Genomic DNA, 57,671 nt, shown 5'->3' on the forward strand with positions numbered 1-57,671 from the left:
GGCCGGGAGCGGCCGGGGCGGCGGGAGCCGCGGGCCTCTCGGCGGCGGCCGGCTTGGGGGCCGGCGGGCGCGGGGCGGCCGGACGGGCAGCCTGCGCCGGGGAGGGGGCTGCCGGCTTGGCCGGGGCAGCCTTGCGGGCGGAGGCGGGCTTGCCGCCTCCGTTGCCCTGCTGGAGGGCGTCCGTCAACTTACGGACGACGGGCGCTTCGATCGTCGAAGACGCCGAACGGACGAATTCACCGAGTTCTTGGAGCTTGGCCATGACGACCTTGCTCTCAACCCCGAACTCCTTGGCGAGTTCGTATACCCGGACCTTAGCCACTTCGCTCCTTTTAGGTCCGGTTGCGTCCGGACCGTCGCTACTTCATGGGCGTACTCATCGCGTGCTCATCGAGTGCTCATCGCAATCTCGACCTACTTCCAACTCGCGGGGTACCAGGGCCGCACGGGGGTTCCGCACGACGCTTCTTACGGTGTTGCCTGCTCAGCAACTGTCTGTCTGCTCGACGTACCGGCGCAACGCCTTTGTGTCGAGCGCTCCCGGGGCGCGCAGCGCCCGCGTGAACGCCCGGCGGCGTACCGCCTGGTCGAGACAGACCAGGGCGGGGTGTACATACGCACCCCGGCCGGGCAGCGTACCGCGAGGATCAGGGACGCACTCGTCCTTGATCGCCACGATGCGCAGCAGATCGGTCTTGGCCGCTCGCTGCCTGCACCCCACACAGGTGCGCTCAGGGCATGCGCGGGCGCGCGTCCGGCCAGACACTCTTAAGTCTACCTCCCCGTACCGACCTCACCCCTTCGGGGCAGGGATCGAACGGTTGTTGTCGTGATCCAAGCCATCGACGGCTTGGATCTATTCCCCAGCCTGTACCGCGGGCCGGTTCGGGGCCCTATTCCGCGGCCTGCTCGGTGTCCGGACGGATGTCGATCCGCCAGCCCGTGAGCCGGGCCGCGAGCCGGGCGTTCTGCCCTTCCTTGCCGATGGCGAGGGAGAGCTGGTAGTCGGGGACGGTCACGCGCGCGGAGCGGGCGGCCATGTCCACGACCTCGACCTTGGAGACCCGGGCCGGCGACAGCGCGTTCGCCACCATCTCGGCCGGGTCGTCCGACCAGTCGACGATGTCAATCTTCTCGCCGTTCAGCTCGCCCATGACATTGCGCACCCGGCCGCCCATGGGCCCGATGCAGGCGCCCTTGGCGTTCAGGCCCGAACGGGTGGACCGGACGGCGATCTTGGTGCGGTGACCGGCCTCGCGGGCGATGGCGGCGATCTCGACGGACCCGTCGGCGATCTCCGGCACCTCCAGGGCGAAGAGCTTCTTCACCAGGTTCGGGTGCGTCCGGGACAGCGTCACGGAGGGACCGCGCACACCCCGCGCCACCCGGACGACGTACGACCGCAGCCGCATGCCGTGCGGATACGTCTCGCCCGGGACCTGCTCCTGCACCGGCAGGATGGCCTCCAGCTTGCCGATGTCCACCAGGACGTTCTTCGGGTCGCGCCCCTGCTGCACGACACCCATGACGATGTCGCCCTCGCGCCCCGCGTACTCGCCGAGCGTCGCGTCGTCCTCGGCGTCGCGCAGCCGCTGCAGGATGACTTGCTTGGCGGTGGTGGCGGCGATCCGGCCGAAGTCGGACGGGGTGTCGTCGAACTCCCGCGGCTCCTGGCCCTCTTCGAGCTCGTCGGGGTCTTCCTTCGCCCACACGACCACATGGCCGGATTCCCGGTCGAGCTTCACGCGCGCGTGGCGGTGGCTCCCGTCGGTGCGGTGGTAGGCGATGAGGAGGGCCGACTCGATCGCCTCGACCAACAGGTCGAAGGAGATCTCCTTCTCCCGTACCAGGCCCCGCAGGGCACTCATGTCGATGTCCACGGCTACGCCTCCTCTTCGTTCTTGTCTTTGCGGTTGAACTCGACCTGCACGCGCGCCTTGTCGATGTCGGAGAAGGCAAGTCTGCGGGCGGTGGCCTTGCGGCCCTTCACGCCGGGCACTTCGAGGTCGAGGCCCTCGTCGTCGACCGTGAGGATCCGGGCCACCAGCTCGTCGCCCCCGGTCAGCTGGAACTTGACCAGCCGGCTCACGGCGCGCTCGTAGTGGCGGTGCTCCTTGAGGAGGCGCTCGGCGCCCGGGGTGCCGACCTCCAGGGTGTACTCCCCCGCGCCCATCGCGTCGCCCTCGTCCAGCTTCGCCGAGAGCGCGCGGCTCACATCGGCGATCTGGTCCAGGTCGGCTCCGGTGTCGGAGTCGACGACGACGCGCAGCACTCGCTTCCGTCCGACGGAGTCCACTGCGATCTCTTCGAGATCCAGGCCCTGGGAGGCGACGAGCGGTTCCAGGAGCTCTCGCAGCCTCTCGCTCTGGGTGGTGCTCATCCGGGTGACTCCTCGGCCGCGTGTGCTGTTGTGGGTAGGTCGCGTGTCTGGTCAAAGGGTATCCGGTCGCAGGGGGTGTTGCCGTCCAGGTGACCTCGGATGCGCGGGTACCGTGATCGCCGGCGGGCCCGACCTCCCGCCCGTGTGTTCGTACGAGCTTCCCGAGGACGTCAGCCGTGCCGTACCCCCCGCCGCCCAGCACCCCCTCGGGGCCGCGCCGAAGGTCCCTGCTCGCCTCGGTCGCCGGGGGCGCCCTGTTGGTGGGCTGCTCCGACGGGAGCGGAGGTACCGAGGAGGGCACCGCCGGCAGCCCGTCCGTCGTCGAGCGGGCACGCGTGCGTGCGGCCCGGGACAGCCGGGGGATCGTCGAGCGCTACGACGCCGTCCTCGCCGTCCATCCGGCGCTCGCGGGACGGGTGGAGCCGTTGCGGGCGGAGGCGGTACGGCATGTGGAGGCGTTCGGGGGGTCGGTCGCCAAGGCCGGGCCCGGCGCTTCGACCAGCGCCTCTCCCTCCGCGTCGCCCTCGGTCACCGTCCCCACGACCGAGAAGGACGCCCTCGCGCAGCTCGCCGCCGCCGAGCGGACGCTCGCGGACCGGCGGGCGAAGGACCTGCTGGACGTGCCGGGCGAGCTGGCCCGGCTGGTGGCCTCGGTCGCGGCGGCCGGTGCGGCCCACGCCTATCTGCTGACGGAGAGTGCCCGGTGAGCGAGAAGCAGGAACTGGCGGCCTTCCAGAAGGTGCTGGCCGCCGAGCACGCGGCGGTGTACGGCTACGGCGTCGTCGGCGGCCGTATCCGCGAGGGCCGGCGCGCCGAGGCCAAGGCCGCCTACGACGCCCACCGGGCCCGCCGGGACGCCCTCGTGCGCGAGGTGCGGGACCTGGAAGGGACGCCGGTGGCCGCGTCGGCTGCGTACGCCCTGCCCTTCCCGGTGCCGGACTCGGCCGCGGCGGTACGGCTCGCCGCCGAGCTGGAGGACCGGGTGGCCGGGGTCTACTCCGACCTGGTGCGGGCCACCGGGGGCGGGCGACGGGGCACGGCCGCCGAGGCGCTCAGGGAGGCCGCGGTGCGCGCGGTGCGCTGGCGGGGCGAGAGCGTAGCCTTCCCTGGGCTCGCCGAGCGGGCGGCCACGACATCGCCGACGGCATCGCCCGCGGTGTCACCCACGACCTGACACGGCACGGAAGGGAACACCTCGCGCATGGCTTTCGAACCGCCCCAGCGGCTGGTGCGGGCGCTCGGCGAGAGCGCTCCGGACGGTGACGAGTGGGTGGAGAAGCTGCCCGGGACCGCCCAGGAGGCCGTCGCGCAGCGCGAGTTGACCGTGGAACGGGTGCAGGTGCCCGGCGGGCGCAGCAGCCTCGTCGTGCTGGTGCGGCGGGCGGACGGGACGCCTGCCGTGCTCAAGCTGGTGCCGCCCAGGTCCCGGCCGGAGAGCGAGCGGGCGGCCCTCGCGCACTGGGCCGGGCGAGGGGCCGTACAACTCGTGGAGCCCTTCGTCGCCGAGGGCGCGCTGCTGCTGGAGCGGCTGCATCCGGATGTCTCCGTGCGGTCGTTGCCGGAGGCGAAGGCGCTGCTGGAGGCGGCGGGGACGCTGCGGCGGCTGTGGGTGGAGCCGCCCGGGGACCATGTCTTCGAGACGGTGGCCGAGCGGACGGGGCGGCAGGCCGAGGCGATGCGGGGTGCTTCCGCGGAGGTGGGGGCGCTGGTGAGCGCGGCGCTCGATGTGCGGGAGTCGTTGCTGGCCGCGTCTGTGGAGTCGCGGTTGCTGCACGGGACGTTTCGGCAGAGCAAGGTGCTGGCCGGGGAGCGGTCGCCGTGGCTTGCGGTGGGGCCGGATCCGGTGGTGGGTGAGTGTGCGTTCGATCTCGCTCGGCTGGTGCGGGACCGGGTGGAGGATCTGATCGGCTCGCCGTCGGGGGCGGCGATCGCGCGGCGGCGGGTGAAGCGGCTGGCGGAGTCGTTGGAGGTCGATCAGGAGCGGTTGCGGGGGTGGACGTTGTTCCGGGCCGTGGAGTCCGGGGTGCGGGCGTTGCGGGTGGGGCGGCCGAAGGATGCCGAGTTGTTGCTGGAGTTCGCCGGGTGGCTTTGAGGGTGCGTTGTCGGCTGCGGGGCGGTGGGGGCTGGTCGCGCAGTTCCCCGCGCCCCTGGGTGGGTCACCTCGCCGCCAGTTTCAAGGCGAGGACCGGGCAGTCCGCCGCTGCTCTGCGGGCTCGTTTCACCGTTCGCGTGGGGACCGGATCGTCCCCGACCATCGGGTAGCCCCACTCGTCCAGTGCCACGTGTTCCGGGAGGAGTTCCGCGCACAGGCCGTGGGCCTTGCAGGAGGTCCAGTCGATGGTGATGCGGTGGTCCATGTCAGGACTCCTGGGGGACGGGGAGCAGGGGGGTGGGGTCCGTGGCCGTGCACAAGCCCCTTGCGTGGGCGTCGAGTTCGGGGGCGAAGGCGGTCAGGGCACTGCGGACCAGGCGGGTCGTGCCGTCGGGGTGGTGGCAGGCGCCCCGGCCCTCGACCAGGCCGGCCCAGCGGGAGAGGTCCTCGCGGGTGGTGCCCTGGGGGCCCGGGGTCGCCAGGGTCCGGAAGGCGGTGGCCATGCGGGGCAGGCCGTTGAGGCAGGGGCCGCACTGGCCGGCCGACTGGAGGGCCAGATAGCGCAGGACCCGGGCCGTCTCGGCGAGGCCGCAGCGGTCGGTGGGGAGGGCCGCGAGGACTCCGGCGCCCGCCGTCGAGGCGTCCAGGGTCAGGCCCGCCACCTCCGTCGCCGGGATCCAGGTGCCGTGGTAGCCGCCGAGGAGGACTGCCTGGACGCCGTGCGGCGGGAGCAGCCTGCTCAGCGGGATGCCGAACGGCGCTTCCACCACCCGGACTTCGCGTCCCGGTACGTGGACCGTGCACAGGGCGCTGCCGGGCTGGGCCGGGGTCCCCGCCGTACGGAACCAGTCGGCGCCGTACCGGGCGATCAGCGCGAGGTGGGCCAGGGTCTCCACGTTCTGGACGAGGGTCGGGGCGCGGCCCACTCCGCGTTCGCGGACCGGTGGGTCCTGGTGGGCGGGGAGGGCCGGGCCGCCGCCGACGTACCGGGCGAGCGCCGAGGACTGGCCGGACAGGAAGCTCTTCGGCAGCCGTACGACCTTGACGGGAACGGGGTCCCGGCGCTGGGCCAGGGCCTGCTCCAGCCAGGACGCGCCGTCCTCCACGGCCAGGTGGGCCTCCCCCGCGCCGATCGCCGCGGCGGCGACCTGGATGCCGTCCAGGACGAGGTGCGGTGAGAGGCGCAGCAGCGTCTTGTCCTTGCGGGACGCGGGTTCGCCCTCGGCTCCGTTGGCCACGACCACCGGCCCGCGTCCGGTACGGCGGCCCGCGTCGGCGACCGACACCAGCTTGCGGAACACCGGGAACGCGCCACCGCCCCGCCCGGTGAGCCCGGACTCGGCGACCGTGCGCAGGACGGCGTCGGGATCGCCGTACGGCAGCGGGCCGTAGCGCTGCTCGTGCGTGGTCAGGTCGGCCGGGCCGCCGCCGGGGGCGAGCAGTCGGGGGGACATGTGGACGTCGGGGAAGGTCATGGTCACGGTCGGACTCCTTCGGCCGTGCGGAAGAGGGCCACGGAGGCGCGGATGCCTGTGGCGGTGAGGACGGTCGCCACGCAGGTGATCGTCAGCCAGGTCATCCAGTCGGTGCCGGAGTCGGTGCCGATGCCTATGCCGTGGATCAGGGCGATCGGCCAGCAGGCGTAGGCCAGCCAGTGGACCGCTCGCCAGGTGCGGTGGCCCACGCGCTGCCTGAACAGGCTGGTGATCAGGACCGCGAGCATCAGGTCGAGGGCGACGGTGCCGAGGCCGAGCCACAGGGGCTGGTAGTCGGAGACGAAGGGGACGAGCGCGTCCACGGCCGTGATGTTCACGTAGTCGTCGAGGACGGCGAAGGCGATGTGCAGGGCGAGGAAGGCGGTGGCGGAGAGGGAGAGGGTGCGGTGGAGGGAGACCGTGCCGAAGCGGGGGAGGCCGGGGAGTCTGCCGCGCAGGCGGACGGCGATGCCGAGGAGGACGACCAGGGTGAAGAGGATCAGGCAGATCGCGCCGGTGGCTCTGTTTGCGTACCAGAGGGTTTCCGAGGTCATGCGGCTGTCCCCCGGTGGGGGTTGGTCGCGCGGTTCCCCGCGCCCTTGGCGGTGTTCGGCCAGCCCGGTGTCGTGATGACCAGGCCCTCCTTGGTGACCAGGCGGGCGGGCAGACCCAGCTTGGTGAGCCAGTGCTCGGCGCCTTCGGCCTTGACCAGGGCCGCCGTGCTCGCCGTGTTGGCTTCCGCGCAGGTGGGGGCCGCTACGGAGATCGTGCGCCAGGGGGTGCGGGCCGGGAGGCCTGTCCGGGGGTCCAGGATGTGGTGGAGGTCGTGGCCGTCCCGGCGCCAGGTGCGGGCCGCCGTGCCCGAGGTGGCGAGGCCTCCGCTGTGCAGGCCCACTGTCGTGTACGACCCCTGCGGCGGGGTTTCGTCGACCGTGCCGGTGACGTCCTGGACGCGGATCTGCCAGCCGTCGGCCGGGGGTTCGCCGGCGACGGCCGTGTCGCCGCCCAGGCTGACCAGGACTCCGCAGCCGGCGGTCTCGGCCAGGAGGGTCGCGGCGCGGTCGGCGGCCCAGGCCTTGGCGGTGGCGCCGAGGTCCAGGCGGATTCCGGGCGGGACAGTGACCGTGCCGGTCTCGCGGTCCAGGTGGATCCTGCGCCGGCCGGGGGCGCGCCTGACGGTGAGGCGGATCGGGCGGTCGTCCTCGCGGACCAGGGTGAAGTCGCGGTCGTAGCCGATGGCCTCCATCGCCGAGCCGACCGTGGGGTCGACGGCGCCGTCCGTGGCCTCGGCGGCGCGCAGGGCGACGTCCAGGGCCTCGGCGAGCAGGGGGCTGACCCGGACCGGGCGGCCCTGCGCGCCGTCCAGCGCGGCCAGTTCGGAGTCCGGGCGGAAGCGACTGCACGCCGCGTCGACCTCGGCGAGGTGCCGGGCCAGGAGCAGGTTGCAGGAATCCAGCAGGGCCGGGTCGGTGACGACCAGGCGGACGCTCGTACCGAGGGCGCGCCATTCGGAGGCCGCCGTGACGCGGGTCTGGAGGGTCGCGGCCATCACGACGCCCCCGACGTGGAGTCGGTGGAGCCGCCGGAGGAGGAGGTCAGGCCGGAGGAGGCCGTCGAGGACGAGCTGCTGGAGTTGCTGGAGCTGCTGGAGTCGGTTGAGCTGCCGGAGTCCGTGGTGCTGCTGGAGCTGCCGGTGTCCGTGGTGCTGCTCGAACTCGACGTGCTGCTCGCCGAGGTGTCGGCGTCCGCCTGCATCGTGCCGATCAGGGCGAACATCCCGGCCGCCGCCGCGAGCGTGACCGCCGCGGCGGTGGCCGCCGTGCGCCGGGCGCCTCTGCGCACCAGCGCGGCGGCGCTCCGTTCCGTACCTCTGGTCATGGCCGTACCCCTCCGTAGCCGTGGTGACGCTGTGTCACCCACTACGGTCGGGTACGGCCCTGAGAGAAGTCTGTGAGATCCCTTTAGGGCCCCAAAGACGTTTCTGAGGAGTTCCTTTAGGCGCTCAGGCGGTCAGGCGGGCGATCGCCTCGTCCACCGTCAGCTCCTCGCGCTCACCGGTACGGCGGTCCTTGAGCTCCAGGACGCCCTCGGCCGAACGGCGGCCCGCGACCAGGATCTTGGGGACGCCGATCAGCTCCGAGTCGGTGAACTTCACGCCCGGGGAGACCCCGGCGCGGTCGTCGACGAGGACCCTGAGGCCCGCCTCGCGCAGCTTCTCGGAGACGTCGAGGGCGAGTTCGATCTGGAGGGCCTTGCCGGCGGCGACGACGTGCACGTCGGCCGGGGCGACCTCGGCGGGCCAGCACAGGCCCTTGTCGTCGGCGGACTGCTCGGCGAGGGCGGCGACCGCGCGGGAGACGCCGATGCCGTAGGAGCCCATGGTGACGCGGACCGGCTTGCCGTGCTGGCCGAGGACGTCGAGCTTGAGGGCGTCGGCGTACTTGCGGCCGAGCTGGAAGATGTGGCCGATCTCGATGGCGCGGTCCAGCTTGAGGCCGGTGCCGCACTTCGGGCAGGGGTCGCCCTCCTGGACGACCACGACGTCGACGTACTCGTCGACCTCGAAGTCACGGCCCGCGACGACGTTCTTCGCGTGCGTGTGCTCCTTGTTGGCGCCGGTGATCCAGGAGGTGCCGGGGGCGACGCGCGGGTCGGCAATGTACTTGACCTTCTCGCCCAGGCCCTGCGGGCCGACGTAGCCGCGGACCAGGTCGTCGCGGCCGACGAAGTCCTCCGCCGTCACCAGCTCCACGGCGGCGGGCGCGAAGTGCGCCTCGACCTTGCCCAGGTCGACCTCGCGGTCGCCGGGGACGCCGACGGCCACGATCTCGCCGTCGACCTTCACGAGGAGGTTCTTGAGGGTGTCGGAGGCCTGGACGCCGAGGTGGGCGGCGAGGGTCTCGATGGTGGGGGTGTCCGGGGTGGGGATCTCTTCGAGGGCGGCGAGACCTTCGGCGGCCACCGGCTTCAGCTCGTACGTGATCGCCTCGGTGTTGGCCGCGAAGTCGCAGTTCGGGCAGTCCGCGAAGGTGTCCTCGCCGGCCTCGGCGGGGGCCAGGAACTCCTCCGACTTGGAGCCGCCCATCGCACCCGCGGTCGCCGCGCAGATGCGGTAGTCGAGGCCGAGGCGCGTGAAGACCTTCTGGTACGCCTCGCGGTGCAGGGCGTAGGAGGTGGCCAGGCCCTCGTCCTCGGTGTCGAAGGAGTACGAGTCCTTCATCAGGAACTCGCGGCCGCGCAGGATGCCGGCGCGGGGACGGGCCTCGTCGCGGAACTTCGTCTGGATCTGGTAGAGGATGACCGGCAGGTCCTTGTAGGAGGACGCCTGGTCCTTCACGATCAGCGTGAAGATCTCCTCGTGGGTCGGGCCGAGGAGGTAGTCGCCGCCCTTGCGGTCCTGGAGGCGGAACAGCTCCGGGCCGTACTCGTCCCAGCGGCCGGTGGCCTCGTACGGCTCACGCGGCAGCAGCGCGGGGAGCAGCACCTCCTGGGCGCCGATGGCGTCCATCTCCTCGCGGACGATCCGCTCCACGTTGGCGAGGACCTTCTTGCCGAGCGGCAGCCAGGTCCACACACCGGCGGCGGTGCGGCGGACGTAGCCCGCGCGGACCAGGAGCTTGTGGCTGAGGACCTCGGCGTCCGCCGGGTCGTCGCGCAGCGTCTTCGCCATCAACTGGGACATGCGCTGGACCGGTGCGTTCGCCATTGTTCTCGTACTCCTGCCGGGAAAGGGTGATGGCAGGAGGTTAGCCGGGGGGCCTGTGCCCGTGGAAATCGGTCAGCGGCGGCGCAGCGGGAGGGGGGCGCCCATCACGGCGTACGGCTTCGGGGCGCTGGGGAAGAGGACCTGGCGGGCGAGGTCCTGGTAGCCGAGGGAGTGGTACAGGCCGCGGGCCGGGCTGTCGGTGTCGATCGCGGAGAGGATCGAGCGGGGTTCGTCGGCGCCGTCGGTGATCGTGGTGATCAGGGTCCTGCCGATGCCCCGGTTCTGGTGGTGGGGATGGACGTGCAGCTCGGTGATCACGAAGGAGTCGTCGAGCCAGAGGTCGTTGTGCCGGGCCCGGAGGTAGGGCTCCACGACGGTGGACCACCAGTGGGTGCGGTCGTTGGGCATGCCGTACACGAACCCCGCGAGGTTGCCGTCGACCATGGCGCCGAGGGCCCGTGCGCCGGGGTAGGTCATGTGGCGGAGGACGATCTGGCGGCGGACGGCCACCTCGTCTGCGGCGAGGCCGAACGCGATGGCCTGTACTGCCAGGGCCTCGTCCACGTGGGCGGACAGGTCCAGGGGGCCGATGACGAGGTCCATGCGGGGAGCGTACAGGCAGGCGGCTTCAGAACAGGACGCTCATGAAGGCGCCGACCTCCTGGAAGCCCACCCTCGTGTACGCCCTTCTCGCCGGGGTGTTGAAGTCGTTGACGTAGAGGCTCACCACCGGGGCCACGTCGGCGAGGGCGTAGCGCAGGACCGCCGCCATTCCCGGTGCGGCCACTCCCCTGCCCCGGTACTCGGGGGCCACCCAGACGCCCTGGATCTGGCAGGCGCGGTCCGTCGCGGCGCCGATCTCGGCCTTGAAGACGACCTTGCCGTGTTCGTCGAGGCGGGCGAAGGAGCGGCCGGAACCGACGAGTTCGGCGACGCGCGCCTGGTAGAGGAGACCGCCGTCACCGGCCAGCGGGGAGACGCCGACCTCCTCGGTGAACATCGCCACGCACGCCGGCATGATCGTCTCCATCTCGTCCTTGCGGATGCGGCGGACGTACGGATCAGGGGCGATGTCGGTGGGCATGCGGTCGGTGACCATGAGGGGCTGATGGGCGCGGACCTCGCGGGCCGGGCCCCAGCTGGGCTCCAGCAGCCGCCAGAGCTGGGTGGTGGCCTCGGCGGGGCCGACGATCGAGGAGCACCGGCGGCCGGCCCTGCGCGCCCGGTCGGCGAAGGCGCGGACGGCCCTCGGAGTCGCGCAGATGGGGACCAGGTTGGCTCCGGCGTAGCAGAGCGACGTCAGCATGCCGTCCTCGTACCAGCCCCACATCTCGCCGCCGAGCCGCCACGGGTCGAGACCGGCCACCTGCACCCTCGACGTCACGAAGGCGTTCGCGACCGGCTCACGGTCCAGGACGGCGAGCGCGGCGTCCAGGTCGCTCGGTTCGAGGACCCGGGAGGTCGTCTGGGTCAACACGGGCGGGGCCTCACGGTGGGGTCTGCTGATCTCCGCACTGTACCTGCGGAAGCTGAGCCGTGCCGACCGGTGTTTGGGTGCCGTTTCCCTTCGGTGACCCTTGGCTTGTCGCGCCGTCCCTGGGGGCTGCGCCCCCAGACCCCCATCGGCCCGAAGGGCCTCGTCCTCAAACGCCGGACGGGCTGAAGGTACCTGGACCGGCGCCGACGCGGCCCGGCTCATCGTCCGGCGGCCGTCATGCCGCCGGCCGCCACCGTCCGAACCGACGGGCGGTCCCCCGCGTCCGCCGCCGCCGGGACAGGCAGGGACGGCGGGGCGAGGGAAGATCAGCCCGCCACCGACACCGACGGCTCGCCCGACTCCACACCCGCGTCCTGCATCTGCTCGGCCAGCTTCATGGCCTCCTCGATGAGGGTCTCGACGATCTTGGACTCGGGGACGGTCTTGATGACCTCGCCCTTGACGAAGATCTGGCCCTTGCCGTTGCCGGAGGCGACGCCGAGGTCGGCCTCGCGGGCCTCGCCGGGGCCGTTCACGACGCAGCCCATGACGGCGACGCGGAGGGGGACGTCCATGCCGGTCAGGCCCGCGGTGACCTCCTCGGCCAGCTTGTAGACGTCGACCTGGGCGCGGCCGCAGGACGGGCAGGAGACGATCTCCAGGCCGCGCTGCTTGAGGTTCAGGGACTCCAGGATCTGGTTGCCGACCTTGACCTCCTCGACCGGCGGGGCCGAGAGGGAGACGCGGATGGTGTCGCCGATGCCCTGGGAGAGGAGCGCGCCGAAGGCGACGGCCGACTTGATGGTGCCCTGGAAGGCCGGGCCCGCCTCCGTCACGCCGAGGTGGAGGGGGTAGTCGCACTGGGCGGCGAGCTGCTTGTACGCCTCGATCATGACGACCGGGTCGTTGTGCTTCACCGAGATCTTGATGTCCCGGAAGCCGTGCTCCTCGAAGAGGGACGCCTCCCACAGGGCCGACTCGACCAGGGCCTCGGGGGTCGCCTTGCCGTACTTCTTGAGGAGGCGGCTGTCCAGGGAGCCCGCGTTCACGCCGATGCGGATCGGGGTGCCGTGATCGCGCGCGGCCTTCGCGATCTCCTTGACCTTGTCGTCGAACTGCTTGATGTTGCCGGGGTTCACCCGGACCGCGGCACAGCCCGCCTCGATCGCCGCGAAGACGTACTTGGGCTGGAAGTGGATGTCCGCGATCACCGGGAGCTGCGACTTGCGGGCGATCGTCGCGAGGGCGTCCGCGTCGTCCTGGGTGGGGCAGGCCACGCGCACGATCTGGCAGCCGGACGCCGTCAGCTCGGCGATCTGCTGGAGCGTCGCGCCGATGTCGGACGTACGGGTCGTGGTCATCGACTGCACGGAGACCGGGGCGTCGCCGCCGACCGCGACGGTGCCCACCTGGATCTGCCGGCTCTTGCGGCGCTCGGCAACCCTGGTCGGAACGGACGGCATGCCGAGAGAAATCGCAGTCATCTGCTGTGCAACCCCAAGTCGTGGATCAAGGCCCAGGTCCCGTCAGCGGCGGGCTCCAGGCTTCGAGATTACGGCACCGGCGCGGACCCGGGCACATCGGCGAGGTCAAACCCACCCAATCGAAGGCGGCCCGGCATGGAGCACACCGGGCCGCCTCGAACGCCGTATGACTAGGAGATTCTGACCGGGTTAACCACGCGTGCGCCGAATGAGACGGCCGGCTGTGCGTCGGTGACCGGCCCCGAGCGGATGGACAGTTCCGGAGCGGTTCCATGGCTCAGCACCGGGGTGCCCTCTCCCTCCTCGCCGAGGATCTCCACGATCTCCTCCCACACCCCGTCCGCCAACCAAGTTCGCTGCCGGAGCCGAACCTTTCGAAAGTCGCCGAAACGCTCCGGAAGATCACGCCAGAGGATCCCTGTGCGTAGACGATGGAGCATCCCCGTGAGGGCAGCTCGCAGGTCGAGCGGCGAACGGAAGTGGTGAGGTCGGTACCTGGAGCGCAGCAGCTCGTCGATGCGAGCCCACAGGCGGTCTGTGGGCTCGGGAGGTACGGGGGCCCCTGTGTGCTCATGCCACTGGATGGTCAAGCACTTCGTCCCCTCGCGATACCTGAATTCAGGGTCCGTGATGTCGACTCGCACGTTGAGCTGCTCGATCAGGCGCCGTTGTTCGGAAGGTGGCAGAACCTGGCTGTCCGGTGCGGCTGCCCCCAGGACAGCAGTAAGCCGGGCATCCCTGCCGACTCGGGCCTCCAGCTCCGCCAGCCAGTCCTGCGCATGGACAAGGACTCGTTCCAACGCCCTCTTGTCAGCTTCGAGCTGCCGCAGCGCAGCGGCAACGACACGACTGTGGGGGTCCTGGCGCCGGAATCCGTCCAGTTCCTCCGCACACTGCGCGACAAGCCGCTTCAGGGACCCCAGCCGCTCGGCATGCTGGATCAGCCGGGTCTGCGCCTCAGATGAGACCGACAGCATCGGCCGATTGTGAGGGGGCATGGATGCCAGCAAGGCATTGACGTGTCGCGTCACCAGTTCCTCTACGTGCTCAGCACGCAGAAAGACACAGCCGCAGGAGACAGCTGCCTGCCATCCCGAACAGCGATACGTCCGCACCCCGTCGCCGCTGCGGAAGCACCCGACATAGGGCCGTCCGCACGGCCCGTGGATGCGCCCGGTGAGCGGATACTCCCCCACGGGAATCCTGCGCGGCCGTGCGAACTCGGCCAGTGCTTGCCGAACAGCGCGGGTCTGATCCGCCGGGAGGATCGGAGGCAGCGGGATCGCCACGCTGTCGCCGTGCAGGGGCCGCCCGGAGCCGTCAAGCCTGGTGCAATGGCCACCCCACTGCTGATCAGACCGACGAAAGACAGCCTCTCCGAGAAAGGCTGCGCTCTTCAGCCGTCGATGGAGGTTCGTCGCTGTCCAGCGCTTTCCGCTTCGGGTGAGAATCCCACGTCGGTTCAGTTCCTCGGCGATGCCGGTGACAGTGCGGTCGCCCTCGATGACCAGATCGGCCAGAAGCCTCACCACGGCCGCCTCCGCTGGATCGACTTCGAGGATCGAGCCAAAGGCGCCCTTCCCTCTGATCCTGTATCCGTAGGGAGCCGGGCCACCTGGCCAACCGCCGTCGACTGCTTTGAGCTGCCGACCAGCCTGCGTGCGCGCGACAATGCGCTGGTAGTCGGCTTCCACGGTCTGCGCGAGCCGGTCGATGGTGAGCCACTTGTCCAGACCCGGTTCCCCCAGAACCTGGTTGCAGCAATCGATCTCTGCCCCGGCATCTTGGATCTGCCAGATGCAACGCCAGATGGCGGCTTCGGTCCGTCCCAGACGGTCCAGGCTATGCACGACCACGGTGTCTGCCCGACCTGCGGAGATCTCCACGAGCAGCTCATCGAGCCCAGGCCTGGAGTCCGTCGACCCCGATTCGCCAGGGTCCACCCACGAACCTACGAGTCGCCATGTCGGCCGCTTTCCCAGGAACGCCTCAATGGCATCGGCCTGGGCAGGAATTCCGTACTTGCCCCTCTGTTCCGCTGTTGAGACCCGCATGTACGCCGCGACGGCGATCGGCTTGGAGTCCCTGCCGTTGTCTTCTGCGCAGGGCGCAGTACCTTGCTGCATGTCAGTCCCTTCGAGACTGGCCAGACCCCAGGGTGTTGGCGCACCGCTGGGGTCACCCATGAACAGCAACAAACGTACGAAGTCCGCATCTGCGTGGTACCGACAAGACGCGCCTTTCACTCGTGCGAGGTACACGAGCGAAAGGCGCGACATTTATCCCACGTGACAGAAAATGACAGATTCTCAGCTGAGCCTGACCGGGTTAACGACATCCGCGATCAAGACCAAGATCGTGAAGCAGATGAAGATCCCCGCCACCACATAAGCCACCGGCATCAGCTTCGCCACGTCGAACGGTCCCGGGTCCGGGCGCTTGAGGACCTTCGCCAGGTTGCGGCGCAGGGACTCCCAGAGGGCGCCCGCGATGTGGCCGCCGTCCAGGGGCAGCAGCGGGAGCATGTTGAACAGGAACAGGGAGAGGTTGAAGCCCGCCACCAGCATCAGCGCCATGGCGAGTTGCTGGGTCGGGGGGATGTCGAGGGTGAAGATCTCGCCGCCGACGCGGGCCGCTCCGACCACGCCCATCGGGGAGTCCGGCTCGCGCGGGGCGTCGCCGAAGGCCGCGTTCCACAGGGCCGGGATCTTGCCGGGCAGGGCGGCGAGGGAGTCGACGGCGTCGCCGACGCGATCGCCCATCCACACCACGGAGTCGCCGAAGTCCTGCTTGACGATGCCGGTGGCGGCGCTGAAGCCGAGGAAGCCCGCGGTGACGTACTCGCCCTGGACGTACTGGCCGCTGGAGTCCTTCTTGGCGACCTGGTTGCTGGCGATCTTCGCCGTCAGCGTGACGTCCTTGCCGTCGCGCTCGACGACGATCGGGACCGTCTTGTCGGGGTTGGCGCGGATCAGGTCGGAGAGCTTGTTCCAGTCGTCCGTCTTCACGCCGTTGAACGAGAGGATCTTGTCGCCGGCCTTGAGGCCCGCGGCCGCGGCCGGGGAGGCGGGGTCGGAGGCCTTGCAGTTCTCGCGGTTCTGGCTCTGGGCGATCACGCACTTGGAGACCGAGCTGACCGTGTTGGTCTGCTGGGAGATGCCGAAGCCCATGAGGACGGTGAGGAACAGCGCCGCCGCGAGGACGAGGTTCGCGAACGGGCCCGCGAACATCACGATGACCCGCTTCCAGGGCTTACGGGTGTAGAAGAGGCGTTTCTCGTCGCCGGGCTGGAGTTCCTCGAAGGCCGCCGAGCGGGCGTCCTCGATCATGCCGCGCCAGGGGGAGGTGGAGCGTGCGCTTATGCGGCCGTCGTCACCAGGGGGGAACATGCCGATCATGCGGATGTAGCCGCCGAACGGGATGGCCTTGATGCCGTACTCCGTCTCGCCCTTCTTCCGCGACCAGACGGTCGGGCCGAAGCCGACCATGTACTGCGGCACGCGGATGCGGAAGAGCTTGGCGAAGGACAGGTGCCCCAGCTCGTGCCACGCGATCGACACCAGGAGGCCGAAGGCGAAGAGCCCTATGCCGAGGATGAACATCAGGGTCGTCATGCACGGGCCTCCGCCGTCTGTGCCGTCAGTTCCCGGGCCCGGGTCCGCGCCCAGGTCTCCGCTTCGAGGACGTCCGCGACGGTGAGCGAGGTGCCGCGGCGCGGGGTGCCGTGCTCGTCCACCACCCGGGTCACGGTCTCCATGATCCCGTTGAACGGCAGCGCGCCGGCCCGGAAGGCCTCCACGCACTCCTCGTTGGCGGCATTGAACACCGCCGGGGCCGTGCCCGCGAGCTGCCCCACGTGCCGCGCGAGGTTCACCGAGGGGAAGGCGTCGTTGTCGAGCGGGAAGAACTCCCAGGTCGACGCCTTGCTCCAGTCGAAGGCGGGCGCCGCGTCGGGGACGCGCTCGGGCCAGCCCAGACCGATGGCGATCGGGCCGCGCATGTCGGGGGGCGTCGCCTGGGCGATCGTGGATCCGTCCGTGAACTCAACCATCGAGTGGACATACGACTGGGGATGCACGACCACCTCAATGCGGTCGAAGGGAATGTCGTAGAGGAGGTGGGCCTCGATGACTTCCAGCCCCTTGTTGACCAGGGTCGCGGAGTTGATCGTGATGACCGGGCCCATGGCCCAGGTGGGGTGGGCGAGGGCGTCCTCGACGGTGACGTTCGAGAGTTCTTCCTTCGTACGGCCGCGGAACGGTCCCCCGGACGCCGTGACGACCAGCTTCCGTACGTCCGCGCGCGTCCCGGAGGCCAGCGACTGGAAGAGGGCCGCGTGCTCGGAGTCGACCGGGATGATCTGCCCGGGCTTGGCGAGCGCCTTGACCAGCGGGCCGCCCACGATGAGCGACTCCTTGTTGGCGAGCGCGAGGGTGCGGCCCGCCTCCAGGGCGGCGAGGGTCGGGGCGAGGCCGATGGAGCCGGTGATGCCGTTGAGCACGGTGTGGCAGTCGGAGGCGGCCACCTGGGTCGCCGCGTCGGGCCCGGCGAGGATCTCGGGAAGCGGTTCGCCGGTGCCGTACAGACCACTGAGCGCTTCGCGCAGCTGCGGTACGACGTCCTCGCGGGCCACCGCCACGGTCCGCGCCCTCAGCCGGTGCGCCTGCTCGGCGAGCAGCGCGACCCGGCCGCCGTTGGCGGAGAGCCCGGTCACCCGGAACCGGTCGGGGTTGCGCAGCACGAGATCGATGGCCTGGGTGCCGATGGAGCCCGTGGAGCCGAGGATCACCACGTCCTTGGGGCCGTCGCCCGCGAGGGGGTCGTAGACCAGGTGCGGGTCGGCGAGAGGGGCTGGACTGTCGCTCATCCCTCCATTGTGGCCGTAAGGGCGGTGTAGGAGGACAGCGCGTCCCCCGTCGGGGGACGCGCTGTCATGAGACCGTCACCGGATCGGGCGGTGGACGTTCTCCCGTTCGCTCGGGCCGGGGGTCGCGTCCGCGATCCAGACGCCCTCCCCGGAGGGGTCGACGATGCCGTCCTCCAGCCAGGTGTAGGTGCCGGACATGACGCCCTTGACGACCTTGCGGTCCTGGTCGTCGGTGTTGTTCCAGAGGCGGCCGAAGAGTTCCTCGATCCGCAGGCGGGACTGGCGGCAGAAGGCGTCGGCGAGCTGGTACGCCTCGCGGCCGTGCGGCTCGGTGGTGCGCAGGAGTTCGGCCCGGACGCAGGCCGCGCTCATCGCGAACAGCTCGGCGCCGATGTCGACGATCCGGCCGAGGAAGCCCTGCTTGGTCTCCATGCGGCCCTGCCAGCGGGACATGGCGTAGAAGGTGGAGCGGGCCAGCTTGCGGGACGTGCGTTCGACGTAGCGGAGATGCGTCGACAGGTCGACCTCGCGCTTGAACTCGGCGTACGACGACGGGAGTTGTCCCGGTCCAGCCACCAGCTTCGGGAGCCACTTGGCGTAGAAGACGCCGGCGTTCGCGCCCGCCTTGGCCTTGTCGCCGAGGGACTTCTCGGGGTCGATGAGGTCGCCGGCGACGGAGAGGTGGGCGTCGACGGCCTCGCGGGCGATCAGCAGGTGCATGATCTCCGTGGAGCCCTCGAAGATGCGGTTGATGCGCAGGTCTCGCAGGACCTGTTCGGCGGGGACGGCCTTCTCGCCGCGGGCCCGCAGGGACTCGGCGGTCTCGAAGCCGCGGCCGCCGCGGATCTGGACGAGTTCGTCGGCGACGAGCCAGGCCATCTCGGAGGCGTAGAGCTTGGCGAGGGCGCCCTCGATGCGGATGTCGTTGCGGTCCTCGTCGGCCATCTGGGAGGACAGGTCGAGGACGGCCTCCAGGGCGAAGGTGGTCGCCGCGATGAAGGAGATCTTGGCGCCGACGGCCTCGTGGTGGGCGATCGGCTTGCCCCACTGCTCGCGGGCCGCGGACCACTCGCGGGCGATCTTCAGGGACCACTTGCCGGCGGCCACGCAGGAGGCGGGCAGCGAGAGGCGGCCGGTGTTGAGGGTGGTCAGGGCGATCTTCAGGCCCTGGCCCTCCTTGCCGATGAGGTGCACGGCCGGGACCCGGACCTGGTGGAAGCGGGTGACGCCGTTCTCGATGCCGCGCAGGCCCATGAAGGCGTTGCGGTTCTCGACGGTGACGCCGGGTGAGTCGGTCTCCACCACGAAGGCGGTGATGCCGCCCCGGTGGCCCTCGGACTTCGGGACGCGGGCCATGACGACGAGGAGGTCGGCGACCACGCCGTTGGTGGTCCACAGCTTCACGCCGTCGAGGACGTACTCGTCCCCGTCGGGTACGGCGGTGGTGGCGAGGCGGGCCGGGTCGGAGCCGACGTCCGGTTCGGTGAGGAGGAAGGCGCTGATGTCGGTGCGGGCGCACCGGGGCAGGAACTTCTCCTTCTGCTCCTGGGTGCCGAACAGCTTCAGCGGCTGGGGTACGCCGATCGACTGGTGGGCGGAGAGCAGTACGCCGATCGCCGGGCTCGCGGAGCCGGCCAGGGCCAGCGCCTTGTTGTAGTACACCTGGGTGAGGCCGAGGCCGCCGTACTTGGTGTCGATCTTCATGCCGAAGGCGCCGAGCTCCTTGAGCCCGTTGATCACGTCGTCGGGGATGCGGGCCTCGCGCTCGATGAGCGCCCCGTCCACCTTGGTCTCGCAGAAGTCGCGGAGCTGGGCGAGGAACTCCTCGCCGCGCCGGGCGTCCTCGGCCGGGGGCATCGGGTGGGGGTGGATGAGGTCGAGCCGGAAACGTCCGAGGAACAGCTCCTTGGCGAAGCTGGGCTTGCGCCAGTCCTGCTCCCGGGCGGCCTCCGCCACCTCGCGCGCCTCGCGCTCGGTGACGACGGGCTTCTTGGATGGTGCGGACATGAGGCTCACCTCGCCGCGAATCGGGATCTTGTGGCCGATGTGTTACTCATCGGTGCTACTCGATCGTATGTACCCGATCCCGGGCGGGGCCACCACCCTTCGCGCGGCCGTTCGGCCAAACTCGACGGAATCACGGGGACCCGGCGTGGTAGGGAGGGAGTCACGCCCCCGCCCGAGAGTCGTTGTCGAAGCGCTTCGACAACCTATGGACACCCACTCCCGGGGGAGCTACTGTCGAACCACCCTCACCCGCCGTTGTACGCACTGCGCACTGTCGAAGCGCTTCACAAAGCTTGGAGAGCTGGATGGTCACCCTCGCCGAGGTCGCCCAGCACGCCGGAGTCTCGGCGAGCACGGTGAGCTATGTCCTCAGTGGCAAGAGGTCCATCTCCACGACCACCCGGCAGCGGGTCGAGCAGAGCATCCGCGAACTCGGCTACCACCCGAACGCGGGCGCCCGCGCCCTCGCCAGCAGCAGGTCCAACATCATCGCGCTGATGATCCCGCTCCGCACCGACATGTACGTGCCGGTGATGATGGAGATCGCCATCGCGGTGGCCACCACGGCACGGAACCACGGGTACGACGTCCTGCTGCTCACCGGCGAGGAGGGCCCCGACGCGGTACGCCGGGTCACCGGCAGCGGCCTGGCCGACGCGATGATCCTGATGGACGTCGAACTCGACGACGAGCGGCTGCCGTTGCTGCGCGGCACCGACCAGCCGTCCGTGCTCATCGGCCTCCCCGCCGACACCTCGGGCCTGACCTGCGTCGACCTCGACTTCCGGGCCACCGGCGCGCTGTGCGTCGAGCACCTCGCGAAGCTCGGCCACCGCGACATCGCTGTCATCGGCGAGGCCCCCGCGGTCTACGAACGCCATACCGGTTTCGCCGAGCGCACCCTGGACGGACTCCGGTCGCGCGCCCTGGAGTTGGGCGTACGACTGCTGCACCGGCCGTGCGACGGCGGGTACGACGCGATGGCCGTGACCCTCGCCCGCATCCTCGACGAGCGCCCTTCCACCACGGGCTTCGTCGTGCAGAACGAACAGGCCGTGGAGCCGCTGCTCGCCCTGCTGCGCCAGCAGGGCCGGGCCATCCCCGAGGACGTCTCGGTGGTCGCGGTCTGCCCCGAACAGGTCGCCGTCCAGGCCTCGGTGCGGCTCACCTCGGTCGCCATCCCGGCCCAGGAGATGGGCCGGCACGCGGTGGAGCGGCTCGCCGCCAAGCTGGAGGGCCGCGGCGAGGACGAAGTCGTCCTGATCGAACCCGAGTTGACGGTCCGGGCCAGCACCGGCCCCGCCGCCTCCTGAACAAGGCTCCACCCCGACACCTCCCGCACGGCCCCTGCCGGGGCCTGGGCACCCCCTTGTCTGTCCTCCCCGTCAGGAGCACCCTCCGTGACTCACCCTGCCGAAATCCAGCCCAAGGTCAGCCTCGCGCAGTCGTCCCCCACCGTCGGCACCTTCCGTGAGCGGGACGGCGCGCTGGAGTGGAGCGGCCGCCAGGAGACCGTACGTGTCGAGCCGTGGGGCCCGGACGCGGTCCGGGTGCGCGCACGGCTCGGCGGACCGATCCTCGAAGGGCTGCCGGGCGCCCTGCTCGACGAGCCACCGGCCACCGAGAGCACGGTCAAGATCGGTGACGGGGAAGCCCAGTTGACCGTGGGCGCGCTGACCGTCCACGTCGACGCCGAGGGGCAGCTCCGCTTCCTGCGCTCCGAGGACGCGTCCGAACTCCTCGCCGAGGCCCGCGCCCACTTCTGGTGGCCCGGCTCGCGCCTGTACACCGCGGTCGGCAACGGCCACCACCGTCTGGAGCAGCGCTTCGCCGCCTACGACGACGAGAAGCTGTACGGGCTCGGCCAGCACCAGCACGGCAAGCTGGACCAGAAGGGCCTGGTCCTCGACCTGATCCAGCGCAACGCCGAGGTCGGCATCCCGGTCCTCGCCTCCAGCCGCGGCTACACCCTGCTGTGGAACAACCCGGCGATCGGCCGCGTGGAGCTGGCCCACAACGGCACGCGCTGGGTGGCCGACTCGGCCCGCCAGATCGACTACTGGATCACCGCGGGCGAACTGGCCGACGGCCAGCGGCGCTACAGCGCGGTGACGGGCCGTACGCCGATGCTGCCGGAGTGGGCGGCGGGCTTCTGGCAGTGCAAGCTGCGCTACCGCACCCAGGACGAACTCCTCTCCGTGGCAAGGGAGTACAAGCGCCGGGGCCTGCCCATCTCGGCGATCGTCTGCGACTTCTTCCACTGGACGCACCTCGGCGAGTGGAAGTTCGACCCGGCCGAGTGGCCCGACCCGGCGGCGATGGTCCGTGAACTGGAGGAGCTGGGCATCAAGTTGGTGGTCAGCGTCTGGCCCTCGGTGTCACCGCTCAGCGAGAACCACGCCCTGATGGAGCAGCGCGGCTATTTCATCGGCACCCAGTACGGCCCGATGGCGCACGCCGACTGGCCGGACAAGGGGGTCGCCTCCACCGTCCAGGTCGCCTTCTACGACGCCACGAACCCGGAGGCCCGGGAGTTCATGTGGTCGCGCGTGAAGGAGAACTACCTGGAGCCGTACGGCATCACGGCGTTCTGGCTGGACGCCTGCGAGCCGGAGCTGAAGCCGGGGTTCCAGGAGAACCTGCGGTACTGGGCGGGGCCGGGTCTTGAGGTCGGCAACAGCTACCCGGCCGAGAACTCCCGCACCTTCCACGAGGGCCTGACGGCCGCCGGCGAGGAGGTCATCACCCTCAACCGCTCGGCCTGGGCGGGCAGTCAGCGCTACGGGGCCGCGCTGTGGTCCGGTGACATCGGCACCGACTTCCCGACCCTGCGCGAGCAGATCGCGGCCGGTCTCAACACCGCGATGTCCGGGATTCCCTGGTGGAACACCGACATCGGCGGCTTCCACGGCGGGGACCCGGACGATCCCGCGTACCGCGAGGTCATGGTCCGCTGGTTCCAGTTCGGTGCGCTGTCGCCCTTGATGCGGCTGCACGGGTTCCGCGACCCGGGGATGCCGCTGGGGCCGGACATGACGGGCGGCCCCAACGAGGTGTGGTCGTACGGCGAGGAGGCCGGGGCGATCCTGGAGAAGTACCTGCGGCTGCGGGAGCGGTTGAAGCCCTATGTGCTTCGGGTGATGCGGGAGGCGCACGAGGAGGGGCTGACTCCCATGCGGCCGCTGTTCCTTGAGTTCCCCTCGGATCAGGCGGCCTGGGACGTGGACGACGCGTATCTCTTCGGGGCGGATGTGCTGGTCGCGCCTGTGCTCACGGCTGGGGCGACGGCTCGTACGGCGTATCTTCCGGCGGGTTCGTCCTGGACCGACGCGTGGACGGGTGTCACGTACGAGGGCGGGACGACCGTGACCGTCGACGCCCCGCTGGACCGGATTCCGTTGTTCCTGCGGGATGGGGCGCGGTTGCCGATTCAGGATGTGCCGCGGTAGGTCGTCGGTCGGTTGCGGGCCGGTCGTGGCCGGTCGCGCAGTTCCCCGCGCCCCTGAAAAGCCCCTGTTTCTCCGTCAGTCGCGGCAGACGGAGGGCAGGGCGCGGATCAGCGCGCGGGTGTGCAGTCCGTCCAAGTGGTCCTCGTGGTGGATCTGGACGGCCGCCAGGGTCAGTTCGGGGCGGCACTCGAAGGTGCCACGTTTCCGGGAGGTGTCGGCCAGGGACTGGACCAGCGCGCCGGTGATCCGGTTGATCTTCTGCCGTACGACATTCAGGTCCGGCTTGGTCGTCGGGGCCTCGTCGGGATGGGCGGTCCAGCGCTGGAACAGGCCCCGTTGCACGACCTTGTTCGCCTCGATCTGGTCGCGGAAGATCACGCGGATCTCGGCCGGGTCGGCGCCGATCTGCTCGGCCTGTGCCGCCACGGCGTCCAGGACCTGTTGTTCGCGGGCCGGGTCGTCGATGGGGCTGTCGGTGCCCCACTTGGCGGCGGCCACGAGGTCGGCGGTGGCGAGGCGTTCCGCGGAGAGGTCGGCCACGGTGTGGAGGGACTGGGTGGGTGCCGCCGCCGCGCTGCCCGGCACGACGAGCAGTGCGGCGGCGGCGATCAGGGGGACGGCGAGGGGGGTGGAGTTGCGCATGGTCCCATCAAACCCCACCCCGTTCGGTCAACTGCTGCTGACACTCTCGCTGTTGACCGCGAAGTCCAGTCCGCCGGAGGAGGAGGTGATCTCGAAGCCGAACTGGAGGTCGCCGATGGTGACGTTGCCGAACCAGCCCTTGGTGTCCTTGATCCACTTCAGGATGGGCAGGACGTTGACCGTGCCGGACGACGAGTTGGAGGTGCGGATGAACGAGAACACGTCGTTGGAGCCGTTGTTGCCCTTGTAGACGGTCCAGGTGTGACCGCCGAGCGTGACGTTGCCCTGCGAGGTGCCCAGCGGACCGACGGCGCCGGTCTTGTTCATCCAGAGCATGATCTCGTAGTCGTAGTTGGTGTCCCAGATGTCGTACGACGTGTTGTACGACCCCGACGACGGGACCGTGACGTTGTAGCTGCTGGAGAGCGAGCCCAGCGAGGTGATCGACTTGTTGATCACCTTCTTGGCGTTGGGGTAGGACTTGATGCCGCCGGTGTTGGGGTGGTTGGCGTTGACGCCCCAGTTGGTGCCGGAGTTGGCCCAGATGCACTGGGCGCCGGCGCCGGAGCCCCAGATGTTGTTGTAGAGCGTGTAGCCGTTCAGGCTCGTGTTGCCGTACTGGGCGCAGCTGCTCCAGACGGCGGCGGAGGCGGGGGCGGAGGCGAGGCCGACAGTGGCGCCGATGGCCATCGCCGGTGCCAGTACGGCCATGGTGACCTTGCGCAGTGCGGTCGTTGCCATGGTGTCCCTTTCCATGGGTGGGGGGAGGTGCGGGGGTGTTACCACGCCTCCAGACGGAGGACGTGGTCTTCTCCGGCGACGAGGTCGAGCGGCTCGGCGCCGGAGGAAGTCCGGAGTTCGACGCGGTGGGTCCGGGTGGGGCGGAGCACCGCGGTCGCTTCGTGAGGGTTCCAGGTGAGGTCGAGTTCGGCCCCGAACCGGGTGCGGACGCCCCGTAGTTCGCCCTGGGGGAAGGTGGCGGGCAGCGCGGGCAGCAGCACCAGCCGGTCCGGCGTCGACTGCACGAGCATCTCGACGAGCACGGCGGGCAGGGTGTGGGCGGCGTCCGCGTTGTAGACGTCCCGGTTCGGGTAGTGCGCGCTCATCAGCGAGTCGTGGAAGAAGTCGCCGCCCAGGACCTGGCCGAGGGCGTGCGCGACCCGTTCCCCGTCGCGCAGCCGGGCCGCGACGAGGGCGTGGTGGAGATGGCCGTGGGCCGAGTCGTTCTCGGCGCCCCGCAGTTCGAGGGCCCGGTGGGCCGCCTCGGCGAGTTCGGGGGTGTCGTAGGGGGTGATCTCGTCGAGCGGCCAGACGCCGTAGAGGTGGCTGAGGTGCCGGTGGTCGTAGGTGTCGTCGAGGCCGGGCCAGGCCCATTCGGCGAGGGCTCCGTCGGAGTTGATCCGGTGCGGCGGGAGCCGGTCCGCGAGGGCACGCCAGGCATCCGCCCTCTCCGGGTGGTACGCGGCCGCGGTGAGCAGGGCGTGGCGGGCGGCGGAGAGGTCCATGGCCGCGTTGAGGGCGCCCCAACTGGCGTTCGCCGGACGGTTCTCCGGTGAGTAGGAGGGCACGACGACGAGATGGCCGTCCTCGTCCGTGCGGGTGAGGAAGTCCTCGTAGAACAGGGCGACTTCGGCGAGGGCGCGGGCGGTGCGCGGGTCCTGTTCGCCGCGGGTCTCGTCGTGGTCGACGAGGGGCTTGAGCAGCCAGTCGGCGCCCGCCGTCCACAGGTGCAGCGGGTACTCGCGGCTGAAGTGGTACGTCAGCCCGGACTCGCCGTCGGAGTGCGGCGGGGCCACGACACCGCGGGCGCCGAAGATCTCACGGGCGTTGTCCCGCCAGTCCGGCAGCTGACGGTCGATCAGGGAGGCGAGAGCGGCAGTGACTTCAGGGAGGGCCGCGCCCGCCGCCGACGCGGTCTGGAGGTTGACGTTGGCGTCGTTGGTGAACGCCCCCGCCCACGCCGTGTCCCAGTCGCCGGTCCACAGGCCGGTGAGGCGGGGCGGGAAGAGTCCGCCGGCGGAGAGCAGGTGGTAGCGGCCCGCGGCGAACAGCCGCTCCAGGAGGGCCGGGCTGTCGGTCCGCTTCAGCAACTCCGAGCCGGGCAGGGCCCGTTCGGCGGGATCGGCGCCGAGGTCGAGGGTCACCCGCCGGTAGGCGGTGCGGTGCGGCTCGGTGTGGCGGGCGAGGAGACGGCCGTACGGGTCGTCGTGGCCGTCGGGCAGCAGCTCGCCCAGGGCGCGGGCCTCGGCGAGGGCGTCCGGCTCGTCGGCGTGCCGCAGCACCCGGGTCAGGAGCAGGACGGAGTCCGCGCCGGTGATGCGCAGTCCTGGCGGGGTGAGGGTGGTACGGCCGCCGGTGACCACGACGAGGGTGACGCCGGTGTAGGCGCGGTCGCTGCCGGGGTAGCGGGCGCGCAGGGTGAGCAGGGCGCCGTCGGGGGTGAGGACGGCGCCGTGGCCCACGGCCAGGTCGTGGGGTGCGTTCGGGAGCCGGTGGTCGAGCGAGATGTCCAGGTCGGGAGCGGTGACCTGCTGGACGATCACGTCGTCGGCGCGGGACACGAAGACACGGCTGTGGCAGCCCTCGTACTCGCTCTGCGCGACGCCGGTGGTGAAGTCGACGGAGCGGCGGTAACCGGTGCTCCCGTCGGTGGCCGGCCGTCGCAGCCGTATCGCGAAGGCCGGGTGGAAGGGCTGCACCCACTGGAGCGGGCGCCCGTCCGTGAAGCGCTCGGCGGCGTCGAGCTCGCCCGCGAGCAACCGGTCCTGGAGCGCGGGGAGTTCGGCGGCGAGGCGGGGCGGGCGGGCGTGTTCGGCGCCGTTGGGGCGGACCAGGGTGTGGTGGGTGACGACGACCCGTTCGTCGTCCGGGGCGCCGAACGCGAGGGCGCCGTGGTGGCCGTTGCCGCTCAGGAAGCCGTCCTCCCAGCGGGTGGCGGGGCGGGGTTCCCAGGTGCCGTCGGTCATGGTGCGAGCACCGCCGCTCCGTAGCGGCCCAGCGTCACGCGGTCCGTGCCGGACTCCCCCGTCAGCAGGTCCCGGTGGGTGCCGGGCACCTCGACGGTCACCGACTCGCGGCCGTGGTTGAGGACGAACAGCAGGTCGCCGCGGCGGACCGCCTCGACCCGGTCGGGCAGTCCTTCGAGGGCGGGGCGCGCGCCCGCGTCGTGGGCGATACGGCCGAGCAGCTCGCGCAGGGCGTCCGGTTCAGGGAGCGTCGAGAGGTACCAGGCGCGGCCCCTGCGGAGCACGGCGGGCAGCCCGTCCAGCTCACCGCCCTTGTAGGCGGCCTGCGTTGTGGCGTCCTCGGTCTTCTCGATCTCCTCCGACCACAGCGTGCCGCGGAAGCCTTCCGCCTCGGCCTTCTCCCCCGCGTCCAGCGGCCACCACTCGTGCAGGACCCGGATGCCGAACAGTTCGCGCAGCCGGGCGTCCATGCCGCCGGGGCGGACCCGGTCGTCCTCGTCGGCGACGCCGGTGAGGAAGCCGGAGACGAGGGTTCCGCCCTGGTCGACGTAGGCGAGGAGGTTGTCGATCGCCGCGTCCGTGAGGGCGTACAGCTGGGGGACGACGACCAGCTTGTAGGCGGTGAGGTCGTGTTCGGGGTGGGCGAAGTCGGTGGTGAGGTGGGCCTCCCAGAGCGCGCGGTGCCACGCCTTGAGCACGTCCGGGTAGTCGGCCTCGCTGGAGAGCCGGCCGTCCTGGGCGCCGGCCCACCAGGAGTGCCAGTCGTGCAGGACGGCGATGTCGTTGGCGGTGTGACGGCCCGTCACCTTGCCTGCGATGGCGGCGAGTTCGGCTCCGAGCTGCTTGACCTCCTGGTAGGTGCGGCCCTCCTCCCCCGCGTGACTGACCATCCCGGAGTGGAACTTCTCCGCGCCCTGCCGGGACTGGCGCCACTGGAAGTAGCAGACGGCGTCGGCACCGCGGGCCACGGCCTGGAGGGACCAGAGGCGGTTCAGGCCACGCGGTTTGGGGTGGTTCACACCCCGCCAGTTGACCGGTCCCGCGGCCTGCTCCATGAGCATCCAGGGACCGCGCGCCTGGGAGCGGGTCATGTCCTGCACGAGGGCGCCCTGTTGGGCCCCGAGCGGATCACGCGGGTCGGGGTAGAGGTCGACGGAGACGACGTCCTCCTCCTCGGCCCAGCGCCAGGCGTCCTGCCCGAACCACAGCGGCATGAAGTTGCTCGTGACCGGGATGTTCGGGGTGGCCCGGCGGACGATGTCCCGCTCGGCGAGGTAGCACTCCAGGAGCATGTCGGAGGTGAAGCGCCGGAAGTCCAGGACCTGGGTGGGGTTCTTCAGGTAGTGCGCGTGGCGGGGCGTGTGCACCTCGGCCCAGTCGCCGTAGCCCTGGCTCCAGAAGGCGGTGCCCCAGGCGGAGTTGAGGGCGTCGAGGCCGCCGTACCGCCGCTGGAGCCAGACCCTGAACCGGGCGGCGGCCTCGTCGCTCCAGTCGAAGGTGCAGTACTCGTTGTTGATGTGCCACATCGTGAGGGCCGGGTGGCCGCCGTAACGGGCGGCCAGGTCCTCGGTGATGGCGGCGGCGAAGCGCCGGTAGGTGGCGCTGGAGTGCGAGAAGTGCTGGCGCCCGCCCCAGTACTCGGTGCGGCCGTCCTCGGTGACGGGCAGGGTGTCGGGGTGCAGGTGGCCCATCCACGGCGGCGGCGAGGAGGTCGGGGTGGCGAGGACGACCCCGATGCCGTTCGCGTGCATGAGGTCCATCAGCCGGTCCAGCCAGCCGAAGTCCCGCTCCCCGGGCCGGGGTTCGAGTTTGGCCCAGGAGAAGACGCCGAGCGTGACGGAGTTGACGCCGGCGGCCTTCATCAGCCGGACGTCCTCCGGCCAGGTCTCCTCGGGCCACTGCTCGGGGTTGTAGTCGCCGCCGTAGAGGATGCGGCCGCGGGTGGCGTCGCCCAGGTGCGGCATCAGACGGGCTCCCCGTACTGGATGCCCCGGCCGTTGGTGGCGATGTAGACGCGGCCGTACAGGCGCGGGTCGGCGGCGATGGTCGCGCCGATCCAACCCCACTGGTGCTGGTCGTCGTTGACGCGCACCCAGCTCTTCGCGCCGTCGTCGGAGCGGTACACGGCGGTGATCGTCTCCGTGGAGCCGACCTGGTAGACCGCCGGGTAGTCGGCACCGTCGGCGGCCTTGCCGAAGGCGAGGGTGTAGGAGGCCCAGCAGCTGGTGAGCTTGGTGAAGGTCCCGCCGCCGTCGGTGGACCGGTACAGACCGTTCCACTTGGTGCTCAGCCACAGGTCGCCGGAGCGCCCCGGAGCGGCGGCCAGCTGGAACTGGCTGTCACCGGAAGGCAGTCCGTTCGCGCGCCCGGTGAAGGTGAGCCCGCCGTCCGTGCTGGCGAACAGGGTGCCCGTGTCGGTGTCGTACGCGTAGAAGCGCTTCGGGTCGGCCGGGTCGGCGAGCGGGGTGGCGCCCTTGGGGTAGCCGGCGACCTCGGCCCAGGTGGCGCCGTTGTCCGTGGAGCGCTGGGCCGGGTACTTGGTGCCGTCCCAGTGCACGAAGGTCCACAGCAGCACGCTGCCGTCGCTGTTGGTGGCGATCGGCCCGGGCGCGTCCTTGGCGAGGGCGGGCTGAGCGGCAAAGGGCGCCCAGGACTTGCCGCCGTCGTTCGAGTAGGCGCCGTTTCCGTGGTCGCCGAAGCCCGTCCGGACGACGTACGACGGCTTGGCGGCGGCCTGCGCGAGTCCGGTCGCCGATCCGAACACGGGGTTCGAGGCCATACCGCGCGAGGGCGAGGCGGTGAGCCGCTCGTGGTACATCACGCCGACGTCCCCGAGCCCGCTGAGCAGGTGCGCCTCGCCGGTCGGCGGCGAGATCAACTGCCGTACGGAGGTCTCCTCCAGGCCCCGGATCTGCGGGGCCCAGTGCTTGAGGTCGCGGGTGCCGTAGAGGGTGGCGCCGGTGCCGTAGACGATGTGCTTCGAGTCGTACGGGTCGACGGCGAGGGCCTGGATCCACCAGCCGAACTTGGGCGCGTCGGCGCCGAAGGTGAGGAACGGCGTCTCGGAGACGTCGAGGACCGCGGAGTCCTTGAGGGAGGTCCAGGTACGGCCGCCGTTCGTGGACCGGTACAGGGTGTCGACGGCCGCCCAGCGGTTGTTGGTGGAGACGACGACGGTGCCGGGGCGGCGGGCGTCGACGGAGACTCCGCCGTACCCGAAGGTGTCGGAGGAGCCGTCGCTCGTGGTCCCGCCGGGCTTCACGGGCGTGACGTCGGTCCATGTGCCGCTCGCCGTGGCCAGCTTGTGCACGCTGCCGTCGGACTGCCCGTTCGGGCCGGGCGCGTTGGCGTAGGAGACGTACAACTCCCGGGTGTGGCAGTCGTACGCGGCCCGGATCGGCACCTTGGCGGAGGTGCCGGAGGGCTGCGCGGGGACGGTTTCCCAGGTGGTCCCGTCGGAGGTGCGGTAGAGGTTGGCGGAGGTCCCGTCGGAGTCCCCCCACCCGGCGTACAGCACCCGCCCGGCGGCGACGAGCAGGGTCACACCCTGGCCACCGCTGCCGGGCACCCCGGGGAACCCGCCGACGGCGGCCCAAGTGGCGCCCCGGTCCGTGGACTTGAGCAACCCGTCATGTCTGGTCCCCAGCCACAGCGTGTCACTGTCCCGGGGATCGACGAGGAGCCGCTCCCCGGCCCCCCGCCCGTCCTCGTTCCCCCCGAGCTTCACGGAGAGATCGGCCCGCTTCCAGCTCGCCCCCCGGTCCTCGGACCGCAGCACGGCACCGTTGCCGGCCCAGGACTGCGCGTAGGTGCCGAGCGCGAGGTAGACCCGGTTCGGATGCGCCGGGTCGACGGCCATCGCCTCGACCCCGAGCAGGTTCCAGTCGTCCCAGCCGAGGTCGTCGTTGAGCGGGGTCCAGCGCGCACTCCGGTCGTCCCACCGGTAGGCACCGCCGATGTCGGTACGGGCGTAGGCGAGACCGCGCACGGAGGGGTGGAAGAGGACACCGGTGACGAATCCGGTGCCGCCGATGGCTACTTGGCGCCAGCGGTAGGAGGGGGTGGCCGCCGCGGCGACTCCCGGGAGGGCCGGAACAACGGTGACTGCAGCAGCAGCCGCGGTCCCCACAAGCACGGCACGCCGGCTAATCCTGGACGAAAGCATGACAAACCTCGCTCTGAACTAAGGGAAAGTGAGCCCACCCAGGGGCGCGGGGAACTGCGCGCCCAGCCACGAACAACCCGCAGCCGCCGTCCGTCAGAACCACCCCTCCGGGATGGCGAACGGTCAGCCCTTCACCGCACCCGTCAACATGCCCTTCTTGAAATGCCGCTGCACGAACGGAGAAGCCACAGCCACCGGAATCAACGCCAGCACCATCACGGCCATCTGCAACCCCAGCGCCGACAACTGCCCCGTACGCACCGCCTGCTGCAACCCCGTAGGAGCCTCCGTGTTCTTCTGCACCAACTGGATCAGCACATTCTGGAGCGGCATCATCGACTGATCACTGAGATAGATCGACGCGTTGAACCACGCACTCCAGTAACCCACCGCGTAGAACAGCGAGATCACCGCCAGCACAGCCCGCGACAACGGCATGATGATGGTCAGCAGAATCCGCAGATCCCCCGCCCCGTCGATCCGCGCGGACTCGGTGAGTTCGGGCGAGATCCCCATGAAGAAGGCCCGCAGCACAAGGATGTTGAAGACACTGACCGCGCTGGGCAGGATCAGCGACAGATACGTGTCGGTCAGTCCGAGCGACTGCACCAGCAGATAGGTCGGAATGAGCCCGGCGCCGAAGAACATCGTCGCCATCATGGCCATCAGGAAGAACCGGTGCCCGAGACTCCCCGGCCGGGACAGCCCGTACGCCGCCAGCACCGACACGGCCATCGAGAACAGCGTGCCGAAGAGCGTGACCCCGACCGAGACCATGATCGCCCGGCTGACCTGGCCGCCGCTGAGCAGTTCGGTGTAGTTGACGAAGGTGATGCCCTGGGGGATCACGACGAGCCCGCCGACCCGGTCGATCACCGGCTTCGGGGAGAGGCTGGTGACGATGACGATCCACAGCGGACCGATCACCCCGAGACAGCACAGGAGCAGCAGACCGCTCTTCGCGGTGATTCCGGCCTTGCTGGGCTCTTCCTCCCACACCGGCCGGGCGGGGGCCTTGAGGCTGCGGACGAGCTGCGTGTTGAGGCTCACTTCTGGTACACCCCCTGCTCGCCCAGCAGATGCGCGAACTTGTTCGCACCCAGGACGAGACACACTCCGATGGCTCCCTTGACGAGGCCAACCGCGGCCGCGTAGCTGAAGTCGCCGTTCTGGATACCCATGTTCCACACGTAGGTGTCGAGGACCTCGCTGGCACCCACACCGACGGCGTCCCGCTGGAGCAGGAACTGCTCGAAACCGACGCTCAGCGCGTCACCGACCCGGAGGACCAGGAGCAGTGCGATCACCGGGCGCAGCGCGGGCAGCGTCACGTGCCACATCCGGCGCCAGCGCCCGGCGCCGTCCATGGCGGCGGCCTCGTACAGGTCGGTGCTGACGGCGGCGAGCGCGGCGAGGAAGACGATGATCCCCCAGCCGGCGTCCTTCCAGACGGCCTGCGCGGTGACCAGGTACTTGAAGAGGTCCGCGTTGGTCATCAGGTCGAAGCCGCTCCAGCCGTGGTCCTCCAGGGTCTGGGCGATGATGCCCGCGCCGCCGAAGACCTGCTGGAACACGGTGACGACGAGGACCCACGAGAAGAAGTGCGGCAGATACATGATCGCCTGCGCCACGGCCCGCACCCGGGGCCTGATCACGCTGTTGATGAGCAGCGCGAGGGCGATCGGGATCGGGAAGAACAGCACCAGCTGGAGCACGAACAGCACGATGGTGTTCTTCGCGGCGTCCCAGAACAGCGGGTCGTCGACCATCCGCGAGAACTGCTCGACCCCGACCCAGGGGCTGTGGAAGATCGCGGTGATGCCGTTGCTGGAGATGTACGGGTCGTAGTCCTGGAAGGCGACGACGTTGCCGAGCAGGGGGACGTAGTTGAAGAGCAGGAGCAGGACCATGACGGGCAGCGTCATGAGGATGAGCGTGCGGTCGCGGCGCAGCCGAATCCTGAAGGGGATCTTGCCCGCCTTGCCCGCCCTGCCTGTCTTGCCCGCCCTGCCTGTCTTGCGCGCCGTCCGCTCCTCCACCGAAGCGCCCACCGCGGCGGCGACCGCGGCCGTCGGTTCCTCGACGGCCGCGGGAGGTCGGGTCCCGTCGGGCCTGCTCCCGGCCGTGAGAGACATCAGTTGCCGCTGCCGTTCTTGTCGATGAGCTCCTTGTACCAGTCGCGCAGCTTGTCGCCGCCGGAGGACTTCCAGGTGGAGATGGCCGCCTGGACGTCGGAGAGCTTGCGGTTGCCGCGTACGTAGTCGATCTCCAGCTGCTCGAACTGGCTGGAGAGGTTGGCGTAGCGGGTCGGCTCGACGATGTTCATGCCGTACGTGGACGTCTTCTTCATGAAGGCGCCCATCCGCTGCTGCCACTCGACCTGCTTGCGGGCGACCTCGGGGAAGTCGGGGTGGGCGAAGTAGGCGGCAGGCGCGGCCAGCATCACCCAGGCGTTGAGCACCTCGGAGTTGCCCAGGTCGTTCTTGACCGGGACGCCGTCCTTGACGGTGTAGTGGGTGCCCTCGACGCCGTAGTCGACGAGCATCCGCTCCTTGGTGCCGTAGGGGGCGGCCGAGAAGTCGGCGGCGGCCAAGGCGTTCTCGATCGTCGTCTTGGAGGCGCCCTTGCGAATCAGCGACCAGATGGTGGCGGGCGAGGAGGCGTACAGCTTCGGGTTGCCGCCGTCCGCGCCGAAGAGGTCCATGGCGTCGATCCGGAGGTCCGGGTTGGACTGGGCCTGTTCGGATACCTTGCCGTACCAGTCGGCGATGTTGGTGTTCCAGACCAGGATCTGCCCGGCGGTGAAGCGCTGGCCGGCGTCGCCCGTGCGGGCCTTGTCGTCAGGGTGGACCAGGCCCGCGTCGAACACCTTGCGGACCCACTCCAGGGCTTCGAGGTACTCGGGCTGTTCGATGCGGTACGTCACCTTGCCGTCGGACCCCATGTCCCAGCCGATCGGCCCGGAGCCGCGAACTCCGAAGAAGCTCCACGCCGACCAGGTCAGGTTGCCGTCGCAGGCCCACACCTTGGCCTTGGAGCTGGTGGCCTCCTTGGCCCAGCTCATGAACTCGTCGGCCGACTTGGGTACCGCGTAGCCCTTCTTGTCAAAGACGTCCTCGCGGTACAGCGGCGCGATCCAGTTCGCGGTGGCCGCCGGCATCGGAATCCCGCGCAGCGCACCCCCGAAGATGCCCATGCGCCAGGCGTCGGAGGGGATCGCGGCCAGGTTCGGGTACTTCTTGACCTTGTCGCCCGCCAGGTAGGGGCCGAGGTCCATGAACTTGGCGGTGACCGCGTTGGAGATCTTGCCGACCAGCTCCCAGCTGGGCACGACGACCATGTCGGGTATGGAGCTGGAGGCGAGGACCGCGCCGAGCTTCTGGCCGTAGGTGTTGCCGTCCTGGTTCTGCCAGTCGATCTTGGTGCCCGCCGCCGCGTCGAGCGCGGTGTAGTAGGCGCAGCCGGCCTTCGGCGGGGAGCCCCAGAACGGGGACATGATCTTGAAGGAGGCGCCGGTGCCGAGCTTGTCCGGGACCGAGGTCTTGAGGGCCGCGAGGTCGACCTTGCCGGTGAATCCGGCGGCCGAGCCGTTCTTCGACGGCAGGTCCGGGTTCACGACCGTGCTGGCGACGAACGTCGGGAGCAGCTTGTCCGCGGCCTTGCCCGACGTGGTTCCCTCGCGCTCGCCGCCGCCCGACCCCCCGCAGGCGGACAGCAGCGGCATCCCGCCCGCCACCGCGGCGGTGGCGACCGCCGTCGAGGCGAGGAAGCTTCTCCGGCTCGGCCCGGAGGAGGCGGAAGCGGCGTTCGGCGTCATTGCGTCAACCCTTCATGGCGCACCAGGACACCCGGCGGTGGAGCCGTCGGCTGCGGTGTCTTGAGTGGAACTGGCTGAGCTGAAGCGGTGATTCGACCGTCGCGACGGAATCCGTAGTCGAAGTAGTCGAAGCGCTTCGATGTTGCTGTGAGGTTAAGTGAACACCCAGGGGTGCACAAGGGTCGTTCCCAAGATTCCTCCGAGGTGTAAGAGGTGACCTTTTCTTATGCACCGCTTGAAGTGACGGTGTTGATCTCTTGACACCCACCCCTGTGTCGAATGAGCATCGAAGCGCTTCGAAAGCATCGAACCGATCCATCGCAAGGGGATCCCCACGTGACCGCACACCCGCCGCACACGCCGCCATTTCGCGATCCGCATCTGCCGTTCGCGAAGCGCATCGACGATCTGCTGTCGCGGCTGACCCTCGACGAGAAGATCGGATTCCTGCACCAGTTCGCACCCGCCGTCGAACGGCTCGGCGTCCCCGAGTTCCGCACCGGCCAGGAGGCCCTGCACGGCGTCGCCTGGATGGGCCCGGCGACGGTCTTCCCGCAGGCGGTGGGTCTCGGCGCGACCTGGAACACCGAGCTGGTGCGCCGGGTCGGCGAGGCGGTGTCCAAGGAGGTCCGGTCGATGCGCGCCCACGACGACCGCGTGGGCCTCAACGTCTGGGCGCCGACGGTGAATCTGCTCCGGCATCCGCTGTGGGGCCGTAACGAGGAGGGCTACTCCGAGGACCCCGGGCTCACCTCCGCCATCGCCACCGCCTACACCCACGGGCTGCGCGGCGACCACCCGACGTACTGGCGCACGGCCCCGGTGCTCAAGCACTGGCTCGCCCACAACAACGAGACGGACCGCGCCACTTCGTCCAGCTCGGTGCGTCCGCGCGTGCTGCACGAGTACGACCTGCGCGCCTTCCGCGGGACGGTCGAGGCGGGCGCGGTGGCCGGGGTGATGCCGGCGTACAACCTGGTCAACGGCCGCCCCAACCACGTCTCGCCGTACCTTCGCGAGCAGTTGCGCGCCTGGACCGAGGAGGAGCTGCTGGTCTGCTCGGACGCGGGCGCGCCCTCCAACCTGGTCGACCACGAGCACTACTTCGACACCCACGAGGAAGCCACCGCGGCCTCCCTCCGGGCCGGCGTCGACAGCTTCACCGACCACGGCACGGACAGCTCGCAGATGGTCGGGCGGATCCAAGGGGCCCTGGACCAGGGCCTGTTGACCGAGGCCGACATCGACTCCGCGGTCCGCCGCCAGCTCTCGGTCCGCTTCCGGCTCGGCGAGTTCGACCCGCACTACGACCCGCACGCGGGCGCCAAGGACTTCGACACCCCGGCACACCGCGCGCTCGCCCAGGAGGCCGCCGAGCAGGCGATCGTGCTGCTCAGGAACGACGGTGTGCTGCCGCTCGCCCCGGACACCCGGATCGCGGTGGTCGGGCTGCTCGCCGACGAGTGCAAGCTCGACTGGTACAGCGGCACCCTCATCCACCGCTCGACCCCGCTGGAGGGGCTGTACGAGCGGTTCGGCGCCGAGCGCGTGGAGTTCGCGGAGGGGGTGGACCGGGTACGCCTGAAGACCTCCGCCGGGACGTTCCTGCACGTCCCGGCCGCCGAGGGCGCCGAGGACGAGGTGCGCGGCGCCGAGGGCGCCCTGGACCCGGCGCTGCTCGCGGGCCGCACGGACCTGCCCCCGCTGACCACCGACGCGACCGGCACCGAGTTCGCGCTGATCGACTGGGACGAGGGCGTCCTCACGCTGCGCGCCCCCGACGGCCGCTATGTGTCCGTCGCCGAGGACGGCTACCTGCGCGCCTCGGCCGACCAGCCCGGGGGCTGGGTCGTCCAGGAGACCTTCCGGCTGGAACAGCACGGCGGCGGTCACCTCCTCAGGCACATCGGCACGGGCCGCCACGTCACTGTCGCCGCGGACGGAGTGAAGGTTGCCGACGAGAATCCGGAACCCGAGGCGAAGCCGGAAACCTTCACGCTGATCATCGTCGAACGCGGCGAAGACGCAGTGACCCGCGTCACGTCCGAGGCGGACGTCGTCCTGGTCGTCGCGGGCAACGACCCGCACATCAACGGCCGCGAGACCGAGGACCGCGTCTCCCTGCGGCTCCCCGCCCACCAGGAGCGCCTGCTGCGCGCCGCCCGCGCCGCGAACCCCCGCACGGTCCTGGCCCTGGTCTCGGCCTACCCGTACGCCGTGGACACCTCCGCCCTGGCCGCGGCCCTGTGGACGGCCCACGGCGGCCAGGCGGCCGGCACCGCGCTGGCCCGCGTGCTGGCCGGCGACGTCTCCCCCGCGGGCCGCCTCCCGCAGACCTGGTACGAGAGCGACGCCGACCTTCCGGGCCTCCTCGACTACGACGTGATCGGCAGCCGCCAGACCTACCTCTACTTCGAGGGCACGCCCCTGTTCCCGTTCGGCCACGGGCTGTCGTACGCGTCCTTCTCGTACGGGGACCTGGCCGTGCGGACCGACGAGGACGCGGCGCACGTCTCGTTCACGATCACGAACACCGGTGACGTCACCGCCGACGAGGTCGCCCAGCTCTACACCCGCGCGGTCGACCCGGCGCTCCCCCGCCCGCGCCGCGAGCTGGTGGCCCACCGGCGCGTGACCCTCGCCCCGGGCGCCCGCGAGGAGCTGTCCTTCGAAGTCCCGTTGCGGGCCTTCGAGTTCTGGGACGTGACGCGGGGCGGCTGGCGGCTGGAACCCGGTCCGTACGACCTCCTGGCCGGCGCCTCCAGCGAGGACATCCGGCTGCGTACGACCGTGCTGCTCGACGGCGAGTCCGCCGCACCGCGTCCGGTGCTCCAACGGGGCCTGGAGGGCGCGGACTTCGACGAGCAGAGCGGGGTCGAGATCGTCGACCGGACCAAGGCGGCGGGCGACGCGGTCACGGCGACCGAGGGCCGTACCGGTGAACTCGTCTACCGGGACTGCGACTTCGGCGACGGGGTCACCGAGGTGACGGCGCTGGTCTCCGGCGAGGGCGCGGTCGAGCTGTCCCTGGACGGGGGCGCGGTGCTCGCCGTACTGGAGATCGAGGAGTCCGACTCGGGGCCGTACGACTACACCACGCTCGGCGCCGGAATCGTCGCCGAGGGCGTGCACGACGTGCACCTCAGGCTGCGCGGCCCGCTGCGGCTCGCGCATGTCGGCTTCTCCGGTTGAGGGTCCGGAGGAACCGGCACAGATGAAGGGGCCCGGCACCGGAAGGCATCGGTGCCGGGCCCCTTCGGGGCGGCGGGTCAGCGTCGCTGTGCCGACTCTATATGAAAATGGTTCCCATTAGCTAGTGGAATCCATCACGGGTTTCGGAGCGCACGGCTTTCTCGGAGCGCTCGGGTCCTCAGAGCGCGAGCCCCGTCAGCACCAGCACCCGCTCGTACGTGTAGTCGTCCATCGCGAACTTCACGCCCTCGCGGCCCACACCGGACTGCTTGGCACCGCCGTACGGCATCTGGTCGGCGCGGTAGGAGGGGACGTCACCGACGACCACGCCGCCGACCTCAAGGGCGCGGTGGGCGCGGAAGGCGGCCTGGAGGTCGTGGGTGAACACCCCTGCCTGGAGGCCGTACTTGGAGGAGTTGACGGCGGCGAAGGCGGCGGCCTCGCCGTCCACCTTCTGCACGGTGAGGACGGGTCCGAAGACCTCCTCGCAGGAGATCGTGGTGTCGGCCGGGACGTCGGTGAGGACGGTCGGCGCGTAGGAGGCGCCGTCGCGGTCGCCGCCGGTGAGCAGGGTCGCGCCCGCCTCGACGGCCTCCTTCACCCACGCCTCGACACGCCTGGCCGCGTCCTCGCTGACCAGCGGGCCGACGTCGGTCTTGTCGTCGCTCGGGTCGCCGGTGCCCTGGGCCTCGACGGCGGCGACGATCCGGGGCAGCAGCCGGTCGTACACGGAGGCGTCCGCGATGACCCGCTGCACGGAGATGCAGGACTGGCCGCCCTGGTAGTTGGAGAAGGTCGCGATGCGGGTCGCGGCCCAGTCGAGGTCGGTGTCGGAGGCGAAGTCGCCGAGCACGACCGCCGCGCCGTTGCCGCCCAGCTCCAGGGTGCAGTGCTTGCGCGGCACCGAGTCCATGATCGCGTAGCCGACCTTCTCGGAACCGGTGAAGGAGATGACCGGGAGGCGCTCGTCCTGGACCAGGGCGGCCATCTTGTCGTTGGCGACCGGGAGGATGCTCCAGGAGCCGGCGGGCAGCTCGGTCTCGGCGAGCAGGTCGCCGATGATCAGCCCGGAGAGCGGGGTGGCCGGAGCGGGCTTGAGGATGATCGGCACGCCGGCCGCGATCGCCGGGGCGATCTTGTGGGCGCAGAGGTTGAGCGGGAAGTTGAAGGGCGCGATCCCGAGGACGACGCCCTTGGGGAAGCGCCGGGTCAGCGCGAGCCGTCCCTGGCCGCCGAGGTCGGTGTCGAGGCGCTGGGCCTCACCGCCGTTGAACCGCCGGGCCTCCTCGGCCGCGAACCGGAACACGGAGACGGCCCGGCCGACCTCACCGCGCGCCCACTTGATCGGCTTGCCGTTCTCGGCGGAGATCAGCCGGGCGATCTCCTCGGTGCGCTCGACGAGCCGGCGGCTGACGTGGTCGAGGGCGGCGGCGCGGACGTGGGCCGGGGTGGCGGCGAACTCGTCCAGTACGGCGTACGCGGCGGCCACGGCCTCCTCGGTCTGCGCGTCGCTCGGCACACTCACCGTGCCGACCAGCCGGCCGTCCCACGGGGAGGTGACGTCGAAGGTGTCCTCGCCGGTGGCCTGGCGGCCGGCGAGCCAGAAGGCGGTGGTGGAAGTCATGCCCCCACGGTAGGGCGGCGGGGAAGGAGCCGCGTTTGTCCGAGTCGTAGTGGTCGGCCTCGGGCATGCGCCTCTTTGTCGTACGGCTACTCGGTCGAGGTCGCCTTCAGCGCGAGCCACAGCTCCATGCGTACGTCGGGATCGTCCAGGGAGCGGCCCAGGATCTCCTCGACCCTGCGCATCCGGTACCGCAGGGTGTGCCGGTGGACACCCAGGTCGGCGGCGGCCGCGTCCCACTGGCCGTGCCGGGAGAGCCAGGCCCGCAGGGAGGCGACCAGGTCGCCCCGGCCGGTCGCGTCGTGTTCGTACAGCGGGCGCAGCAACCCGTCCGCGAACGCCTTCACCGCGTCGTCGGCGAGCAGCGGCAGCACGGACCCGGCGGCCAGCTGTTCGTGCTCGACGTACATCCGGCCGCGCCGCCGGGCGACCGAGAGGGACTGCTCGGCCTGCTTGTACCCGGCCGCCGCCGCGATCGGCCCGACCGGGGCCGACACCCCGATCACCAGCTCGTCCTCGTCTCCCACCGGCTCACGCTCCGTCGCGGCGTGGCCTGCTCCGGCCTGCCCTGCTCCGGAGTGCGCCGCCCCGGAGTGCGGCACCCCGGTGTGCGCCGCCGTGGCCCGCGTCGCCCCTGATCGCACCGCCTCCCGCGCCGCCGCGTGATCCGCGCACGCGGTCACCGCCGCACCGCCGTCCGTGGCCAGCACCACCAGCCGCCGCCCCTCCCCGTCCCGCTCGGGCACGACCAGTACGGCCTCCCCGGCCCGGGCGGCGGCGGACTCGACGGTCTCGGCGAGCGCGGTGAGCGGATCGCCGTTCGCGAGCCCGGCGCCGGCCTTCCCCGCACTCGCCTGCGCGGCCCGGGCCTTCGCGGCGGCCTCCAGATGGGCGTGCGAGTCGACGGACATCCGCGCCGCCGCGGCCGGCTCGGCGACGATCAGCCGGAAGGGCGCGTCCAGCAGACCGCCGTACAGGTCTCCGGCCACGGTCCGCGCGTGCTCCGGCTCCCCCGCGAGCAGCATCCGCAGGACGGCCGCCCCGATCCGCTGCTCGGCCGCGTGCAGGGAGCGGGACCGTTCGGTGGTGAGGGTGAGGAGCGCGATCGCGGAGTGCACGGCGTACCGCTCGGCCGTCCCGAGGGCCGAGGCCGTGCCGACGGCCAGCGCGGCGCGGGGCCGTCGGCCGGTGCCGAGGGAGTGGAGCTCGACCCGGTCGTCGTTCTCTGGGCCGCCGACCACGGCGGAGGCGGGCGCGGGCCGCTCCCGCAGCCGTTCCACGTCGGCGACGATCCGCGCGGCTCGGCGGCCCGCCCACTCCGGGGCGGTGGCGACGACGGCGCCCGAGGCGTCGTAGAGCGCCGTCCAGCCGTCCACCTGGGAGGCGAGCGCGGCGAGCAGCCCCTCCGGGCCGTCGGTCAGGGCCTGCCTGGTCAGCTCGCGCTGGGCGGCGAAGCCCGCGGTGACGGACCGGTACTGGTCGGCCGCGATGGCCGCGGACACGGCCTTGCTGATGGCGAGGAAGGGGGTGCGGCGGGGCACTTCGAGCAGCGGCAGCCCCTCGTCGCGGGCCGCGTCGAGGAGCGCCCGCGGGATCTCCTCGTAGTTGACCCCGACGGCGAACCCGAGCCCGACGACCCCCGCCCCGGCCAGCCGCTTCACATACCGCCGCATGGCCTCCGGATCCTCCGCGTCCAGCTTCAGCGCGGTGATCAGGAGCAGCTCGCCGCCCTCCATGTAGGGCACGGGATCGGCGAGCTCGCTGACATGCGCCCAGCGCACGGGCACGTCCAGCCGGTCCTCGCCCGCGCGCACGGTCAGCTTGAGCGCGGAGTGGTGGACGAGCGAGGCGAGGGTGGGAGGCATGAGGCCTTCAGGGGGAGCGGGTGATCTTTTGGCCGCCGTGTATGAACGGCCTGTGACGATTCTGCCTCACCGTACGGTCCCCGGCTCACGTCATCCGCGCAGATCCACCAGCAGCGGCGGGGCGTGCTCGCCCTGCACGCTCGTCAGGGACAGCACCGCGTGCCCGGCCGGCACCCCGTGCGCCAGCTCGGACGCGGACCACCGCTCCCGCTCGACCTGCCGTACGGTCACCGCCCGCGCGGTGGGCGCCTTGCCGGTGATCACCCTCCTCACGGCATGCAGCACCTTCCCGGCCGGGGTCTCCGCGATGATCTGCCGGTCGGTGACGTCCCGGGCCTCGATCCACTCCTTGCCCCACACCTCGGCGAAGTCCTGCCCGTCCCACGGGGTGAGCCCGGCCAGCGCCATCCGGCACCCGGCGGCGCCGAGCAGCGGCCCGCGCAACGGCCTCGGTACGTCGTCCAGGGTCCGCAGCGTCAGGACGACCCCGGCGTTGCCGGACCGCAGCCGCTGGACCGCCCGCACGGCCTCGGGTGTCACGACCCCCGTGGCGTCGTCGATCACGAGACACGCGAACAGCGACCGGTCCTCCCGCACCGCGACACTCGCCGAGAACTGCGCGAGCACCAGCCGCGCCAGCATCCGCGAGGCGTCGGCGTGCCCGCGCTGGGGCAGGTCGATCCGTACCCGCACGGGGTGGTCGAGCGCCTTCAGCGAGAACGGCCGCGACTGCCCCGACGTGTCGAAGAACCCGGCGAACGCGGGCCGGTCCAGCAGCGCGATCCGGTCCGCGAGGATGCCGCCCACGTCCCCAGGATTGCCCATCTGCCGCTCCCGCGCGTCCAGTTCACGCAGCAACGACTCCTGCCCGGAGTCCTCAAGACCCTTCCGGAGCACGGCCAGCGGCCCGGCCGTGCCGTCGAGCAGCTGCCGCAGCTCGGGTACGGAGGGGAAGCGGCCGTGCACCGCCCTGAACGGTCCGAGAAGCTGGGCCAGCACGGTGGTCGAGCGCCGGGTGTCACCGCCCTGATGCGGCTCGGCGAGATCCCCGACCAGCGCCTCGGCGAGCACGGCCGCGGCCTCGTCCGGGTCGGCCGTTCCTCCGTACAGGTCGAGGTCGTACACCGATTCCGGATTCCCGATCTGTACGACGACGTCGTACCCGTCCGCCGGGCCGAGCCCGGCGCCCGCCGCCCCGACCACCACGACGGCGGCCCGCCCGGCGAGCGCGTGCAGACACAGCGACTCGGCGAGCGGCCGCACCACGGTCCCCGTCTTCCCGGACCCGGCGGGCCCGACGGCCAGCAACGACGTCCCGAGCAGCTCGGGCCCCACCCCCAGCCCGGTCCCCCGGTACGCGTACGGATTCCGCGCGTCGTCCGCGGTGGTCCCGAGCCGCACCTGCCCGGTCACCAGATCATGCCGGGCCACCCGCCCGGGCAGATCCCGGGCCCCGGACGGATGCAGACAGGCCGCGGACCCCTCCGTCAGCACCGCCCCACTGAACGCGGCCAGACTGAACCGCCCACTCCGCACCCCCTGCCACGCCCGCCCGATCCGAGCATGATCAACATCCTTCATCAGCCCAGCCCTGGCCTCAGCAGCAAGCCGCTCAGCGACGTCGACGGCTCCGGCGGCGCGGAGGTGGGGGTATTCGGCGGGGTCTTCGGCAGGCGCCGGGGCCGCCTGCTGCCGTTGCTGCTGAGGCTTGCGGCGCAGATGCGGGAGGACGAACCGGCGCCACACCTCGCCCCAGCGGCCGAGCCGGCCGACGACGATCATGATCGTCAGCGCGACGAGCAGCTCGTACCCCTCGTACACGAGGTAATTGCCGACGTCACTGCCACTGCCACGCCACGAATCGGGGATGAGCAGCTTGAACGGAAGGAGCCACCACGCGCCGACGTAGCCGTTCTGGAGCAGGGACCAGACGAGCCAGCCGACGAGGAACGCGATCAGTGCGCCGCTGATGAGCTGACGGGCGGGGATGAGCTCCGGTTCGACTTCCGGCCGGGGCTGGTGCCCGAACCGCCACACGCCGGGCAGGGTCTCGGGCCGAGCCGTCCGCAACCAGGTCAGAAACGCCGAACTGTCCGGAAGCGGCGGCACCGCCGGCGCGTCCGTGGGCCTCGGAGGCACGACGGAGCGTGCTCGTGGCACAGGATTCGCATGCGTACCCCGCGCGTCCCGCGTCCCGTCGCTGTCCATCGCCCCTGCTCCCTGACCAGCCGTTCCATCCACCGTCAGCGGCCAATCTAACGCGCCCGCAAAGGGAGTTCACCGATTGCGCGGCCGAGGCGTCACACCGTCCCGGGAACCGGCTATGTCCACCACGGACAACCCGCCCCTCCGACAACGCCCACATGGAGCATGCCCACCCCTCCTCCCCCGCCCTAGCCTGCGAGAAAAGACTGGACAGAGTCCGCGAGATCCCCGCCCGCACCACCCCAGGAGCCCCTCATGAACGCACTTCCGCAGGAGCGCCGCCTCATCACCCCCATCCCCGGCCCCAAGTCCCAGGCGCTCCAGACCCGCCGCCTCGCCGCGGTCGCCCAGGGCGTCGGCTCCGTGCTCCCCGTGTTCACGGCACGCGCGGGCGGCGGGATCATCGAGGACGTCGACGGCAACCGGCTCATCGACTTCGGTTCCGGCATCGCCGTGACCAGCGTCGGCGCCTCCGCCGAGGCCGTCGTACGCCGCGCCTCCGCCCAGCTCGCCGACTTCACCCACACCTGTTTCATGGTCACCCCCTACGAGGGCTACGTGGAGGTCGCCGAGGCCCTCGCCGAGCTCACCCCGGGCGACCACGCCAAGAAGTCGGCCCTGTTCAACAGCGGCGCCGAGGCCGTCGAGAACGCCGTCAAGATCGCGCGGGCGTACACCAAGCGACAGGCGGTGGTCGTGTTCGACCACGGCTACCACGGCCGCACCAACCTCACCATGGCACTGACGGCGAAGAACATGCCGTACAAGCACGGCTTCGGCCCGTTCGCCCCCGAGGTCTACCGCGTCCCCGTCGCGTACGGCTACCGCTGGCCCACCGGCCCCGAGAACGCCGGCCCCGAGGCCGCCGCCCAGGCCATCGACCAGATCACCAAGCAGGTCGGCCCGGACAACGTCGCCGCGATCATCATCGAGCCGGTCCTCGGCGAGGGCGGCTTCATCGAGCCCGCGAAGGGCTTCCTGCCCGCGCTGAGCGAGTTCGCCCGGGCCAACGGCATCGTCTTCGTCGCCGACGAGATCCAGTCCGGCTTCTGCCGTACCGGCCAGTGGTTCGCCTGCGAGGACGAGGGCATCGTCCCGGACCTGATCACCACCGCCAAGGGCATCGCCGGCGGCCTCCCGCTCGCCGCCGTCACCGGCCGCGCCGAGATCATGGACGCCGCGCACGCGGGCGGCCTGGGCGGCACCTACGGCGGCAACCCGGTCGCCTGCGCGGGCGCGCTTGGCTCGATCGAGACGATGAAGGAGCTGGACCTCAACGCCAGGGCGAAGGCGATCGAGGCCACGATGAAGACCCGCCTGACCGCGATGGCCGAGAAGTTCGACGTCATCGGCGACATCCGGGGCCGCGGCGCCATGATCGCCATCGAGCTGGTCAAGGACCGTACGACCAAGGAGCCGAACCCGGAGGCGACCGCCGCGCTGGCCAAGGCCTGCCACCAGGAGGGGCTGCTGGTCCTGACCTGTGGCACCTACGGCAACGTCCTGCGCTTCCTGCCGCCGCTCGTCATCGGCGAGGACCTGCTGAACGAGGGGCTCGACATCATCGAGCAGGCCTTCACCCGCATCTGACGTCACAGGAACGACGCAGCAGGTCGGAAGCGGACTCATACCTTCCCGCACCAGCCGCCCCAGCCCTGACATACCTTGGGATTCCGGGGCTGCGGTGGCGAACGGCAGAGGGTGTGAAGAAGGTGTGCGAGGTGGTTGTGAGGATGCGATTCCGTCTGTCGTACGCCGTCCCCCTGCCGTAGGTTCTACCCAGATGAGAGATACACCCCGCCCACAGGGGACTGTGGGCGACATCAGGACGGGGCCTCCCCAGCTTCGCCCTGGTCGTGCCCTCGCGCACACAACTGGAGCCTCCGGCTCCGGATCTCCTCACCGATCGGACAGTCGCCCGCCCCAAACCCCCCGGGGCGGCCGACGATCCGATCTGATCGGCCGCCCCGGAACCACCCCCCCTGTTCCGGGGCGGCCGGCCTTCTTCACCCTCCTTCTCGGAATTCCGGCCCTCCTCTTCGCCCTGATCACCTGGCAGGTCGTCGAGGACGGGCCGCTTCTGCGTGTCGACGAACGCGTCAGCCGCGCCCTGATCCACCCGGACCGCATCGGCGGCGGCCTCTCCGACCTGGGCAATGTCCAGGTAGCCGTACCGCTCCTGCTCCTGGCCCTCGTCTACGTGACCCGGCGCCACCGCGCCATGGGTACAGACCGCTGGTGGCTCCCGGCCACCGCGGCGGCCCTCCTCATGGCCCTGGTCCCGGCGATCGTCGTCCCCCTCAAACTCTGGACCGCCCGCTCCGGCACCACGGTCGCCGCCCCCGGCACCGGCTACTACCCCTCCGGCCACACCGCCACAGCAGCCATCGCCTACGGCACCGCGACCCTCCTCCTCCACCCCCTCCTCCCCACCCCCCACCTCCGCCGCGCCCTGCTCCTCCTCTACGCCCTCCTGATCCTGGGCGTCTCCTACGGCCTGGTCCGCCGCGGCTACCACTGGCCACTGGACGTGGTGGCCAGCTGGTGCCTGTGCGCGGTCCTGCTGCCGGGGTGGTGGCTGATCCTCGACCGGGTTCGGCCTCGACCCCGATCGCAGCCTCAGCCGAAGTAACCCTCGAACACCCCCCGGAACTCCCCGTCAGAGAACCGGTCCCAGTTGATCGACCAGGTCATCAGGCCGCGCAGGGACGGCCAGGTGCCGTGGGTGGGGTAGGAGCCGCAGTTCGTCTTCTTCGTCAGGCAGTCGAGGGTCTTGGTGACCTCTGCCGGGGACACGTAGCCGTTGCCGGCGTTCACCGAGGCGGGCATGCCGATGGCGATCTGGTCGGGGCGCAGGGGTGGGAAGACGTTCGCGGGGTCGCCGGCGACCGGGAAGCCGGTTAGGAGCATGTCGGTCATGGCGATGTGGAAGTCGGCGCCGCCCATGGAGTGGTACTGGTTGTCGAGGCCCATGATCGGGCCCGAGTTGTAGTCCTGGACGTGGAGCAGGGTCAGGTCGTCGCGGAGGGCGTGGATCACCGGGAGGTAGGCGCCGCATCTCGGGTCCTGGCCGCCCCACTTGCCGGTGCCGTAGTACTGGTGGCCCATCTGCACGAAGAAGGTCTCCGGGGCCATCGTCAGCACGAAGTTCGCCCCGTACTTCGCCTTCAGCGTCTTCAGCGCCGAGATCAGGTTCACGATCACCGGCGTCTTCGGGTTCCTGAAGTCCGTGTCGTCGGCGTTCAGGGAGAGCGAGTGGCCCTCGAAGTCGATGTCCAGGCCGTCGAGGCCGTAGGTGTCGATGATCGAGGAGACCGAGGAGACGAAGGCGTCCCGGGCGGCCGTGGTCGTCAGCTGGACCTGGCCGTTCTGGCCGCCGATCGAGATCAGCACCTTCTTGCCAGCCGCCTGTTTCGCCCGGATCGCCGCCTTGAAGTCGGCGTCGGACTCCACGTTCGGGCACTCGGTGACCGGGCAGCGGGTGAAGCGGATGTCGCCGGAGGTGACCGAGGTGGGTTCGCCGAAGGCCAGGTCGATGACGTCCCAGCTGTCGGGGACGTCGGCCAGGCGGGTGTAGCCGGCGCCGTTGGCGAAGCTCGCGTGGAGGTAGCCGACCAGGGCGTGGGTGGGGAGGTCCGTGGAACTCCCGGCCGTCGTCGTCACGTTGAGAGATACGGACCTCGCCGACTCACCCGTGTCGTTCACCGCCGCGACCTGGAAGCCGTACGCCGTCGAAGGCGCGAGTCCGCTCACGGAGGCCGAAGTCCCGCTCACCGTCCGGACTTTGACGCCGTCCCGGTAGACGGCGTAGCCGGTGGCACCCGTGACCGCCGTCCAGGACAGGGCCACGTCGGACGAAGTGACCGTGCCCGCCTTCAGGCCCGTGGGCACGGCGGGTGGCTGTCCGGCCTCGACGCCGGGCCCCGTGAGGGACATGTCGTCCGCGTTGTACGCGCCCGTCCCGTACCAACCGTGCGTGTAGATCGTGACCTTGGTGGTGGACGGGCCGGTGCGGAAGGTCATCGTGAGCCGCTGCCAGGCCGGGGCGGACTGGGTCCAGGTGGAGACGTCGGTGGTGCCGGTGCCGCTCGCGCCGAGGTAGACGTAGGAGCCGCGGACGTATCCGGCGAGCGTGTACTGCGCGTCGGGCCGTACGGTCACGGTCTGGGCGCACTGGGCGTAGTCGCTGCCGGCCGGGGTCGCCTGCAGCGCCGAACTCCCACTGTGCACAGGGCTGTTGACCGCCGTACCCGAGGAGCAGGTCCAGCCGTCGAGTCCCGCTTCGAAGCCTCCGTTCCTCGCCAGGTCGGCGTCGGCCGCACGGGCGGCCGACGAGAGCGCGGTGATGCCGGGCAGGGCCGGCGCAGTGGCCGTCAGCGCGGCGAGGACGGGTCTGTTGCGTCGGGTGCGGTCCACAGGAGCCTCCGGGCATGGGGGAATCGGAGGGTGGAGCGCGCCCAACTGGGTCCAGACCAATCCGGGTTGTCAGGACCTCCCGTCGCGGTTCGGGACCCGCCGCTCAGCCGTCGCCCTGCTCCGTCGCCAGCCCCGCCGCCGCCTCGTGCATCGCCAGCTCCAGCAGCGCCGGGTCGGTCAGGGTGCCCGAGCCGTCCGGCGGGACCAGCCAGCGCACCCCTCCCCCGGCCACCCGGCCCGGGTACGGCACCACGATCCAGGTGCCGGCGCCCGCTGTACGGATACCGGTGCCGAGCCAGCGGGCCGCGGTGCCGGGCGGCACGAAGAAGCCCATCCTGGCGTCGCCGAAGTCGACGAGCACCGGGCCGAGTTGATCGAGGATGCGGGTGAGGACGTCGAGTGTCGGATAGCCGAGATCGCCCGGCAGGATCAGTACGTCCCAGGCCTTGCCCGCCGGCAGCAGCGCGACCCCGAGGGGGTTGCGTTCCCACTCCCAGCGGCAGGCCTCGGGATCCGGTGCGACGGATGCCAGCCACTCGACCGCCGTCTTCGCCCCAGTCATCAGAGGACCTCCCTCTCGCTCGTCGACGCTGGTCGCGTCACGAGGGAGAGGGAGGTCTCCTGGCAGGCATTACGCGGGTTCTGACCACCCGTTGGAGTGAACCAGATCACATACGATCATTTCAGCTGTCGAATCCGAGGCCGAACCGGTCCATGGTCCGCAGCCACAGATTCCGCCGCCCGCCGTGCGAATCCGCCCGGGCGAGGGACCACTTGGTGAGGGCGATGCCGGTCCAGGCGAAGGGCTCCGGTGGGAAGGGCAGCGGCTTCCTGCGGACCATCTCCAGCCGTGTGCGCTCCGTGTCCTGCCCCGCCAGCAGGTCCAGCATCACGTCCGCGCCGAACCGGGTCGCACCGACCCCGAGGCCCGTGTACCCCGCCGCGTACGCCACCCTGCCCTGGTGGGCGGTGCCGTAGAACGCGGAGAACCGGGTGCACGTGTCGATCGCGCCGCCCCACGCATGCGTGAACCGCACCCCCTCCAGCTGCGGGAAGCAGGTGAAGAAGTGCCCGGCGAGCTTGGCGTAGGTCTCCGGCCGGTCGTCGTACTCGGCGCGCACCTGGCCGCCGTACTGGTAGACCGCGTCGTAACCGCCCCACAGGATGCGGTTGTCGGCGGAGAGCCGGAAGTAGTGGAACTGGTTCGCGGAGTCCCCGAGCCCCTGCCGGTTCTTCCAGCCGATCGACGCGAGCTGCTCCTCGCTCAGCGGCTCGGTCATCAGCGCGTAGTCGTAGACCGGGACGGTGTACGACCGCACCCGCTTGACCAGGTTCGGGAAGATGTTGGTGCCGAGCGCGACCTTGCGTGCTCGCACGGAACCGTACGGAGTGCGTACGGCCATTCCCGCGCCGTACGACTTCAACTCCAGGGCGGGCGTGTTCTCGTAGAGCCGGACACCGAGCCGCAGGCACGCCCGCTTCAGACCCCAGACGAGCTTGGCCGGGTTGAGCATGGCCACGCCCCTGCGGTCCCACAGTCCCGCCTCGAAGGTCGGCGAGGCGACCTGTTCGCGCACCTCGTCGGCGTCCAGGAAGTCGACGCCGTCGGCGAGGCCCTTCTCCTGGAGCTCGTCATACCAGTCGCGCAGTTCCCACGCCTGGTACGTCTCCGTCGCCACGTCGATCTCGCCGGTGCGCTCGAACTCGCAGTCGAGGTCGTGCCGGGCGACCGCCTTCTCGATCTCGTCGAGGTTGCGGGCGCCCAGCTCCTGGAGCTTCACGATCTCGTCCGGCCAGCGGGTCAGCCCGTTGGGCAGCCCGTGGGTGAGGGAGGCGGCGCAGAAGCCGCCGTTGCGACCGGAGGCGGCCCAGCCCACCTCGCGGCCTTCCAGCAGGACGACGTCCCGTTCCGGGTCGCGCTCCTTGGCGTTGAGCGCGGTCCACAGTCCGCTGTAGCCACCGCCGACGACCAGCAGGTCGCAGGTCTCGGCGCCGGTGAGGGCGGGCTCGGGGTGCGGCCTGCCGGGGTCGTCCAGCCAGTACGGAACCGGCTGCGCTTCGGAAAGTGCCTTTGTCCAACGGCTCATGGCGCTTGGGGCCATGATTTCAACTCCCTACAGAGGGTGCGCGAAAAGGCTTATGCCTTTTGCTTGTTACGGCGGTTGCTGATGACCATGGAGGCCAGCACGAGGAGTACGGCGACCAGGAACATGCCCGTACCGATGACATTGATCTGAACGGGTGTGCCGCGCTGTGCCGAGCCCCAGACGAACATGGGGAAGGTGACGGTCGAGCCCGCGTTGAAATTGGTGATGATGAAATCGTCGAAGGAGAGCGCGAAGGCGAGCAGCGCACCCGCCGCGATTCCGGGGGCGGCGATCGGCAGGGTGACCCTGATGAAGGTCTGGAAGGGACCGGCGTAGAGGTCCTGGGCCGCCTGTTCGAGCCTCGGGTCCATCGACATCACGCGCGCCTTGACCGCCGTGACGACGAAGCTGAGGCAGAACATGATGTGCGCGATGAGAATCGTCCAGAAGCCCAACTGTGCGCCCATGTTGAGGAACAGGGTGAGCAGCGAGGCCGCCATGACGACCTCGGGCATCGCCATCGGCAGGAAGATCAGCGAGTTCACCGCGCCCCGCGCGCGGAAGCGGTAGCGGACCAGCGCGAAGGCGATCATCGTGCCGAGGACGGTCGCGCCGATGGTCGCCCAGAACGCGATCTGGAGGCTGATGGAGAGCGAGCCGCACATGTCGGCGACCCCACAGGGGTCCTTCCAGGCGTCCAGCGAGAACTGCTGCCATTCGTAGTTGAAGCGCCCCTTCGGTTTGTTGAAGGAGAACACCGTGACGACGACGTTCGGAAGGAGCAGATATCCGAGCGTGATGAGTCCCGCGATGACGACGAGATGGCGCTTGAGCCAGTTGACGAAGGCCATTTAAACCAGATCCTCCGTCCCGGACCTACGAATGTAGAGGGTGACCATGAAGAGAATCGCGGCCATCAGGATGAAGGAGAGGGCCGCGGCCGTCGGATAGTCGAGAATCCGCAGGAACTGCGTCTGGATGACGTTTCCGACCATACGGGTGTCCGTGGAGCCGAGCAGGTCGGCGTTGACGTAGTCACCGGCCGCCGGGATGAAGGTCAGCAGCGTCCCGGAGACCACGCCGGGCATCGACAGCGGGAAGGTGACCTTCCGGAAGGTCACCCAGGGCTTGGCGTACAGATCGCCCGCCGCCTCGTGCAGCCGGCCGTCGATGCGCTCCAGGGAGGTGTACAGCGGCAGGATCATGAACGGCAGGAAGTTGTACGTCAGACCGCAGACCACCGCGAGCGGCGTGGCCAGCACCCGGTCACCGGCGGTCCAGCCGAGCCAGTTGGTGACGTCCAGGACGTGCAGGGTGTTGAGGGCGCCGACGACCGGGCCGCTGTCCGCGAGGATCGTCTTCCAGGCGAGGGTGCGGATCAGGAAGCTGGTGAAGAAGGGCGCGATCACCAGGATCATGATCAGGTTCCGCCAGCGTCCCGCGCGGAACGCGATCAGATACGCCAGCGGATACCCCAGCACCAGACAGAGGATCGTCGCGGCACCGGCGTACAGGATCGAACGCAGGAACTGCGGCCAGTACTCGGACAGCGCGTCCCAGTAGGTGGCGAAGTGCCAGGTGACCTTGTAGCCCTCCTCCAGGGAGCCCGTCTGCACGGACGTGGAGGCCTGGTAGATCATCGGCAGCGCGAAGAAGACGACCAGCCAGAGAATGCCGGGCAGCAGCAGCCAGTACGGCGTGAAGCGGCCCCGCTTGCGCGGCGGCTTCTTCTCGGGCGCGGTCGGGGTCAGAGGCGGTGGCGCCTCGGTGAGGGTCGCCATCAGACCGTCGCCTCTTCCTGGATGCCGGCGTCGATGTCCTGGGCGGCGTCCAGGCCGAAGGTGTGGGCCGGGTTCCAGTGCAGGACGACCTCGGCGCCGGGCACGAGGCGGGCGTCGCGGTCGATGTTCTGGGCGTAGACCTCGAACTCGGGGCAGACGGGGCTGTCGATGACGTACTTCGTGGAGACCCCGATGAAGGAGGAGTCGGCGATCTTCCCGCTGATCCGGTTGCGGCCCTCGGGGATCTCCCCGGCCTCGTCGGCGTGCGCGAGGGAGATCTTCTCGGGCCGGACGCCGACGAGCACCTTGCCGCCGGTCGCCGCGGGCCCGGAGTAGCGCGCCTCGGGCAGGACCAGCTTCCCGCCGCCCGCCTTCAGCACGATCTCGCCGCCGCTCTTCGAGTCGACCTCGGCCTCGATGAGGTTGGAGGTGCCGAGGAAGTTGGCGACGAAGGTGGTGTTCGGGTTCTCGTACAGGTCGGTGGGCGAGCCGAGCTGCTCGACGCGGCCCGCGTTCATCACGGCGACCGTGTCGGCCATGGTCATGGCCTCCTCCTGGTCGTGCGTGACGTGCACGAAGGTGATGCCGACCTCGGTCTGGATGCGCTTGAGCTCCAGCTGCATCTGGCGGCGCAGCTTGAGGTCGAGGGCGCCGAGCGGTTCGTCCAGCAGCAGCACCTTGGGCGTGTTGATCAGCGCCCGCGCCACGGCCACCCGCTGCTGCTGGCCACCCGAGAGCTGGTGCGGCTTCTTACGGGCCTGCTCCCCCAGCTGTACGAGCTCCAGCATGTCCTCGACCTGCTTCTTGACGGACTTGATGCCACGCCGGCGCAGGCCGAAGGCGACGTTCTCGAAGATGTCGAGGTGCGGGAAGAGGGCGTAGGACTGGAAGACGGTGTTCACCGGCCGCTTGTAGGGAGGCAGCCGGGTGACCTCCTGGTCGCCGAGGTGCACGGTGCCCGTGGTGGGTTCCTCCAGGCCCGCGATCATGCGCAGGGTGGTCGTCTTGCCGCAGCCGGAGGCGCCGAGCAGGGCGAAGAAGGACCCCTGGGGCACGACCAGGTCCAGCGGCTGTACGGCGGTGAAGCCGTTGTCGTACGTCTTGCTGATGCCGGAGAGGCGGACGTCTCCGCTGGTGTCGGTGTTCTTGTCGGTCACGGTGATCACGCCCCAGTCAGCTTCGCGAACTTCTCTTCAAAGGCCGTCTCTTCCTTCGAGCTCAGCGAGCGGAAGGCGTGGGACTTCGCGGCCATGGCCTTGTCAGGGATGATCAGCGGGTTGTTCGCCGCATCCGGGTCGAGCTTCTCCAGCTCGGGCTTCACACCGTCGACGGGAGAGACGTAGTTGATGTACGCGGCGAGCTCGGCGGCCGGCTTCGGCTGGTAGTAGAAGTCGATGAGCCGCTCGGCGTTCGTCTTGTGGCGCGCCTTGTTGGGGATCAGCATGTTGTCGGTCGACGTCATGTATCCGCTCGCGGGAATGATGAAGTCGATGTCCGGGCTGTCCGCCTTCAGCTGTACGACGTCACCGGCCCAGGCGACACAGGCCGCGAAGTCGCCGCTGGTCAGGTCGGAGGTGTAGTCGTTGCCGGTGAAGCGGCGGATCTGGCCCTTGTCGACGGCCTTCTGGAGCCGCGCGATGGCCGCGTCGTAGTCGTCGGCGGTGAAGTTCGCCGGGTCCTTGCCCATGTCGAGCAGGGTCATGCCGATGCTGTCGCGCATCTCCGACAGGAAGCCGACCCGGCCCTTGAGCTTGGCGTTGTCGAGCAGGTCGGAGATCGACTTCACCTCGACGCCGTCCAGCGCCTTCTTGTTGTAGGCGATGACGGTCGAGATGCCCTGCCACACATAGGAGTACGCCCGTCCCGGGTCCCAGTCGGGATCGCGGAACTGTGCGGACAGGTTGGCGTACGCGTGCGGCAGGTTGGAAGCGTCCAGTTTCTGGACCCACCCCAGCCGGATGAGCCGGGCGGCGAGCCAGTCGGTGAGCACGATGATGTCGCGCCCGGTGTCCTGCCCCGCCGCGAGCTGCGGCTTGATCTTCCCGAAGAACTCGACGTTGTCGTTGATGTCCTCGGTGTACTTGACCGAGATACCGGTCTGCTTCTTGAACTGTTCGAGCGTGGGGTGGTGCTTCTCGCTCTCGTCCACGTCGATGTACTCGGTCCAGTTGGAGAAGCTGACGGTCTTCTCCTTGGCCGAGTGGTCCTCCGCGGAGACGCCGCCCTGGGTGTTCCCGGCCGCGGGGATGCCGCAGGCGCTCAGCGCGCCGAGGCCGCCGACCGCGAGCGCGCCGCCCGCGGAGGCACGCAGCAGGGACCGCCGGGTCATCGCGGCCCGGCCATTGCGGAAGCTGCGCCGCACGGCGGCCACTTGGGCCGGCGACAGGCGGTCGGGCTCGTACTGCTCCATGCGCTGATGCCCTTTCGGGAAAGTGGGCGGCCGCTGGTCAGGCGGCCTGAACAACGGCTATCGGTCCCCGAAGATCGTGCGGTGCCAGTCCTTCGCGGCCACCGCGGTGTTGTCGAACATGACGTGCTTGATCTGCGTGTACTCCTCGAACGAGTACGAGGACATGTCCTTGCCGAAGCCGGACGCCTTGTACCCGCCGTGCGGCATCTCGCTGATGATCGGGATGTGGTCGTTGACCCACACACACCCGGCCTTGATCTCCCGGGTGGCACGGTTGGCCCGGTAGACGTCCCGGCTCCAGGCGGAGGCGGCGAGCCCGTAAGGCGTGTCGTTGGCGAGCCGAATGCCCTCGTCATCAGTATCGAACGGCAGCACGACCAGCACCGGCCCGAAGATCTCGGACTGGACGATCTCGCTGTCCTGGGCGGCGTCGGCGACAAGCGTGGGCTTGTAGTAGGCACCCTTGGCGAGCTCCCCGCCCGGCGCCTCCCCTCCCGTCACCACGCGCGCGTAGGCACGCGCACGGTCGACGAACCCGGCGACCCGGTCCCGCTGGACGTGCGAGATCAGCGGCCCGAGATCGGTACCGGCGGCGAACGGGTCCCCGAGCCGGACGGTCTCCATCAGTGCGGCGGTGCGCTCCACGAACGCCTCGTACAACGGCCGCTGCACGTACGCGCGCGTGGCGGCCGTGCAGTCCTGCCCGGTGTTGATGAGCGCACCGGCGACGGCCCCATGGACGGCGGCTTCGAGATCGGCGTCGTCGAAGACGACGAACGGCGCCTTGCCGCCCAGCTCCAGATGGAGCCGCTTGACGGTGGCGGTGGCGACCTCAGCCACCCGCTTGCCCACCGCGGTCGACCCCGTGAACGAGGTCATGACCACATCGGGATGCCCGACCAGATGCTCGCCGGCCTCCTTCCCGGTCCCGGTGACGATGTTGATGACACCGTCGGGAATCCCGGCGTCGGTGGCGGCCTGGGCGAAGAGAAGCGAGGTGAGAGGAGTGATCTCGGCAGGCTTCAGCACGATGGTGTTACCGGCGGCGATGGCCGGAAGGATCTTCCAGGCGGCCATCTGGAGCGGGTAGTTCCAAGGTGCGATGGACCCGACAACCCCAATGGCCTCACGCCGCACATAAGACGTGTGATCCCCGGAGTACTCACCCGCGGACTGCCCCTGAAGATGCCGAGCGGCCCCGGCGAAGAACGAAGTGTTGTCGATGGTCCCCGGAACGTCGAACTCCCGGGTCAGCTTCAGTGGCTTCCCGCACTGGAGGGACTCCGCGCGGGCGAAGTCCTCGGCACGCTCGGCGAGCACGGCGGCGAACCGGTGCAGAGCGTCGGAACGATCACCGGGAGTGGCCGCCGCCCACCCGGGGAAGGCCTCACGAGCAGCGGCGACGGCCGCGTCGACGTCCTCGGCGCCCGCCAGCTCGTAGGTGAAGACCTCCTCACCACTGGCGGGATCCACGACCGAGTGCGTCCGCCCGGAGGTCCCCTTGGTGAGACGCCCTCCGATGAACTGCGCCCCTTCGGCGAACCGCTCCTGGGCCGGGAACCGGTCCGGGATGGCAGTGCCCGGATTGTGCATGTCGCTCTCCTCCGCCGTCATCCCTCGTTCCCCGAGGGCGGGTGGCGTAGCTCCAGCTCGATTTGAGTGCCGATCCTGACAGAGCAATGACACTCCTACAAGTGATTCCGTTGTTGCCTTTCGGTTACGCGACGGAATCTGTCGACCAGGTGTCGAGTCGTCCCCGAAAAGGCAGGACGGAGTGTCAGTGGTGCCTGTCAGACTCGCGTGCATGGGGAAGATCACGGGGAAGATCGATTCACAGGATGCCCTGGTCAAGCAGGTCAGGGCAGGCGCTCACATCAAGTATCTGCACTTCTGGGGCCACCGCCCGCTGCCGGACGGCCGAATCGGCGCGAGCTGTCTGAGTCAGTGGTGGCCGTCACCGTTCGTGGTGGACGGAGTGACCTATGCGACCGCCGAGCACTGGATGATGGCGGGCAAGGCGCGCCTTTTCGAAGATCAGGAAGCCGAACACCGCGTCCTGGCCGCCGGCCACCCCTCCCAGGCCAAGAAGGCGGGCCGCACGGTCCGCGACTTCGACGAGCAGACCTGGCGACGAGAGCGCTTCGGCATCGTCGTCGAGGGCAGCGTCCACAAGTTCACGGCCCACGACGACCTACGGCGGTTCCTCCTGAACACCGGCGACCGCGTCCTGGTGGAGGCGAGCCCGGTGGACCGGGTCTGGGGCATCGGCCTGGCGGCGACGGACGAGGCGGCGCACGCCCCGGAGCGGTGGCGGGGCCCGAACCTCCTGGGCTTCGCGCTGATGGAGGCGAGAGACACCTTGAGAAACGCGTAAGGGGCGGACCAGGGCCCGCCCCTCCTGCTCTTCTCTTCTCGTCTTGCCCCTAGGCGACAGCGCCGGCGACGACCGCGAGGGATCCGTCGTAGTAGTCGGGCTCGTCGTTCTCCGAGTTGATCGCGGCAGTGATGCCGATGGCGAGCAGCACGATCACGGCGACGCCGAGGATCGTCCCGATGATGCCCATGATGAAACCGGCCTGCGCCTGCCCGTGGTTGGTCGCCTCACCCCGCTCGGCCCGCTTGCGTCCCTTGATCCCGAAGACGATGGCCAGCACACCGAGGACCAGCGAGAGGATGCCGTACATGCAGAACAGGGCACAGGACAGGATGCCCAGCACCATCGCGGCGACGCCCATACCGTTCTGCGGCGGCATCGGCGGGGCGGGCCAGCCGCCGTACCCCTGCGGGTAGCCGGGGTAGCCGTATCCGACGGGCGCACCGGGCCCGCCCGGCGCGATGGGAGGCGGTGGCACGGACCCCATGGGCACGCCCTGCTCCGGCGCCGGGTACCCGTACCCCGGCGGCCCCTGCACGGGCCCCGCGGTCCCGGGCGGCGGAAACCCGTACCCACCACCGGGCACGGACGTCACGGTCGCCTGATCATGCACGGTCGGCGGCTGCGGCCCCTTCTCCAACGAGGGCCCACCCTCCGGCGGCGCCCACGGATCCCGCTCCCGCTGCACCTCGTCGTCTGCCATGCGCATGTCCCCCCGCTAGTCGTACGTGCGGCCATGTTACGGCCCAGTGCGAGGTGAGTTCGGGCCGGGCGCCTATGGGGGTGCCGGGTTCGGTTGTCTGGCGGGTGCGGGAGCGTCGTGGCTGGTCGCGCAGTTCCCCGCGGGCAGCTGCGCTGGGCTTGAACCGGGCGCCTATGGGGGTGCCTCGCGGTGTGGTCTGGCGGGTGCGGGTGCGTCGTGGCTTGTCGCGCAGTTCCCCGCGCCCCTGACGAGCTACACCTACCCTGCGCCGATACGTGCCCCCCTCGACCGCGGCGCCCCGCGCGCGCCACCACGGGCCGTTGGCCGCGTACGGCGCGCAGGGGACGGGGTGGGGGGTGTCCGCCCGCAGCGGCCGGCGTCCGTTACAGAGCCCTGTTTCGATGGACCGAGCCGCCGGACCGAGGACGGATACCCCCCACCCCGTCCCCGCCCCCACCACCGGACCGAACGCGCTACAGCAAGCCCCACC

At 70.4% G+C, this 57,671-nt stretch carries 45 protein-coding genes and 2 pseudogenes; 10 read left to right on the plus strand and 37 right to left on the minus strand.

Annotated elements, in window-relative coordinates:
- The 4 genes from G3I78_RS28165 to rimP all read right to left on the minus strand — a co-directional run.
- A partial coding sequence (locus G3I78_RS28165) for a translation initiation factor IF-2 N-terminal domain-containing protein (RefSeq protein WP_343243872.1) occupies positions 1 to 322 on the minus strand: 322 nt, incomplete at its 3' end.
- A 162-nt stretch (positions 323 to 484) separates the two neighbouring features.
- Positions 485 to 766, minus strand: coding sequence for a YlxR family protein (locus G3I78_RS28170; RefSeq protein ID WP_164429510.1), 282 nt, complete (start codon positions 764 to 766; stop codon positions 485 to 487).
- 127 nt (positions 767 to 893) lie between these two features.
- Positions 894 to 1,880, minus strand: a complete 987-nt coding sequence (nusA, locus tag G3I78_RS28175) for a transcription termination factor NusA (RefSeq protein ID WP_164429512.1) — start codon at positions 1,878 to 1,880, stop codon at positions 894 to 896.
- A gap of 2 nt (positions 1,881 to 1,882) precedes the next feature.
- Positions 1,883 to 2,380, minus strand: a complete 498-nt coding sequence (gene rimP / locus G3I78_RS28180; RefSeq protein ID WP_164429514.1) for a ribosome maturation factor RimP — start codon at positions 2,378 to 2,380, stop codon at positions 1,883 to 1,885.
- A 176-nt stretch (positions 2,381 to 2,556) separates the two neighbouring features.
- Between rimP and G3I78_RS28185 the strand changes: the two genes are divergently transcribed.
- From G3I78_RS28185 to G3I78_RS28195, 3 genes are read left to right on the plus strand one after another with little or no spacing between them, the layout of a single operon-like run.
- Complete coding sequence (locus G3I78_RS28185) at positions 2,557 to 3,087, plus strand: hypothetical protein (protein ID WP_164429516.1); 531 nt, start codon at positions 2,557 to 2,559, stop codon at positions 3,085 to 3,087.
- The gene (locus G3I78_RS28190; RefSeq protein WP_164429518.1) at positions 3,084 to 3,554 is read left to right on the plus strand and encodes a ferritin-like domain-containing protein; all 471 of its coding nucleotides are present in this window, start codon (positions 3,084 to 3,086) and stop codon (positions 3,552 to 3,554) included. Before G3I78_RS28185 ends, G3I78_RS28190 begins: the two co-directional genes overlap by 4 nt.
- 27 nt (positions 3,555 to 3,581) lie before the next feature.
- Positions 3,582 to 4,472, plus strand: a complete 891-nt coding sequence (locus tag G3I78_RS28195) for an aminoglycoside phosphotransferase family protein (protein WP_164429520.1) — start codon at positions 3,582 to 3,584, stop codon at positions 4,470 to 4,472.
- A 64-nt stretch (positions 4,473 to 4,536) separates the two neighbouring features.
- Here the strand turns inward: G3I78_RS28195 and G3I78_RS28200 are convergent, their stop codons facing one another.
- From G3I78_RS28200 to G3I78_RS28215, 4 genes are read right to left on the minus strand one after another with little or no spacing between them, the layout of a single operon-like run.
- Positions 4,537 to 4,737, minus strand: a complete 201-nt coding sequence (locus G3I78_RS28200; RefSeq protein WP_164429522.1) for a ferredoxin — start codon at positions 4,735 to 4,737, stop codon at positions 4,537 to 4,539.
- 1 nt (position 4,738) lies between these two features.
- The gene (locus tag G3I78_RS28205) at positions 4,739 to 5,947 is read right to left on the minus strand and encodes an NADH-ubiquinone oxidoreductase-F iron-sulfur binding region domain-containing protein (protein WP_164429889.1); all 1,209 of its coding nucleotides are present in this window, start codon (positions 5,945 to 5,947) and stop codon (positions 4,739 to 4,741) included.
- A gap of 2 nt (positions 5,948 to 5,949) precedes the next feature.
- Positions 5,950 to 6,501 carry a ferric reductase-like transmembrane domain-containing protein gene (locus G3I78_RS28210; protein WP_164429524.1) on the minus strand — a complete coding sequence of 184 codons (552 nt, stop codon included), beginning with the start codon at positions 6,499 to 6,501 and terminating at the stop codon, positions 5,950 to 5,952.
- Positions 6,498 to 7,496, minus strand: a complete 999-nt coding sequence (locus tag G3I78_RS28215) for an FAD:protein FMN transferase (RefSeq protein WP_164429526.1) — start codon at positions 7,494 to 7,496, stop codon at positions 6,498 to 6,500. Before G3I78_RS28215 ends, G3I78_RS28210 begins: the two co-directional genes overlap by 4 nt.
- Positions 7,497 to 7,511: 15 nt before the next feature.
- Here G3I78_RS28215 and G3I78_RS51280 point away from each other — a divergent pair, with 15 nt between their 5' ends.
- Positions 7,512 to 7,901, plus strand: coding sequence for a hypothetical protein (locus G3I78_RS51280; protein WP_203615637.1), 390 nt, complete (start codon positions 7,512 to 7,514; stop codon positions 7,899 to 7,901).
- Between the two features lie 48 nt (positions 7,902 to 7,949).
- Here G3I78_RS51280 and G3I78_RS28225 read toward each other — a convergent pair whose 3' ends face one another.
- The 9 genes and pseudogenes from G3I78_RS28225 to G3I78_RS28260 form a co-directional block, all read right to left on the minus strand.
- A complete protein-coding gene (locus G3I78_RS28225; RefSeq protein WP_164429528.1) occupies positions 7,950 to 9,653 on the minus strand; it encodes a proline--tRNA ligase in 1,704 nt (567 codons plus the stop codon).
- 40 nt (positions 9,654 to 9,693) lie between these two features.
- Positions 9,694 to 9,855 (minus strand): annotated as a pseudogene (locus G3I78_RS53255) (hypothetical protein); the annotation flags it as partial.
- Positions 9,855 to 10,256, minus strand: a pseudogene (locus tag G3I78_RS28230) (GNAT family N-acetyltransferase); the annotation flags it as partial. The pseudogenes G3I78_RS53255 and G3I78_RS28230, both read right to left, overlap by 1 nt.
- A gap of 25 nt (positions 10,257 to 10,281) precedes the next feature.
- Positions 10,282 to 11,130, minus strand: coding sequence for a GNAT family N-acetyltransferase (locus G3I78_RS28235; RefSeq protein ID WP_164429532.1), 849 nt, complete (start codon positions 11,128 to 11,130; stop codon positions 10,282 to 10,284).
- Positions 11,131 to 11,456: 326 nt separating this feature from the next.
- Positions 11,457 to 12,614, minus strand: a complete 1,158-nt coding sequence (ispG, locus tag G3I78_RS28240; protein WP_164429534.1) for a flavodoxin-dependent (E)-4-hydroxy-3-methylbut-2-enyl-diphosphate synthase — start codon at positions 12,612 to 12,614, stop codon at positions 11,457 to 11,459.
- 170 nt (positions 12,615 to 12,784) lie between these two features.
- A complete protein-coding gene (locus G3I78_RS28245; protein ID WP_343243874.1) occupies positions 12,785 to 14,893 on the minus strand; it encodes a recombinase family protein in 2,109 nt (702 codons plus the stop codon).
- Between the two features lie 30 nt (positions 14,894 to 14,923).
- Positions 14,924 to 16,216 carry a site-2 protease family protein gene (locus G3I78_RS28250; protein ID WP_203615655.1) on the minus strand — a complete coding sequence of 431 codons (1,293 nt, stop codon included), beginning with the start codon at positions 16,214 to 16,216 and terminating at the stop codon, positions 14,924 to 14,926.
- Between the two features lie 8 nt (positions 16,217 to 16,224).
- The gene (dxr, locus tag G3I78_RS28255) at positions 16,225 to 17,481 is read right to left on the minus strand and encodes a 1-deoxy-D-xylulose-5-phosphate reductoisomerase (protein WP_164429540.1); all 1,257 of its coding nucleotides are present in this window, start codon (positions 17,479 to 17,481) and stop codon (positions 16,225 to 16,227) included.
- Between the two features lie 75 nt (positions 17,482 to 17,556).
- Positions 17,557 to 19,488 carry an acyl-CoA dehydrogenase family protein gene (locus G3I78_RS28260; RefSeq protein ID WP_164429542.1) on the minus strand — a complete coding sequence of 644 codons (1,932 nt, stop codon included), beginning with the start codon at positions 19,486 to 19,488 and terminating at the stop codon, positions 17,557 to 17,559.
- A 305-nt stretch (positions 19,489 to 19,793) separates the two neighbouring features.
- Here G3I78_RS28260 and G3I78_RS28265 point away from each other — a divergent pair, with 305 nt between their 5' ends.
- Both G3I78_RS28265 and G3I78_RS28270 read left to right on the plus strand, forming a co-directional pair.
- Positions 19,794 to 20,801 carry a LacI family DNA-binding transcriptional regulator gene (locus G3I78_RS28265; protein ID WP_164429544.1) on the plus strand — a complete coding sequence of 336 codons (1,008 nt, stop codon included), beginning with the start codon at positions 19,794 to 19,796 and terminating at the stop codon, positions 20,799 to 20,801.
- A gap of 87 nt (positions 20,802 to 20,888) precedes the next feature.
- Complete coding sequence (locus G3I78_RS28270) at positions 20,889 to 22,937, plus strand: TIM-barrel domain-containing protein (protein ID WP_164429546.1); 2,049 nt, start codon at positions 20,889 to 20,891, stop codon at positions 22,935 to 22,937.
- Positions 22,938 to 23,012: 75 nt separating this feature from the next.
- On the opposite strand, the gene G3I78_RS28275 is transcribed toward G3I78_RS28270, so the two are convergent.
- The 8 genes from G3I78_RS28275 to G3I78_RS28310 all read right to left on the minus strand — a co-directional run bounded on the left by G3I78_RS28275 (position 23,013) and on the right by G3I78_RS28310 (position 34,527).
- Positions 23,013 to 23,579 (minus strand): chorismate mutase, encoded by a 567-nt coding sequence (locus G3I78_RS28275; RefSeq protein WP_164429548.1) that lies wholly within the window; start codon positions 23,577 to 23,579, stop codon positions 23,013 to 23,015.
- A 27-nt stretch (positions 23,580 to 23,606) separates the two neighbouring features.
- Positions 23,607 to 24,320, minus strand: a complete 714-nt coding sequence (locus tag G3I78_RS28280) for a hypothetical protein (protein WP_164429550.1) — start codon at positions 24,318 to 24,320, stop codon at positions 23,607 to 23,609.
- A 38-nt stretch (positions 24,321 to 24,358) separates the two neighbouring features.
- Positions 24,359 to 26,545 (minus strand): glycoside hydrolase N-terminal domain-containing protein, encoded by a 2,187-nt coding sequence (locus G3I78_RS28285; RefSeq protein WP_164429552.1) that lies wholly within the window; start codon positions 26,543 to 26,545, stop codon positions 24,359 to 24,361.
- A complete protein-coding gene (locus G3I78_RS28290) occupies positions 26,542 to 28,509 on the minus strand; it encodes a beta-galactosidase (RefSeq protein ID WP_164429554.1) in 1,968 nt (655 codons plus the stop codon). Before G3I78_RS28290 ends, G3I78_RS28285 begins: the two co-directional genes overlap by 4 nt.
- Positions 28,509 to 30,710, minus strand: coding sequence for a sialidase family protein (locus G3I78_RS28295; protein ID WP_164429556.1), 2,202 nt, complete (start codon positions 30,708 to 30,710; stop codon positions 28,509 to 28,511). Before G3I78_RS28295 ends, G3I78_RS28290 begins: the two co-directional genes overlap by 1 nt.
- Positions 30,711 to 30,833: 123 nt before the next feature.
- Positions 30,834 to 31,760: a carbohydrate ABC transporter permease gene (locus tag G3I78_RS28300; RefSeq protein ID WP_164429558.1), complete on the minus strand. Its 927-nt coding sequence runs from the start codon at positions 31,758 to 31,760 to the stop codon at positions 30,834 to 30,836.
- Positions 31,757 to 32,845 carry an ABC transporter permease subunit gene (locus G3I78_RS28305; protein WP_164429560.1) on the minus strand — a complete coding sequence of 363 codons (1,089 nt, stop codon included), beginning with the start codon at positions 32,843 to 32,845 and terminating at the stop codon, positions 31,757 to 31,759. The genes G3I78_RS28300 and G3I78_RS28305 overlap by 4 nt, the downstream gene beginning before the upstream one ends.
- Complete coding sequence (locus G3I78_RS28310) at positions 32,845 to 34,527, minus strand: extracellular solute-binding protein (RefSeq protein WP_164429562.1); 1,683 nt, start codon at positions 34,525 to 34,527, stop codon at positions 32,845 to 32,847. Before G3I78_RS28310 ends, G3I78_RS28305 begins: the two co-directional genes overlap by 1 nt.
- A 336-nt stretch (positions 34,528 to 34,863) precedes the next feature.
- Here G3I78_RS28310 and G3I78_RS28315 point away from each other — a divergent pair, with 336 nt between their 5' ends.
- The gene (locus G3I78_RS28315) at positions 34,864 to 37,719 is read left to right on the plus strand and encodes a glycoside hydrolase family 3 C-terminal domain-containing protein (RefSeq protein ID WP_164429564.1); all 2,856 of its coding nucleotides are present in this window, start codon (positions 34,864 to 34,866) and stop codon (positions 37,717 to 37,719) included.
- A 178-nt stretch (positions 37,720 to 37,897) separates the two neighbouring features.
- Here G3I78_RS28315 and G3I78_RS28320 read toward each other — a convergent pair whose 3' ends face one another.
- From G3I78_RS28320 to G3I78_RS28330, 3 genes are all read right to left on the minus strand, one after another.
- On the minus strand, positions 37,898 to 39,343 hold the full coding sequence (locus G3I78_RS28320; protein ID WP_164429566.1) for an aldehyde dehydrogenase family protein: 1,446 nt from the start codon (positions 39,341 to 39,343) through the stop codon (positions 37,898 to 37,900).
- An 86-nt stretch (positions 39,344 to 39,429) separates the two neighbouring features.
- Positions 39,430 to 41,205: a PucR family transcriptional regulator gene (locus G3I78_RS28325; protein WP_164429568.1), complete on the minus strand. Its 1,776-nt coding sequence runs from the start codon at positions 41,203 to 41,205 to the stop codon at positions 39,430 to 39,432.
- A 90-nt stretch (positions 41,206 to 41,295) separates the two neighbouring features.
- A complete protein-coding gene (locus G3I78_RS28330) occupies positions 41,296 to 43,413 on the minus strand; it encodes an ATP-binding protein (protein ID WP_164429570.1) in 2,118 nt (705 codons plus the stop codon).
- A gap of 252 nt (positions 43,414 to 43,665) precedes the next feature.
- Here G3I78_RS28330 and gabT point away from each other — a divergent pair, with 252 nt between their 5' ends.
- Both gabT and G3I78_RS28340 read left to right on the plus strand, forming a co-directional pair.
- On the plus strand, positions 43,666 to 45,000 hold the full coding sequence (gene gabT, locus G3I78_RS28335) for a 4-aminobutyrate--2-oxoglutarate transaminase (protein WP_164429572.1): 1,335 nt from the start codon (positions 43,666 to 43,668) through the stop codon (positions 44,998 to 45,000).
- A gap of 223 nt (positions 45,001 to 45,223) precedes the next feature.
- The gene (locus G3I78_RS28340; RefSeq protein WP_164429574.1) at positions 45,224 to 46,042 is read left to right on the plus strand and encodes a phosphatase PAP2 family protein; all 819 of its coding nucleotides are present in this window, start codon (positions 45,224 to 45,226) and stop codon (positions 46,040 to 46,042) included.
- Here the strand turns inward: G3I78_RS28340 and G3I78_RS28345 are convergent.
- The 8 genes from G3I78_RS28345 to G3I78_RS28380 all read right to left on the minus strand — a co-directional run bounded on the left by G3I78_RS28345 (position 46,030) and on the right by G3I78_RS28380 (position 55,697).
- Positions 46,030 to 47,826: a glycoside hydrolase family 18 protein gene (locus G3I78_RS28345; RefSeq protein ID WP_164429576.1), complete on the minus strand. Its 1,797-nt coding sequence runs from the start codon at positions 47,824 to 47,826 to the stop codon at positions 46,030 to 46,032. The genes G3I78_RS28340 and G3I78_RS28345 overlap by 13 nt on opposite strands.
- A 103-nt stretch (positions 47,827 to 47,929) precedes the next feature.
- Positions 47,930 to 48,388 carry a hypothetical protein gene (locus G3I78_RS28350; RefSeq protein WP_164429578.1) on the minus strand — a complete coding sequence of 153 codons (459 nt, stop codon included), beginning with the start codon at positions 48,386 to 48,388 and terminating at the stop codon, positions 47,930 to 47,932.
- A gap of 121 nt (positions 48,389 to 48,509) precedes the next feature.
- The gene (locus G3I78_RS28355; RefSeq protein ID WP_164429580.1) at positions 48,510 to 49,928 is read right to left on the minus strand and encodes an FAD-dependent oxidoreductase; all 1,419 of its coding nucleotides are present in this window, start codon (positions 49,926 to 49,928) and stop codon (positions 48,510 to 48,512) included.
- 35 nt (positions 49,929 to 49,963) lie between these two features.
- Positions 49,964 to 50,764, minus strand: a complete 801-nt coding sequence (locus G3I78_RS28360; RefSeq protein WP_164429582.1) for an ABC transporter permease — start codon at positions 50,762 to 50,764, stop codon at positions 49,964 to 49,966.
- Positions 50,765 to 51,694: an ABC transporter permease gene (locus G3I78_RS28365; protein WP_164429584.1), complete on the minus strand. Its 930-nt coding sequence runs from the start codon at positions 51,692 to 51,694 to the stop codon at positions 50,765 to 50,767. It lies immediately after the preceding gene.
- Positions 51,694 to 52,860, minus strand: a complete 1,167-nt coding sequence (locus tag G3I78_RS28370; protein WP_164429586.1) for an ABC transporter ATP-binding protein — start codon at positions 52,858 to 52,860, stop codon at positions 51,694 to 51,696. The genes G3I78_RS28365 and G3I78_RS28370 overlap by 1 nt, the downstream gene beginning before the upstream one ends.
- Positions 52,857 to 54,104: a spermidine/putrescine ABC transporter substrate-binding protein gene (locus tag G3I78_RS28375; RefSeq protein ID WP_164429588.1), complete on the minus strand. Its 1,248-nt coding sequence runs from the start codon at positions 54,102 to 54,104 to the stop codon at positions 52,857 to 52,859. The genes G3I78_RS28370 and G3I78_RS28375 overlap by 4 nt, the downstream gene beginning before the upstream one ends.
- A gap of 57 nt (positions 54,105 to 54,161) precedes the next feature.
- The gene (locus tag G3I78_RS28380; RefSeq protein WP_164429590.1) at positions 54,162 to 55,697 is read right to left on the minus strand and encodes a gamma-aminobutyraldehyde dehydrogenase; all 1,536 of its coding nucleotides are present in this window, start codon (positions 55,695 to 55,697) and stop codon (positions 54,162 to 54,164) included.
- A 211-nt stretch (positions 55,698 to 55,908) separates the two neighbouring features.
- Between G3I78_RS28380 and G3I78_RS28385 the strand changes: the two genes are divergently transcribed.
- A complete protein-coding gene (locus G3I78_RS28385; protein WP_164429592.1) occupies positions 55,909 to 56,478 on the plus strand; it encodes an NADAR family protein in 570 nt (189 codons plus the stop codon).
- 49 nt (positions 56,479 to 56,527) lie between these two features.
- Here G3I78_RS28385 and G3I78_RS28390 read toward each other — a convergent pair whose 3' ends face one another.
- Entirely contained in the window at positions 56,528 to 57,181 is a 654-nt protein-coding gene (locus G3I78_RS28390; protein WP_239158096.1) for a DUF4190 domain-containing protein, read from the minus strand.
- Positions 57,182 to 57,671 lie beyond the last annotated feature (490 nt).

The sequence above is a fragment of the Streptomyces sp. SID13726 genome, from assembly GCF_010548375.1.
Classification (GTDB): Bacteria; Actinomycetota; Actinomycetes; order Streptomycetales; family Streptomycetaceae; genus Streptomyces.

Bases quoted from the DNA above. Each gene is read 5' to 3' on its own strand.
- rimP (WP_164429514.1), bottom strand. From the start codon at position 2,380: ATGAGCACCACCCAGAGCGAGAGGCTGCGAGAGCTCCTGGAACCGCTC.
- G3I78_RS28195 (WP_164429520.1), top strand. From the start codon at position 3,582: ATGGCTTTCGAACCGCCCCAGCGGCTGGTGCGGGCGCTCGGCGAGAGC.
- G3I78_RS28200 (WP_164429522.1), bottom strand. From the start codon at position 4,737: ATGGACCACCGCATCACCATCGACTGGACCTCCTGCAAGGCCCACGGC.
- G3I78_RS28205 (WP_164429889.1), bottom strand. From the start codon at position 5,947: ATGACCTTCCCCGACGTCCACATGTCCCCCCGACTGCTCGCCCCCGGC.
- G3I78_RS28210 (WP_164429524.1), bottom strand. From the start codon at position 6,501: ATGACCTCGGAAACCCTCTGGTACGCAAACAGAGCCACCGGCGCGATC.
- G3I78_RS28215 (WP_164429526.1), bottom strand. From the start codon at position 7,496: ATGGCCGCGACCCTCCAGACCCGCGTCACGGCGGCCTCCGAATGGCGC.
- G3I78_RS28225 (WP_164429528.1), bottom strand. From the start codon at position 9,653: ATGGCGAACGCACCGGTCCAGCGCATGTCCCAGTTGATGGCGAAGACG.
- ispG (WP_164429534.1), bottom strand. From the start codon at position 12,614: ATGACTGCGATTTCTCTCGGCATGCCGTCCGTTCCGACCAGGGTTGCC.
- G3I78_RS28245 (WP_343243874.1), bottom strand. From the start codon at position 14,893: ATGTCGCGCCTTTCGCTCGTGTACCTCGCACGAGTGAAAGGCGCGTCT.
- G3I78_RS28250 (WP_203615655.1), bottom strand. From the start codon at position 16,216: ATGTTCATCCTCGGCATAGGGCTCTTCGCCTTCGGCCTCCTGGTGTCG.
- dxr (WP_164429540.1), bottom strand. From the start codon at position 17,481: ATGAGCGACAGTCCAGCCCCTCTCGCCGACCCGCACCTGGTCTACGAC.
- G3I78_RS28260 (WP_164429542.1), bottom strand. From the start codon at position 19,488: ATGTCCGCACCATCCAAGAAGCCCGTCGTCACCGAGCGCGAGGCGCGC.
- G3I78_RS28265 (WP_164429544.1), top strand. From the start codon at position 19,794: ATGGTCACCCTCGCCGAGGTCGCCCAGCACGCCGGAGTCTCGGCGAGC.
- G3I78_RS28275 (WP_164429548.1), bottom strand. From the start codon at position 23,579: ATGCGCAACTCCACCCCCCTCGCCGTCCCCCTGATCGCCGCCGCCGCA.
- G3I78_RS28280 (WP_164429550.1), bottom strand. From the start codon at position 24,320: ATGGCAACGACCGCACTGCGCAAGGTCACCATGGCCGTACTGGCACCG.
- G3I78_RS28285 (WP_164429552.1), bottom strand. From the start codon at position 26,545: ATGACCGACGGCACCTGGGAACCCCGCCCCGCCACCCGCTGGGAGGAC.
- G3I78_RS28290 (WP_164429554.1), bottom strand. From the start codon at position 28,509: ATGCCGCACCTGGGCGACGCCACCCGCGGCCGCATCCTCTACGGCGGC.
- G3I78_RS28295 (WP_164429556.1), bottom strand. From the start codon at position 30,710: ATGCTTTCGTCCAGGATTAGCCGGCGTGCCGTGCTTGTGGGGACCGCG.
- G3I78_RS28305 (WP_164429560.1), bottom strand. From the start codon at position 32,845: ATGTCTCTCACGGCCGGGAGCAGGCCCGACGGGACCCGACCTCCCGCG.
- G3I78_RS28310 (WP_164429562.1), bottom strand. From the start codon at position 34,527: ATGACGCCGAACGCCGCTTCCGCCTCCTCCGGGCCGAGCCGGAGAAGC.
- G3I78_RS28320 (WP_164429566.1), bottom strand. From the start codon at position 39,343: ATGACTTCCACCACCGCCTTCTGGCTCGCCGGCCGCCAGGCCACCGGC.
- G3I78_RS28325 (WP_164429568.1), bottom strand. From the start codon at position 41,205: ATGCCTCCCACCCTCGCCTCGCTCGTCCACCACTCCGCGCTCAAGCTG.
- G3I78_RS28330 (WP_164429570.1), bottom strand. From the start codon at position 43,413: ATGGACAGCGACGGGACGCGGGACGCGCGGGGTACGCATGCGAATCCT.
- gabT (WP_164429572.1), top strand. From the start codon at position 43,666: ATGAACGCACTTCCGCAGGAGCGCCGCCTCATCACCCCCATCCCCGGC.
- G3I78_RS28350 (WP_164429578.1), bottom strand. From the start codon at position 48,388: ATGACTGGGGCGAAGACGGCGGTCGAGTGGCTGGCATCCGTCGCACCG.
- G3I78_RS28355 (WP_164429580.1), bottom strand. From the start codon at position 49,928: ATGGCCCCAAGCGCCATGAGCCGTTGGACAAAGGCACTTTCCGAAGCG.
- G3I78_RS28360 (WP_164429582.1), bottom strand. From the start codon at position 50,764: ATGGCCTTCGTCAACTGGCTCAAGCGCCATCTCGTCGTCATCGCGGGA.
- G3I78_RS28365 (WP_164429584.1), bottom strand. From the start codon at position 51,694: ATGGCGACCCTCACCGAGGCGCCACCGCCTCTGACCCCGACCGCGCCC.
- G3I78_RS28375 (WP_164429588.1), bottom strand. From the start codon at position 54,104: ATGGAGCAGTACGAGCCCGACCGCCTGTCGCCGGCCCAAGTGGCCGCC.
- G3I78_RS28380 (WP_164429590.1), bottom strand. From the start codon at position 55,697: ATGCACAATCCGGGCACTGCCATCCCGGACCGGTTCCCGGCCCAGGAG.
- G3I78_RS28385 (WP_164429592.1), top strand. From the start codon at position 55,909: ATGGGGAAGATCACGGGGAAGATCGATTCACAGGATGCCCTGGTCAAG.
- G3I78_RS28390 (WP_239158096.1), bottom strand. From the start codon at position 57,181: ATGGCAGACGACGAGGTGCAGCGGGAGCGGGATCCGTGGGCGCCGCCG.